This window comes from Lentzea sp. NPDC006480 (assembly GCF_040611995.1).
In the GTDB taxonomy this organism is placed as follows: Bacteria; Actinomycetota; Actinomycetes; order Mycobacteriales; family Pseudonocardiaceae; genus Lentzea.
On the sequence record NZ_JBEXPJ010000064.1, the window covers coordinates 1 to 42,433 of the forward strand.

44 protein-coding genes are annotated in these 42,433 nt (G+C 68.0%); 17 read left to right on the forward strand and 27 right to left on the reverse strand.

What is annotated here, in order from left to right:
* Positions 1-83: 83 nt before the first annotated feature.
* The 4 genes from tatB to sigE form a co-directional block, all read right to left on the reverse strand.
* Positions 84-458, reverse strand: coding sequence for a Sec-independent protein translocase protein TatB (gene tatB, locus ABZX92_RS24195; RefSeq protein ID WP_355563444.1), 375 nt, complete (start codon positions 456-458; stop codon positions 84-86).
* A gap of 17 nt (positions 459-475) precedes the next feature.
* Positions 476-1,996 (reverse strand): trypsin-like peptidase domain-containing protein, encoded by a 1,521-nt coding sequence (locus tag ABZX92_RS24200; RefSeq protein WP_355563447.1) that lies wholly within the window; start codon positions 1,994-1,996, stop codon positions 476-478.
* A 64-nt stretch (positions 1,997-2,060) separates the two neighbouring features.
* Positions 2,061-2,591, reverse strand: coding sequence for a zf-HC2 domain-containing protein (locus ABZX92_RS24205; protein WP_355563450.1), 531 nt, complete (start codon positions 2,589-2,591; stop codon positions 2,061-2,063).
* Positions 2,588-3,172 carry an RNA polymerase sigma factor SigE gene (sigE, locus tag ABZX92_RS24210; protein ID WP_355563545.1) on the reverse strand — a complete coding sequence of 195 codons (585 nt, stop codon included), beginning with the start codon at positions 3,170-3,172 and terminating at the stop codon, positions 2,588-2,590. The genes ABZX92_RS24205 and sigE overlap by 4 nt, the downstream gene beginning before the upstream one ends.
* Before the next feature lie 215 nt (positions 3,173-3,387).
* Here sigE and ABZX92_RS24215 point away from each other — a divergent pair, with 215 nt between their 5' ends.
* Both ABZX92_RS24215 and ABZX92_RS24220 read left to right on the forward strand, forming a co-directional pair.
* Positions 3,388-4,020 carry an O-methyltransferase gene (locus tag ABZX92_RS24215; RefSeq protein ID WP_355563453.1) on the forward strand — a complete coding sequence of 211 codons (633 nt, stop codon included), beginning with the start codon at positions 3,388-3,390 and terminating at the stop codon, positions 4,018-4,020.
* A 115-nt stretch (positions 4,021-4,135) separates the two neighbouring features.
* The gene (locus ABZX92_RS24220) at positions 4,136-6,376 is read left to right on the forward strand and encodes an SdrD B-like domain-containing protein (RefSeq protein WP_355563456.1); all 2,241 of its coding nucleotides are present in this window, start codon (positions 4,136-4,138) and stop codon (positions 6,374-6,376) included.
* On the opposite strand, the gene glgC is transcribed toward ABZX92_RS24220, so the two are convergent.
* Positions 6,373-7,587 (reverse strand): glucose-1-phosphate adenylyltransferase, encoded by a 1,215-nt coding sequence (gene glgC, locus ABZX92_RS24225; RefSeq protein WP_355563459.1) that lies wholly within the window; start codon positions 7,585-7,587, stop codon positions 6,373-6,375. The genes ABZX92_RS24220 and glgC overlap by 4 nt on opposite strands.
* Positions 7,588-7,675: 88 nt before the next feature.
* Between glgC and glgA the strand changes: the two genes are divergently transcribed.
* A complete protein-coding gene (glgA, locus tag ABZX92_RS24230; RefSeq protein ID WP_355563462.1) occupies positions 7,676-8,827 on the forward strand; it encodes a glycogen synthase in 1,152 nt (383 codons plus the stop codon).
* Positions 8,828-9,851: 1,024 nt separating this feature from the next.
* Here glgA and ABZX92_RS24235 read toward each other — a convergent pair.
* The gene (locus tag ABZX92_RS24235; protein ID WP_355563465.1) at positions 9,852-11,564 is read right to left on the reverse strand and encodes an MFS transporter; all 1,713 of its coding nucleotides are present in this window, start codon (positions 11,562-11,564) and stop codon (positions 9,852-9,854) included.
* A gap of 52 nt (positions 11,565-11,616) precedes the next feature.
* Between ABZX92_RS24235 and ABZX92_RS24240 the strand changes: the two genes are divergently transcribed.
* On the forward strand, positions 11,617-12,510 hold the full coding sequence (locus tag ABZX92_RS24240; RefSeq protein WP_355563468.1) for a LysR family transcriptional regulator: 894 nt from the start codon (positions 11,617-11,619) through the stop codon (positions 12,508-12,510).
* Here the strand turns inward: ABZX92_RS24240 and ABZX92_RS24245 are convergent.
* The 3 genes from ABZX92_RS24245 to ABZX92_RS24255 all read right to left on the reverse strand — a co-directional run bounded on the left by ABZX92_RS24245 (position 12,492) and on the right by ABZX92_RS24255 (position 15,893).
* Positions 12,492-14,090: a hypothetical protein gene (locus ABZX92_RS24245; protein WP_355563471.1), complete on the reverse strand. Its 1,599-nt coding sequence runs from the start codon at positions 14,088-14,090 to the stop codon at positions 12,492-12,494. The genes ABZX92_RS24240 and ABZX92_RS24245 overlap by 19 nt on opposite strands.
* A gap of 79 nt (positions 14,091-14,169) precedes the next feature.
* Positions 14,170-15,579, reverse strand: a complete 1,410-nt coding sequence (locus tag ABZX92_RS24250) for a leucyl aminopeptidase family protein (RefSeq protein ID WP_355563474.1) — start codon at positions 15,577-15,579, stop codon at positions 14,170-14,172.
* A 146-nt stretch (positions 15,580-15,725) separates the two neighbouring features.
* Positions 15,726-15,893 carry a DUF3117 domain-containing protein gene (locus ABZX92_RS24255; protein WP_065914675.1) on the reverse strand — a complete coding sequence of 56 codons (168 nt, stop codon included), beginning with the start codon at positions 15,891-15,893 and terminating at the stop codon, positions 15,726-15,728.
* A gap of 209 nt (positions 15,894-16,102) precedes the next feature.
* Between ABZX92_RS24255 and ABZX92_RS24260 the strand changes: the two genes are divergently transcribed.
* Positions 16,103-16,900 carry a PaaX family transcriptional regulator C-terminal domain-containing protein gene (locus ABZX92_RS24260; RefSeq protein ID WP_355563477.1) on the forward strand — a complete coding sequence of 266 codons (798 nt, stop codon included), beginning with the start codon at positions 16,103-16,105 and terminating at the stop codon, positions 16,898-16,900.
* 10 nt (positions 16,901-16,910) lie between these two features.
* Positions 16,911-17,696, forward strand: a complete 786-nt coding sequence (locus ABZX92_RS24265) for an enoyl-CoA hydratase-related protein (RefSeq protein WP_355563479.1) — start codon at positions 16,911-16,913, stop codon at positions 17,694-17,696.
* On the opposite strand, the gene ABZX92_RS24270 is transcribed toward ABZX92_RS24265, so the two are convergent.
* The 5 genes from ABZX92_RS24270 to ABZX92_RS24290 are packed head-to-tail and all read right to left on the reverse strand — an operon-like array spanning position 17,683 to position 19,915.
* Positions 17,683-18,225, reverse strand: coding sequence for a DNA-3-methyladenine glycosylase I (locus ABZX92_RS24270; RefSeq protein ID WP_355563548.1), 543 nt, complete (start codon positions 18,223-18,225; stop codon positions 17,683-17,685). The two genes, ABZX92_RS24265 and ABZX92_RS24270, sit on opposite strands and share 14 nt — an antisense overlap.
* The gene (locus ABZX92_RS24275) at positions 18,225-18,623 is read right to left on the reverse strand and encodes an SRPBCC family protein (RefSeq protein ID WP_355563482.1); all 399 of its coding nucleotides are present in this window, start codon (positions 18,621-18,623) and stop codon (positions 18,225-18,227) included. The genes ABZX92_RS24270 and ABZX92_RS24275 overlap by 1 nt, the downstream gene beginning before the upstream one ends.
* Positions 18,610-18,906 (reverse strand): DivIVA domain-containing protein, encoded by a 297-nt coding sequence (locus ABZX92_RS24280; protein ID WP_355563485.1) that lies wholly within the window; start codon positions 18,904-18,906, stop codon positions 18,610-18,612. The genes ABZX92_RS24275 and ABZX92_RS24280 overlap by 14 nt, the downstream gene beginning before the upstream one ends.
* Positions 18,903-19,580 carry a permease prefix domain 1-containing protein gene (locus ABZX92_RS24285; RefSeq protein WP_355563488.1) on the reverse strand — a complete coding sequence of 226 codons (678 nt, stop codon included), beginning with the start codon at positions 19,578-19,580 and terminating at the stop codon, positions 18,903-18,905. The genes ABZX92_RS24280 and ABZX92_RS24285 overlap by 4 nt, the downstream gene beginning before the upstream one ends.
* Positions 19,580-19,915 carry a helix-turn-helix transcriptional regulator gene (locus ABZX92_RS24290; protein WP_355563491.1) on the reverse strand — a complete coding sequence of 112 codons (336 nt, stop codon included), beginning with the start codon at positions 19,913-19,915 and terminating at the stop codon, positions 19,580-19,582. Before ABZX92_RS24290 ends, ABZX92_RS24285 begins: the two co-directional genes overlap by 1 nt.
* A gap of 118 nt (positions 19,916-20,033) precedes the next feature.
* Between ABZX92_RS24290 and ABZX92_RS24295 the strand changes: the two genes are divergently transcribed.
* From ABZX92_RS24295 to ABZX92_RS24310, 4 genes are read left to right on the forward strand one after another with little or no spacing between them, the layout of a single operon-like run.
* Positions 20,034-21,188 carry a cytochrome ubiquinol oxidase subunit I gene (locus ABZX92_RS24295; protein WP_355563494.1) on the forward strand — a complete coding sequence of 385 codons (1,155 nt, stop codon included), beginning with the start codon at positions 20,034-20,036 and terminating at the stop codon, positions 21,186-21,188.
* A complete protein-coding gene (locus ABZX92_RS24300) occupies positions 21,188-21,811 on the forward strand; it encodes a cytochrome d ubiquinol oxidase subunit II (protein WP_355563497.1) in 624 nt (207 codons plus the stop codon). The genes ABZX92_RS24295 and ABZX92_RS24300 overlap by 1 nt, the downstream gene beginning before the upstream one ends.
* On the forward strand, positions 21,781-23,130 hold the full coding sequence (locus ABZX92_RS24305; protein ID WP_355563500.1) for an ATP-binding cassette domain-containing protein: 1,350 nt from the start codon (positions 21,781-21,783) through the stop codon (positions 23,128-23,130). The genes ABZX92_RS24300 and ABZX92_RS24305 overlap by 31 nt, the downstream gene beginning before the upstream one ends.
* Positions 23,127-24,419: an ATP-binding cassette domain-containing protein gene (locus ABZX92_RS24310; RefSeq protein WP_355563503.1), complete on the forward strand. Its 1,293-nt coding sequence runs from the start codon at positions 23,127-23,129 to the stop codon at positions 24,417-24,419. Before ABZX92_RS24305 ends, ABZX92_RS24310 begins: the two co-directional genes overlap by 4 nt.
* On the opposite strand, the gene ABZX92_RS24315 is transcribed toward ABZX92_RS24310, so the two are convergent.
* Both ABZX92_RS24315 and ABZX92_RS24320 read right to left on the reverse strand, forming a co-directional pair.
* On the reverse strand, positions 24,351-25,262 hold the full coding sequence (locus ABZX92_RS24315) for a glucosyl-3-phosphoglycerate synthase (RefSeq protein ID WP_355563505.1): 912 nt from the start codon (positions 25,260-25,262) through the stop codon (positions 24,351-24,353). The genes ABZX92_RS24310 and ABZX92_RS24315 overlap by 69 nt on opposite strands.
* Positions 25,262-25,600, reverse strand: coding sequence for a hypothetical protein (locus tag ABZX92_RS24320; protein ID WP_355563508.1), 339 nt, complete (start codon positions 25,598-25,600; stop codon positions 25,262-25,264). The genes ABZX92_RS24315 and ABZX92_RS24320 overlap by 1 nt, the downstream gene beginning before the upstream one ends.
* Before the next feature lie 117 nt (positions 25,601-25,717).
* Between ABZX92_RS24320 and ABZX92_RS24325 the strand changes: the two genes are divergently transcribed.
* Positions 25,718-27,211 (forward strand): CocE/NonD family hydrolase, encoded by a 1,494-nt coding sequence (locus tag ABZX92_RS24325; RefSeq protein WP_355563511.1) that lies wholly within the window; start codon positions 25,718-25,720, stop codon positions 27,209-27,211.
* Positions 27,212-27,221: 10 nt separating this feature from the next.
* On the forward strand, positions 27,222-28,274 hold the full coding sequence (locus tag ABZX92_RS24330; protein WP_355563514.1) for a winged helix DNA-binding domain-containing protein: 1,053 nt from the start codon (positions 27,222-27,224) through the stop codon (positions 28,272-28,274).
* On the opposite strand, the gene ABZX92_RS24335 is transcribed toward ABZX92_RS24330, so the two are convergent.
* Together ABZX92_RS24335 and ABZX92_RS24340 are read right to left on the reverse strand one after the other, a co-directional pair.
* Complete coding sequence (locus tag ABZX92_RS24335) at positions 28,245-28,778, reverse strand: TIGR00730 family Rossman fold protein (protein ID WP_355563517.1); 534 nt, start codon at positions 28,776-28,778, stop codon at positions 28,245-28,247. The genes ABZX92_RS24330 and ABZX92_RS24335 overlap by 30 nt on opposite strands.
* Positions 28,778-29,554 carry a TIGR00730 family Rossman fold protein gene (locus ABZX92_RS24340; RefSeq protein ID WP_355563520.1) on the reverse strand — a complete coding sequence of 259 codons (777 nt, stop codon included), beginning with the start codon at positions 29,552-29,554 and terminating at the stop codon, positions 28,778-28,780. The genes ABZX92_RS24335 and ABZX92_RS24340 overlap by 1 nt, the downstream gene beginning before the upstream one ends.
* Positions 29,555-29,717: 163 nt before the next feature.
* Here ABZX92_RS24340 and ABZX92_RS24345 point away from each other — a divergent pair, with 163 nt between their 5' ends.
* Positions 29,718-30,899 carry an RNA-guided endonuclease TnpB family protein gene (locus ABZX92_RS24345; RefSeq protein WP_355563523.1) on the forward strand — a complete coding sequence of 394 codons (1,182 nt, stop codon included), beginning with the start codon at positions 29,718-29,720 and terminating at the stop codon, positions 30,897-30,899.
* Positions 30,900-30,950: 51 nt separating this feature from the next.
* Here the strand turns inward: ABZX92_RS24345 and dapE are convergent, their stop codons facing one another.
* The gene (dapE, locus tag ABZX92_RS24350) at positions 30,951-32,018 is read right to left on the reverse strand and encodes a succinyl-diaminopimelate desuccinylase (protein WP_355563526.1); all 1,068 of its coding nucleotides are present in this window, start codon (positions 32,016-32,018) and stop codon (positions 30,951-30,953) included.
* 59 nt (positions 32,019-32,077) lie between these two features.
* Between dapE and ABZX92_RS24355 the strand changes: the two genes are divergently transcribed.
* The 3 genes from ABZX92_RS24355 (at position 32,078) to ABZX92_RS24365 (ending at position 34,547) form a co-directional block, all read left to right on the forward strand.
* Positions 32,078-32,491 carry a hypothetical protein gene (locus tag ABZX92_RS24355; RefSeq protein ID WP_355563529.1) on the forward strand — a complete coding sequence of 138 codons (414 nt, stop codon included), beginning with the start codon at positions 32,078-32,080 and terminating at the stop codon, positions 32,489-32,491.
* A 72-nt stretch (positions 32,492-32,563) separates the two neighbouring features.
* Positions 32,564-33,556, forward strand: coding sequence for a 2,3,4,5-tetrahydropyridine-2,6-dicarboxylate N-succinyltransferase (gene dapD, locus ABZX92_RS24360; RefSeq protein ID WP_355563532.1), 993 nt, complete (start codon positions 32,564-32,566; stop codon positions 33,554-33,556).
* 85 nt (positions 33,557-33,641) lie between these two features.
* Positions 33,642-34,547 carry a hypothetical protein gene (locus ABZX92_RS24365; RefSeq protein ID WP_156213904.1) on the forward strand — a complete coding sequence of 302 codons (906 nt, stop codon included), beginning with the start codon at positions 33,642-33,644 and terminating at the stop codon, positions 34,545-34,547.
* Here ABZX92_RS24365 and dapC read toward each other — a convergent pair.
* Positions 34,537-35,628 (reverse strand): succinyldiaminopimelate transaminase, encoded by a 1,092-nt coding sequence (gene dapC / locus ABZX92_RS24370; RefSeq protein WP_355563551.1) that lies wholly within the window; start codon positions 35,626-35,628, stop codon positions 34,537-34,539. The genes ABZX92_RS24365 and dapC overlap by 11 nt on opposite strands.
* A 2-nt stretch (positions 35,629-35,630) precedes the next feature.
* Positions 35,631-35,957 carry a ferredoxin gene (gene fdxA, locus ABZX92_RS24375; protein WP_045318461.1) on the reverse strand — a complete coding sequence of 109 codons (327 nt, stop codon included), beginning with the start codon at positions 35,955-35,957 and terminating at the stop codon, positions 35,631-35,633.
* A gap of 225 nt (positions 35,958-36,182) precedes the next feature.
* Here fdxA and ABZX92_RS24380 point away from each other — a divergent pair, with 225 nt between their 5' ends.
* Positions 36,183-36,824 carry a GNAT family N-acetyltransferase gene (locus ABZX92_RS24380; RefSeq protein ID WP_355563534.1) on the forward strand — a complete coding sequence of 214 codons (642 nt, stop codon included), beginning with the start codon at positions 36,183-36,185 and terminating at the stop codon, positions 36,822-36,824.
* Here the strand turns inward: ABZX92_RS24380 and ABZX92_RS24385 are convergent.
* From ABZX92_RS24385 to ABZX92_RS24410, 6 genes are all read right to left on the reverse strand, one after another.
* Entirely contained in the window at positions 36,800-37,216 is a 417-nt protein-coding gene (locus ABZX92_RS24385) for a hypothetical protein (RefSeq protein ID WP_355563537.1), read from the reverse strand. The genes ABZX92_RS24380 and ABZX92_RS24385 overlap by 25 nt on opposite strands.
* Before the next feature lie 173 nt (positions 37,217-37,389).
* Complete coding sequence (mshB, locus tag ABZX92_RS24390) at positions 37,390-38,226, reverse strand: N-acetyl-1-D-myo-inositol-2-amino-2-deoxy-alpha-D-glucopyranoside deacetylase (protein ID WP_355563540.1); 837 nt, start codon at positions 38,224-38,226, stop codon at positions 37,390-37,392.
* A 77-nt stretch (positions 38,227-38,303) separates the two neighbouring features.
* Positions 38,304-39,296, reverse strand: coding sequence for a dipeptide ABC transporter ATP-binding protein (locus ABZX92_RS24395; RefSeq protein WP_355563542.1), 993 nt, complete (start codon positions 39,294-39,296; stop codon positions 38,304-38,306).
* Positions 39,293-40,426: an ABC transporter ATP-binding protein gene (locus ABZX92_RS24400; RefSeq protein ID WP_355563553.1), complete on the reverse strand. Its 1,134-nt coding sequence runs from the start codon at positions 40,424-40,426 to the stop codon at positions 39,293-39,295. The genes ABZX92_RS24395 and ABZX92_RS24400 overlap by 4 nt, the downstream gene beginning before the upstream one ends.
* Before the next feature lie 32 nt (positions 40,427-40,458).
* Positions 40,459-41,358 carry an ABC transporter permease gene (locus ABZX92_RS24405; protein WP_355563556.1) on the reverse strand — a complete coding sequence of 300 codons (900 nt, stop codon included), beginning with the start codon at positions 41,356-41,358 and terminating at the stop codon, positions 40,459-40,461.
* A gap of 25 nt (positions 41,359-41,383) precedes the next feature.
* Positions 41,384-42,382: an ABC transporter permease gene (locus tag ABZX92_RS24410; RefSeq protein WP_355563559.1), complete on the reverse strand. Its 999-nt coding sequence runs from the start codon at positions 42,380-42,382 to the stop codon at positions 41,384-41,386.
* Positions 42,383-42,433: the final 51 nt, after the last annotated feature.

The window sequence follows — 42,433 nt, forward strand, 5'->3', positions numbered from 1 at the left end:
AGCTCGAGCTCTCCCGCTCCTAGCCCACCATCTCTGACCAGCCAAAACCACGACGTAACGCAGGGCCCCCGCGTTCCAGCAAATCAGGTCGCGTCCGGGTCGTACGGCGGGCGCTCGCCTGGGGCCAGGGGGCGCTGCTCCGGTGCCGGCGGCGTGGACGGCGTCGGGTAGCCGTTCGACTTGGTCGGCTCGGGATCATCGAACAGGTGCCTCGTCACCGCGCGCTTCGGGTCGAAGTTGCGCAGCTCCCGCAGGTCTTCCAGGGGCTTGCGGAGCGACTCGAACTCCGGCCCCATCTCCTGCTTGAGCTGCTCGCGCGCGCCGGTGGCGTACTCGCGGACCTGGCGCACGGTCTTGCCGAGCCAGGCTGCCGCGGCAGGCATGCGTTCGGGCCCCAGGATGAAGAGACCCGCGACGACGATGATGAGGATCTCCACCCATCCGATGTTCTCGAACACGGGCCCCAGCCTACTTGTCAGTCGCTCTTCAATGTCACGTCAAGTTTGAGCTCACGGCCCTGCCGGGCCAGCACGACCTGGACCGTCTGGCCGATCTCGTGCTCGCGCACGGCCACCACGAGCTCGGCGGCGTTGCGGACCATGCGGTCGCCGACCCTGGTGATCACGTCGCCCTCCTGGATGCCGGCCGCCGCGGCCGCCCCACCCGCCGGGACGTTCTGCACCTGGGCACCTTCGGAGGTCTCCGCGGACACGGACTTGACGTTGACGTTCATGTCCGCGTGCTTCACCGAACCGTTGCGGATCAGCTCCTGGCTGATCTTGCGGGCCTGCTTGCCGGAGATCGCGAAGCCGAGGCCGACCGAACCACCGGTCTCGGTGCGGATCGAGGAGTTGATGCCGACCAGGGCGCCGCGCGAGTCGACCAGCGCACCGCCCGAGTTGCCAGGGTTGATGGCCGCGTCGGTCTGGATCGCGTCGTAGGTGACCTGGGGACCGCCGTTCTCGCCCGCCGCCGTCACCGGGCGGTGCAGCGCGGAGACGATGCCCTCGGTGACGGTGTTGGACAGCTGCAGCGGCGAGCCGATGGCGATCACGCTGTCGCCGACCTGGAGCTCGTCGGAGTTGCCGAACTGCAGGACGGTCGGGTTGGTGACCTCGACCTTGACGACCGCGATGTCGGTCTTCGGGTCGCGGCCGACGATGCGGGCCGCGGCGCGCGTGCCGTCGGTGAAGACGACGCTGAGCTTGGCCGACGAGTCCTGCGCCGCCGGGGCGACGACGTGGTCGTTGGTCAGGATGTAGCCGCCGGCCTCGATGACGACGCCGGAGCCGACGCCCGCGACGTTCGCGCCCTTGAACTCGATGGACACGACGCTGGGGGTGACGCGCTTGGCGATGTCCGAGATCGAACCGGCAGGGCGCTCCTTGCCCTGCTCGACCTCGGCCAGGGTCACGGTCGAGTCGGTCAGCGGGTTGCCCGCGCGGCCGATCAGCCAGCCGACCAGACCGCCGGCGGCCCCGACCAGGAGCGCGACCACGACGAGCAACGTGAGAGCGGCCGGCTTCACGCGCCGGCCGAAGATCAGTTCCGGAACGCTCAGCTGCGGACCCGGCGGGGCCTTCGCCTCGGGTTCGCCCGGCGGGTCCTCACCCACGGCGGGCGGGCCGATCACGGCACCGGACGCGGGGTCGCGCCACGGGTCACCGGCGGGCTTGTCGCCCCAGAAGACGGGGTCGATCTCCGGATCAGGGTCGGAAACGGGCTGCGGCGGGCGCTGCAACAGCTCCTGCGAGCCCTGCCGGCCGAAGGCGGTGACGAGGGATTCCGGAGGCGGCGGCGCCGACTCGACGGCGGGAACGGGCACGTCGCGCGCGGCGAACGCGGTGTCGACACCGTCCGGGCGACCGAAAGCGGAGGCGTACGCGGGGTCGACCGGCGGCTGCACCAGTGGCCGTGGCCGGAGCCTGCGATGCGCTCCGTCGTCCACTCCGGAAACGGGCGTGGACGTCTGGCCGTTGGGCGACTGCTGGCTCATCTCTCCCCGAATTTCCGCTAGGAGTGCTGAGGTACAGCGTGCCTCACGAACGGTGAAATGGCTGTCAGGGGGTGGTCGCGAAGACCGCGCGGGCGTTCTGCGGCACCGAAGGCGAAGCGGGTGCGTCGGTGTCGGTCGACGTGAACGCGAGCGCGCCGAGCAGCATCCCGCTCACCACGACACCCGCGCCCTGACGCGCGCGACGGCCGCTGAACCAGCCGTTGCTGCCCAGGGGTCTGGAGGAACCGAGCACCGGACCGGAGCCGAACGCGGGCTTGTCGGTGCGCTGCACGGCGACGAACTGTCCGTCCTCGGTGATCGCGAGCCCGTCCGGAGCGGACGGCAGATCGACCTCCTGCGGGATGGCGCCGAGCCTGTCCAGCAACGACGCGGACGCCGTCGGCGCAGCGGCAGTGCGCACAGCTGAGCGCGCCTGCTGCTGGGTGTAGGTCTCGAAGGCGCAGAAGCCGCAGCGCTGGATGTGCGCGGAGGCTCGCTCGTGGGCGACCGAGGACAGTTCTCCGTCCACGAAAGCGACCACGGCATCCGGCAAGAGATGCTGCTCAGGCAGGCCCCAACCACGGAGGTCGGTCATGCAGAGTCCTCCAGCAACGATTCCCGACGACGACGTTCGAGCGCGACCTTCAGAGCCTGGCGGCCCCGATGGATCCTGCTCCTCACGGTACCCATCTTCACCCCGAGAGTGGCGCCGATCTCCTCGTAGGAAAGGCCTTCCACGTCGCACAGGACCACGGCGGCGCGGAACTCCGGCGGGAGCTCGTCCAGTGCGGCCTGCAGATCGGGGTCGAGATGGTTCTCGTCGTAGATCTCCTCGGGGGACAGGTCGTCACCCTCGAGGCGGTCGTTGTCCTCGGGCAGCGCCTCCATGCGCACGCGAGAACGCCTGCGTGCCATGTCGAGGAAGAGGTTGGTGGTGATGCGGTGCAGCCACCCCTCGAAGGTGCCCGGCTTGTACGACGCGAGCGACCGGAACACCCGGATGAACGTCTCCTGGGTCAGGTCCTCGGCATCGTGCTGATTGCCGGTCAGGCGGTACGCGAGCCGGTAGACGCGATCCGCGTGCTCGCGGACGATGGAGTCCCACGAGGGCGGCGTCCAGTCGGCCGTCTCGATGGGCGCGACGGCCTCCGGCGAACTCGACTGCGTGCGCATCAGGTGTTTCGGCACCTCCATGTGGGCCGCCCGGCGACCCTTATGCGGCTCAACGGACGGCGGGTCCGGCTTGTTCCCGCCCAGAGCCTGGCTTGTTGCTTCATTACCTTCTCCTGCTCCCTTTAAACGATCGTGAGAGCAGGCTGAGAGCACCCTGAGAATCTCGGTTCGGGCCGCGTTCACCCGTTTTGGGCACAAGTGGCACTAACCTGCCCCCTGTGACGACGGAATCGGCCCTGCGGGAGTACGTCGAGCAGTACCTCCCCGAGGACGAGGTGCACCTGGCCGCCCGAGCACGCGGTCAGGAACTGGGCTGCGTGCCCATCGGCGCAGGTGGCGGCGCTGCTTTGCGCTTCCTGGCCACCGCACTCCAAGCTCGCGCGGTCGTCGAGATCGGCACCGGCGCGGGAACCAGCGGCCTCTACCTGCTGGCAGGCATGCCTCAGTCCGGCATCCTGACCTCGATCGACGTGGCCCCGGAACACCAACGCGCGGCCCGCGAGGCCTACGCCTCGGCAGGCATCTCCCCGTCCCGCACCCGCCTCATCATCGGCAAGGCCCTGGACGTCCTCCCTCGCCTGACCGACGCGGCCTACGACCTCGTGTTCGTGGACGCCTACAAGCCCGAGTACCCGCAGTACCTCCAGCACGGCGTCCGCATGCTGAGGCCGGGCGGGGTCATCGCGTTCGACAACGTCCTGTGGCACGGCGCGGTCGTGGACCCGAGCAAGCGGGACGAGTCGACCCAGGCCATGCGCGACATCGCACGCCTCGTGAAGGAGGACGACCGGCTTGTTCCGGTGATCCTGCCGCTGGGCGATGGGCTGTTGGTGGCTGCTCGCAAACCCTGAGTGCGCCGATAAGAATCGTAGTTGGACCACCTGAGTGATGCGGTAACAGCGCATCACGGCAATTCGACATGCCCTCCACAGGTCGGGGATCGTCCATTCCCCGAAAGGGGCTCAGGTGAAACCAACAAGAGTTCTCGCCGTGCTGGCGGCTGCCGCGATACCACTCATCGGCCTCGCCACGCCCGCCGCTGCCACCACCCCGTGCTGGGGAAACGGCGACGACATGGTCCACTCCGGGTGCGGCAGGGACACCTACATCATCGACCCAGGAATTCACACCGAACTCACCCCGCAGAACATCCGCGAGGCCGAGTCCTATTACCTCGGGCGTGGATTCGACCGCAATTTCGTCTGGTACGCGCCGGTCGGCAACCGACAATTCCACACGAATGCGGAACAGTGGTCGGGCTGCAAGGTCGACATGCCGCAGGACGTGCCGTGCACGCCCGGCCAGGAGCAGTACCACACAGTCCTCAGCTCGTTCGCCGAACAACCGGTCACCCTGAGGACGCTGACCTACGGCGGCAGCTTCATCGCGCTGCCCTGCGGCAACTTCTCGCTGGACAAGTCCGGCAAACCCGTGCCCGTGATCAGCGGCCACAAGTACCACGACGCCAACCGCAACGGCGTGCGCGACGCGGGTGAGGAAGGCCTGGCCGGCTGGACGATCACGCTGCACCGGGACCGTTCCGACGCAGGTCAGAGCACCGGCGCGGTCACCACGACCACGACCGACGGCAACGGCTACTACGAGTTCCGGCTCGACGGCCAACTGCCCGGCGACTACGCACTCACCGAGGACAGCCGCGACGGCTGGACCCGCACGAGCGGTCCAGAGCGCCACACCCTGAACGTGGCCCCGAACATCGGCGACGCCAGGTTCGACGGCCGCGACTTCGGCAACGTCGAGACCGCGGCCGACGCGGTGAAGGTCGCCTTCGAGTTCGTCGACCCGCCGGCCGAGATGACCGCGGACGAGCCTCACACGTTGCACGTCCGCGCTGTGCTGGAGAACCGCGGGCCCGCACCGGTGATCGACGTCGATGACGTGATGTCAGGCTCCGGCCCGCCGGACTGCCAGGTCAGCGCCGTCGCACCCCAGTCACGCCAACTCGTCCTCGGCCGGCCGGTCGAGGTGGTCTTCGACGTCGAAGTCATCTGCTACGACCCGAGCTTCCACCGGTTCGAGTTCAGGAACGACCTGAGGATCACCACGGCGGGGGTGACCGATCCGGACGACTCCAGCAACCACCGTGCAACCGGCGCCACGATCGCCGTGATCGACGACGCGAACGTCGGCGTCGCGAGCACCCAGCTCAACTGCGTCACACGCACCTACGTCCGCGACCAGTTCGAATGCACCGTCACTGCCGTCGCGGTCAACATGGGCACGCACGGCCCGGCGAACACCCACGTCCTGCTCGGGCTGACCGGCCCTGCCGACTGCACGCTGACGCCGAGCGGCCAGACGAGCCACGACACCTCGCTCTACAAGGACCCGGTCACCGTCTCGTCCACGTGGAAGGTGACCTGCGCGAACCGCAGCTACCACGACTTCACGGCGTCGTCGAAGGCCGTGCTCGACCACCTGCACGTCATCGACCCGGACACCACCAACAACGACGGCACCGCCACGGACCGCGTCGAGGTGTTCGAACGCACCGATCTCGCGGTCACCGACACGAGACTGACCTGCACCGAACGCCAGTACCAGCCGCAAGCCTTCGACTGCACCAGCAAGGTCACCGTGGCCAACGCCGGACCGGCCGACGCCGTGCACACCCTGACCACGGTGACGTTCGGAGCCCCTGCCGACTGCACGATCACCCCGAACACCGGTCAGCAGCAGACGCACGTCCTCAACGCGGGCACGACCGCGACGTTCACCAAGAACTGGGCGGTGTCCTGCACGCAGAACCGCAGGCACCTGCTGTCCACCAGCGCGGTGATCAGCGCCGACGAACCGCATCCCGAGGACACGAACCGGGCGAACGACGTCCGCTCGATCAGCTGGGTGCCGCCGGACGTGAAGCCGCGCAGCTTCCCGAGCTCGATCAACGTCAAGAAGGAGGGCCTGATCCCGGTCGCGATCCTGTCCACGGCCGAGTTCAACGCGGTCACCCAGGTCGACCGGACCAGCCTCACGTTCGGCGCCACCGGCCTCGAACCGAGCTTCGTCCGGTGTGGATCGCCGGGTGAGGACGTCAACGACGACGGCCGCGCCGATCTGGTGTGCCAGTTCGACACCACCAAAACCGGCCTGACCTGTGGCATGACGACAGCGACCCTCGTGGGCCGCACGGTCGACGGCCGCCGCTTCGAGGGTCAGGACGACATCAAGATCGTCGGCTGCTAGTAGGCCCGGACGCCCTTGCCGAGGACCGTGACGCCGCCGGCCGAAACGGTGTAGCGCTCACGGTCCATCGGCGCGTCCACGCCGATCAACGCCCCGTCCGGCACCACGACGTTCTTGTCCAAAATAGCCCGCCGCACCACAGCGCCCTTGCCGATCCGGACCCCCGGCAACAGCACCGACCCCTGCACCACCGACCCGACCTCGACGGTCACGTCGGACGAGATCACCGACCCGTGAATCTTCCCGGAGATGATGGAACCCGGGCCGACCATCGAGTCCTCAGCGGACCCGCCTGCGATGAACTTGGCCGGCGGCAACGGCGGAGTGGCGGTGCGAATCGGCCACAACTCGTTGTACAGGTTGAATATCGGATGGACCGAAACCAGATCCATGTGCGCGTCGTAATAGGCGTCGATCGTCCCGACGTCCCGCCAGTACCCGCGATCCCGGTCCGTGGCGCCGGGAACCTCGTTGTCCTGGAAGTCGTAGACGTGCGCCTTCCCGCGGTCCACCAGCATGGGAATGATGTCGCCACCCATGTCGTGGTCCGAGTCGGGGTTCAACGCGTCGCCCCGGAGCGCGTCCAAAAGCGCCTCGGTGGTGAACATGTAGTTGCCCATTGAAGCGAAAGTGACATCGGGATCGTCCGGCACGTGCGGCGGCTCGGACGGCTTCTCCAGGAAGCGCGTGATCTTCCCGGAGGCGTCGCTGTCGATGCATCCGAACGCCTTGGCCTCGGTCCGCGGCACGCGAATACCGGCAACGGTCACGGCCGCACCGGACTCGACGTGCTGCGAGATCATCTGGCCCGGGTCCATCCGGTACACGTGGTCCGCACCGAAGATGACCACGTGGTCCGGCTTCTCGTCGTGGACGAGGTTGAGCGACTGGAAGATCGCGTCGGCGGATCCCGTGTACCAGCGGGGACCCAGCCGTTGCTGGGCCGGGACCGGTGTCACGTACTGACCGAGCACATTGGACAGGCGCCACGTCGTCGAGATGTGGCGGTCCAGTGAGTGCGACTTGTACTGCGTCAGCACGCAGAGCTTCGCGAGCCCCGCGTTGACCAGGTTCGACAGCACGAAGTCGACCAGCCGGTAGTTGCCCCCGAAGGGCACAGCCGGTTTCGCGCGGTCGGCCGTCAGTGGCCACAGGCGCTTGCCTTCACCACCGGCAAGCACAATTCCGAGAACGTGCGGCTGCCCCTTCACGGTATGTGACCCTATCTGTGCGATCGAGCTTCAACCAGACGCAAACGGCTTTGTCCCAACAAGTACCGCCGTGATCTACGGTGGGTGCGTGCGAGTTGCGCTCATGACGCGGGAGTACCCGCCTGAGGTCTACGGCGGCGCTGGTGTGCACGTGGGATTCCTCGTGCCCCATCTTCGCGAGCTCGTCGACGTCGACGTGCACTGCTTCGGGGCACCCAGGAAAGACGCCTCGGCCCACAACCCACCCCACAGCCTGGAGCAGGCGAACGCGGCTCTGAGCACGCTCGCGGTGGATCTTGAGATGGCCGCGGCGGTCGCGGGGGCAACCCTGGTGCACACGCACACCTGGTACGCCAACATGGGCGGTCACCTGGCCAAACTCCTGCACGGCATCCCGCACGTGGTGACGGCGCACTCGCTCGAACCGCGCCGGCCGTGGAAGGCCGAGCAGCTCGGCGGCGGGTACCGGATCTCGTCGTGGGCCGAGCGCACGGCGTACGAGCACGCCGACGCGATCATCGCCGTGAGCGAGGGAATGCGCGCCGACGTGCTCGACGCCTACCCCGCGCTCGACCCGGCGAAGGTGCACGTGGTGCGCAATGGGATCGATTCCACGGCGTACCACCCGGTGACCGAGACGGACGCGCTCACGACCCGCGGCATCGATCCCGAGAAGCCGATCGTGGCGTTCGTGGGACGGATCACCCGGCAGAAAGGTGTCGGCCACCTCGTCGCGGCCGCGCACGAGATCGACCCGAGCGCGCAGATCGTGCTGTGCGCGGGCGCGCCGGACACCCCGGAGATCGCCGAGGAGACCCGGCTGGCCGTCGAAGAGCTGTCCAAGACCAGGTCCGGCGTGTTCTGGATCCAGAAGATGCTGCAGCCCGCCGAGGTCAGGCAGATCCTCAGCCACGCGACCGTGTTCGTCTGCCCGTCGGTCTACGAGCCGCTCGGCATCGTGAACCTGGAGGCGATGGCGTGCGGCACGGCGGTCGTCGCGAGCGACGTCGGCGGCATCCCCGAAGTCGTCGCGCACGGTGAGACCGGGCTCCTCGTTCACTACGACGAGCGCGATTTGTCGACATATCGACACAGCTTGGCCCAGTCCATAAATGAACTTATTTCGGATCCTGAGCGCGCCAAGCGCTACGGCGCCGCCGGACGCAAGCGCGCTGAGCAGGAATTCTCCTGGTCGACGATGGCCGCGCAGACAGTCGAGGTCTACCGCAGCGTGATTTGAGTCACACTCGCTTGGGGCAACCCCAAGGTGTGAACGCCGCCTTTAACCAGTAGTGACGTTTCGGCTTCAACTGGTGAGGGGCGCGAGGACTGTGCGTGTTGCGGTGCTGGGTCTGTCGGTCCTCCTGGCGTTGACCGCGTGCGGCACATCCACCGCGACGAAGCCCGCGGCGGTCCAGCTCAGGGTCGACGGGATGAAGCTCGCCGACGCCTCCGACCTGCAGGCACAGGCCGAGGCCCAGCTCTCGTACACGCTGGAGTACGGCTACGTGGCACGTGCGGGCGCGGCGGCCGTGAGCTGCTGGTTCGCCAAGACGGGCGTCGACGCCGAGGTGGACAAGAAGCTCTGGTGCGGACCGGTCCAGGTCCCCGGCACCGGTGCGTCCACCGACTGGGTGCCCGTGCCGCTCAAAGAGGTCAACAAGAGCGGTGACGAGGTCCGCTACGAGGTGCAGTCACCGCAGGTGCCGGAGAAAGGCAATCGCAGCACCCCCTCCGGCACGCTCGTGCGCACCGACGGCAAGGAGTTCGATCCGAGCAAGCAGCAGGACCTGACCGCCGGCCGCGACTTCCTCGCGGTGCTCCCGGACGACGGCAAGCGCCCCAACAACGATCTCGGGCTCGGCAACGCCGACATCAAGCTGCGCGACGACCTGCTGGCCACCGCGGTCACCGGTTGGGCGAACCCGGACATCTGGTACACCGCAGAGGGCACGCTGCGCGCCGAACCGGGATCCCGCCTGCGCGTCATGCGGATGAAGGTCGAGAAGCTCTGGGAGACCGACAGCGGTTTCCTGCGGACGAACTGGCAGGGCTTCGCCCCGCAGCCGTCCGAGCTCGCCCTCGAGGTGCCCGGCAAGCGCCAGCTGCTGCCGGCCGACCGCCTCCCGTCCAACGGCTCGGTGTTCGTCGTCTACACGGTCCCGGACCCGCAGGAGGGCACCGAGACGCTGGCGCTCGGCTCGCTCGGCGCCAAGTCACTCGACCAGAAGGTCGAGATCCCGACCGGCAAGCGCACCGACAACTCACCGCGCGTGCTGCAGCGCGCCGCCGGCCCGAACCAGTTCAAGGAGCAGACCCAGAAGATCCGCTTCGGCGGCAGCGCGATGGGCATGAAGGTCACCGGCGTCAAGCTCGGCAGGCAGCGCCCGGTCAAGCTCGGCGAGAGCCAGTACGACCTCGCCACCATCTCCGCACCGGACAAGGCGCTGCTGGAGGTGCGGCTGGAGGCCACCGGCGACCTGCCCGACACCGCGGGCGGCAACGTGACCAAGGACCTCATCACCGTGCAGCTGCCGGACGGCTCGACCGCCAAGCAGGTCGGAGCCCGCTACGACGGCGGTCCGCTGCCGTTCGCGATCGTGGTCGAGATCCCCGCGGACACCCGCTCGGTCTCGGTCGGCCTCAACGAGGGCGCGGTCGAGCTGCCCCGCCTGGGCCGCCAGCTGATCTCGCCGGTCGACTCGCGCATGACCCTCGCGTTGGAGTTCTGAACTGGTGGTGTGTTCATCAACGCTCGCCGGTCCATTTCGTGTCCAGGCGGGCGCCTCGTGGTGCCGCCCCCGCGCCCTCATATCGGGCATATGGGGGCGCGGGGGCGGTGCCGCGAGGTGTCCACTGGGCGCGAAATCGACCGGTGAGGATTGTGAACACACCACCAGCATGGCGGCCAAGGCCAGCCAGCCGATGATCACCAGCACCAGACCGCCCCAGCCCCACTCGCCGTAAGCGGTGCTGCCGGACGTGCCGCCGATGCTGCTGCCCACGTAGAACCCGCACAGGTACAGCCCGGACGCGTGGCCGCGAGCGTTGGACGGTGCCCGCGCGCCGACCCAGCTGCTCGCCACGGCGTGCGAGGCGAAGAACCCGGCGGTCACGATCGCCAGGCCGAGCGGCACCCACAGCAGGCTCGCCAGGGTTCCGACTGCCACGACCCCGATGGCCATGAGCAACGCGCGCCCGCGTCCCAGCCGGTCGGACAGCCTGCCCGCGAACGCCGCCGACGTGCTGCCGAACGCGTAGAAGAGGAACACCAGCGACTCCAGCCACGACGGACCGGACAGCTGGAAGTTCGCCACGTTGTAGAACGACACGAACGCGCCGACCATCAGCACCGCGACCACGTACAACGAGAGCAGCACCGGGTCCTTCAGCGCCGCCTTCATCCCGCGGGGCGCCCGCTTCGGCGCCGCCTGCGCACGGGGCAGGAAGAAGACGACGACTAATGCGGCGACGAGACCGACCACGCCACTGAGCAGGATCGCCCCGCGCCAGCCCAGCCAGTCCGCGGACATCCCCGACAGCAGCCGGCCGAGCATGCCGCCGGTGCTGTTGCCCGCGATCATGGCGCCCATCGCGGCGCCGAGCTCGCTCTTGTCCAGTTCGTCCGCGAGGTAGGCCATCGACGCCGCGGGCACCCCGGCCGCCGCGATGCCCTGCAACACCCGCAGCAGCAGGAAGACGTCGTAGTCGGGCGCGAACGGCAGCACCACGCCGAGCACCCCCGCCAGCAGCACGCTGACCACGATCACGCGCCGGCGCCCGACCCGTTCGGACAGCATCGCGATCGGCACGACCACGACGGCCAACGCCAGCGTCGCGGCTGAGAGAGCGAGCGACGCGCCGCCCGGCCCCAGCCCGTATTCCGCGGCGATTTGCGGCAGCACCGGCTGCGGCGCGTACAGCAACGCGAAGCACGCGAGCCCGGACGCGGCGATGGACGCGGTCAACCTGTTCACGCATTCGACGCTAAGCCATACGTCCAATACGGAAATAGGTGAGAATCAATTCGTGGATGAATTGGAGCTGGCCCCGAAGCTGGCGGTGCTGAAAGCGCTTGCCGCCGACGAGCACGTGACCCGTGTCGCAGAACGCGTCGGGCTCCCCCAGCCGACGGTCAGCCGCTGGCTCGCGGAACTCGGCGAGCAACTCGGCGCGCCGATCATCGTGAAGACCGGCCGCCGGGTCCGCCTGACCCGCGCCGGACGTCTCCTCGCCGAGGCGGCCACGCGTTCGTTGGCGGCACTGGAACACGGCCTGCGCGAGGTCGAGGAGGAGCTCGACCCGGAGAAGGGCCGGGTGGTGCTGGGATTCCTGCACATGCTCGGCCGGTCGCTGGTGCCGGAACTGGTCCGCGGCTTCCGCGCCGAGCACCCGCACGTGCGGTTCGGCCTGGTCCAGAACGCCCGCTACACCGTGGTCGAGAAGCTGCGGCAGGGCGAGATCGACCTCGCCCTGGTCGCCCCGCCGCCGGACGGTCCGGAGTTCTCCTCGGTCGTCCTGTTCGAACAGGAGCTGATCGTCGTCGTGCCGGTCGGGCACCGGCTCGCGAGCAGGAAGTCCGTGCGGCTCAAGGACTTGGAGCACGAGGAGCTGATCCTGCTGGAACACGGCTACGGCCTGCGGCAGATCACCGACGACATGTTCGCGGCCGCCGGAATTTCGCCGCGGATCGCCTTCGAGAGCCAGGAGATCGAGACCGTGCGTGGCCTGGTGGCGGCGGGTCTCGGCGTCGCGCTGTTGACGCACGCCGAGACCACACCGCCTGCCGGGCTCAGGGAACTACCGCTGTCCCCGCGAGCGAGCCGCGTCTTCGGGCTGGCCTGGCTGAAGGACCACCCGCTGCCGCCCGCGGTCCGCGCGTTCCGCGACCACGCGCTGCGTACTCACGCCGTCCAGCGCTGAGATCCGGACCACGTGCGCAGATACGACTCAGCGCCACCGAGCATGTCCTGCACGAGCTGATCCCCGCCGACCTGGCGGATCTGCTCGATCCAGTCGGGCAGCAGGCCGACGTGCGCGCCACCGTCGGTGTTGATGTCCCACACCCGGTCGCCGGTGCGCTGCCGATCGACGAGCGGACCGTCCGGGTAGCTGCGGAACGGATAGGTCACGCCGGTGCGCGGTGACGGGTGCGAGCCCACGCCGTTGAAGTCGCTGCCGAACCCGATCCCCACGTCGTACTTGCGGCGCAACGGCTCGGCCGCGGCCGCCTGGGCGACGTACGCCGGCGCGTCGCTGTCGTAGCCCGCCACGAACCCGCCGAGCTGGTAGACCTTCTCGGTCCACTGCGCGTCCATCCAGCTGTGGCTGGAGATGATGCCGGGGTAGCGCTTCTGCGCGGCCAGCTCCAGGGTGCGACCGGCCGCCTTCACGCTCATGTGGTCGATCTCGATCATCATGTGCCGGTTCATCATGCCCTGCACCGCGTACTCGCCGAGCGACGTCAGGCCTCGGGTGTTGCAGCGCTTCTCGTCGTCGTACTTCGGAGCCACGACGTTCGCCGGGATCAGCGCGTTCGGCCCGGCCACGCCGATCGGGTTGTCCTGCTGCGGTCCCGTGCACTTCTCGGTCTTCCACCACGTGCCGGTGCGCAGGAACTGACCGGCGTTGAGCACACCGCCCTGCACACCCGAGTCGAACCTGACGCCGCACAGCGCGTTGTCGAACTTGTGGCACAGGAACGCACTGCGCACGCCGAGCGCGTAGACCTCGTCGAGGCCGCGGTCGATGTCGCCCTTGCCGCACAACGGGAGGTCGAGCAGCTGACGGCAGCCGAAGAGCTCAGAGGTCTCGATGCCGAGGATCACGGCGAGTTTGCCCTGCTTGACCACGTCGCGAGCCTGCTCGGACGACGTGACGATGCGGAACCAGCCCTTGCCCGTGCCACCGAACATCTTGTCGATGAACGCCTGCAGCTCGTAGGTCCGCTTGGCCTGCAGCCGGACCGACGCCATCTCGTCGCACGGCTTGTCCTTGAACGGGTAGATCACGCACAGCGTCGCGTTGCTCGTGAGGTCCTGGACCAGCACCCGCTGCCCGCCGCGCCACGCCCGTTCCAGCCAGGCGTAGTAGTTCTGCTGGTGCGACACCGTCTTGTAGGAGGGCCAGTCCTTGAACGTCGGCCAGCCCACCGGGTCGTGCCCGTCGAAGTCGTTCGTGACGATCGCCTCGAACAACGCGCCGAGGCCCAACGGGTAGTGCTCGGGGCAGTCCTTCAACGCCGCCGCCGCGCCCTGCTCGTTGAACTCCTCACCGCAGATCAACCGGCCGCCGAACGCCTCGTTCGTCATCAGGTGGTTGTGCGCGTCGACGAACCCGCGGACCTTGCCCGCGCCGTCCGTGCCCTGGAACGGCTCGCCCGTGACGTTGATCTGCGAGTCCTGCGCGGGCCTCGCGACCGGTTCCCACCAGGGGCCGGCAGCGGTCGCGGGGGTTATGGCCGCTATGACCAACGAGACGGCGAGAGCCAGGCGAAGTAACACGAGCGCTCCTCTACGACGGTGTGAAGGCGCTCACATCATGCCGTGGAACTTCGCCGTCTCGTATGGCCGATCGTAGGTATTAACGTGAATATTTTTCAGCCAGCTCGACGAGCGTCCGCGCGCCGAAGCCCGTGGCACCCGCGACGACCTCGTCGTAGACCTTCTCCGAGCGCGCCGGGCCCGCGATGTCGAGGTGCGCCCACGGCACCTGGCCTGCGAACTTCTGCAGGAACAGCGCCGCCGTGACGCCGCCGGGGCCGGGCGGGCACTGCTTGTAGTCCGCGATCTCGCTGGTGACGGCCTCGACGTGCTCCTCCAGCAGCGGCATCCGCCACCACTGCTCACCGACGTGCGCACCCGCGTCGATCACGTTCGCGGCGATCTCCGCGGAGGCCGTGAACACCGCGCCGGTGCGCAGGCCGAGCGAGACCTTCATCGCGCCGGTCAGCGTCGCGACGTCGACGATCAGGTCCGGATTGAGGTTCTTCACCGCGTACGCCATCGCGTCCGCCAGCACCATGCGGCCCTCGGCGTCGGTGTTCTGCACCTCGGTGGTCGCGCCGCCGTAGTGCCGCACGACGTCGCCCGGCCGGTACGCCGTGCCGCTGACGTGGTTCTCCGCGCACGGCACGAGCCCGGTGACCCGGATCGGCAGCTGCCGGCGCGCGACGGCCATCAGCGCGGAGATCACCGCGCCGCCGCCGGCCATGTCGGTGCGCATCAGATGCATGCCGTCGGCGGGCTTGATCGAGATGCCGCCGGTGTCGAACGTGATGCCCTTGCCGATGAAGACCAGGTGCGGGCCGGTGGTGCCGTACGTCAGCTCCAGCAACCGCGGCGGGCGGGCGCTCCCGCCACCGACCGCGAGCACGCCGCCGAAGCCCTGCTGCCGCAGCCACTTCTCGTCGCGCACGGTGGCGGACAGCCCGTCGATCTTCTCCGTGAGCTTGGCGGCCGTGGTGGTGAGCCAGCGCGGGTCCTTGACGTTGGACGGGGTGTTGGCGAGATCACGGGCGAGCGAGGTGGCGGTGGCCAGCGCGTGAGCCTTCAGCGCGGCCGACGTCAGCACCTCTTCGAACCCGGTGTCGCCGGTGATCAACCGCAGCGAGCCGAGCCGCTTCGGGCCTTCCTCACCGGTGACCTTGAACCGGTACCCGCCGAGCGCCGCGCCGAGCACGAACGCGCGCACCTTCTCGGCGTCGAAATCGGGCGTGAGCAGCACATCGGCGCTCTTGGGGGCGTCCTCACCGCTCAGCGCGCGCACCAGGGCCGCGCCGGCCGTGCGGTAGTCGCTCGCAGTGCCAGTGCCGACACCGAGCGTCCACACCTCGTCGTGGCGGACCGTCTCACCGGCCTTGCCCGTCAGGTCGGAGACGTCGATCCCCTCGCCACCCGGTCCGAGCGCCGGCCCGGTGGCCGCGAGCACGACAGCCGGAACGTTGCGGCGCGAGGTGGTGGCCACCTCGACGTCCACGAGCTTGGTTGGCACTGACGGAACCGTCGACCCCACGACTGACCCTCCCCTATTGCATTAACGACCGTTCAGTGTCCTCCATCCCGCGACGAAGAGATGCCCCGGCCTCCACTATGGAACACAGTGGAAACCGGGGCTCTTGTTCTTCTCGCCGGGAGGCCTCAGCCGGCGGCGGCCTTCAGCGCGTCGCCCAGAGCGCTGGCCTCGTCCGCCGACATCTCGACGACAAGGCGCCCACCACCCTCGAGCGGTACGCGCATGACGATGCCGCGTCCCTCCTTGGTGACCTCGAGGGGACCGTCGCCGGTCCGGGGCTTCATGGCCGCCATCGCGTGCTCCCTCCGTCAACATCTTCCCCGTCCGGCCAGGCCGGATCTGCTCCATTCTCCCCTATCGCGACTCAGGGGCGAAACCGAACCGATCTTTTGGCGAGTTCGGGTGACATTTGTCGATCTTGACTTGTGCCTGATCAACACCTGTTTTCACGACAACACAACAGTTTCGGCACAGCTGGGCGCGCCATGACAGACTGGGCCGGATGCGAGCTCGTTCCGCACTCTTCGACGTGTACGGCGGCCACCTGCGCGAACGCGGTGGTGCCGCCACGATCGCTGCCCTCGTCCGGCTGCTGGAACCGCTCGGTTTCGCCGCGCCGGCCGTGCGCACCGCTGTTTCCCGGACGGTCCGGCAGGGCTGGTTGCAGCCGACGAGACTGCCCGACGGGCCGGGTTACGCGATGACACCTCGCGGGGAACGACGGCTCGACGAGGCCGCCGCCCGGATCTACCGCACCAGGCCGTCCACCTGGGACGGTCGCTGGCACGTGGTGGTGCTGGAGGAGATGCCGGGCCGCGACTCGCGTGACCATCTGGCGTCGGAGCTGCAACTGCTCGGTTACGGCGCGCTCGGTCCTGTGACGTGGATCGCTCCGCGACCGTCTCCCGAACTGGCCGACGTGCTCGCCGCCGAGGGAGTCGCGGCACGAACTTTTCACGGTTCACACGACGGTGCGGACGTCGAGCTGGCGTCCAAGGCGTGGGACCTGGCCGAACTCGGCCGCGACTACGCGGCCTTCGTCGCGCACTGGCGGGCACAGGTGTCCGTTGTGGACGAAACCGACGACGCGGCGGCGTTCGCTGCGTCACAGCAGCTGCTGCACGCGTGGCGGAAGTTCCTGTTCCGCGATCCCGGTCTTCCTGCTGAACTGTTGCCACCGGACTGGCCGGGGCACGCGGCAGCGTCGTTCTTCGACGAACAGACACTGCGGCTGGCACCGGGCACGAGTCGTTTCGTCGACGAGTGCCTGCGGCCGGTTCGCAACGTTTCCACTGCTTGATGGAGGTCCAGTGTCCGAGCTCCTCGTCGACGACGCCGATGGTGTGCGCACGTTCACGTTCAACCGCCCCGAGTCGTTCAACGCCTTCACCATCGCGCTGAAGGAGTCGTTCCTCGCCGCGCTGAAGGAGGCGGCGGCCGACGAGTCGGTGCGCGCGGTGGTGATCACGGGTGCGGGCAGGGCGTTCTGCGCGGGTCAGGACCTCAAGGAGCACATCGGGTTGCTGCAGGCAGGCGATCCCGCGCCGCTGCACACCGTGGAGCTGCACTACAACCCCATCGTGCGCGAGCTGATCGGCATGCCGAAGCCGGTGATCGCCGCCGTCAACGGCAGCGCGGCCGGTGCGGGCGCGTCCTTCGCCTACGCCTCGGACCTGCGCATCGCGGGCAAGTCGGCGAAGTTCCTGATGGCGTTCGCGAACGTCGGCCTGACCGCGGACTCCGGTGCGTCGTACACGCTCCCACGGCTGATCGGGCACGGCCGCGCGATGGAGATGATGCTGCTGGCCCAGCCGGTCGGCGCCGAGGAGGCGTTGCGGGTCGGCATGGTCAACCAGGTCGTGCCGGACGAGGAGCTGCTGGAGACCGCGCACCTGCTCGCCGCCAAGCTCGCCAAGGGTCCGACGACGGCGTACGCGAAGATCAAGGAAGCGCTGGCGGCGGCCGCGGACGGCACGCTGGAGGACGCGCTGGAAGCCGAGCGCCGGACTCAGGCCGACTGCGGCGCCACGGAAGACCACCGCGAGGCCGTCGACGCCTTCGTCAACAAGCGCGCCCCGAAGTTCATCGGGAAGTAGCTCGAAAACACGTGGCGATGTGGTCGTCCACCATCCCGGTGGCCTGCATCAGCGCGTAGCAAGTGGTGGGGCCCAGGAACTTGAAGCCGCGGCGCTTCAGTTCCTTGGCCATCGCCTTGGACTCGGCGGTGATCGCCGGAACGTCCGCGAACGTGGCGGGCCGCACGTGATCTTCAGGCGCGAACGACCACAGCAGCGCGTCGAGATCCAGATCTTCCTCGACGATCACGCGCGCGTTGTGGATGGCCGCGTCGATCTTCATCCGGTTCCGGACGATTCCCGCGTCCGACATGAGCCTTTCCACGTCGGCAGGCCCGAACTCCGCCACCAGCTTGGGATCGAAGTCGCCGAACGCGGCGCGGAACGCCGGGCGCTTGCGCAGGATCGTGATCCACGAAAGCCCGGACTGGAACGCCTCCAACGACATCCGCTCGTACAGCGCTTCGGTGCCGTGCAGCTCCACGCCCCACTCGGTGTCGTGATAGTCCATGTAGTCCGGGGTGGAGTCACCCCACGGGCAGCGGACGATCACCGGTACTCCTCGGCGAAACGGGCGAAGCGCTGCAGAGAGCGGCGCAGCATCAGCACGAACAACGGCTTCACCAACGGGTAGAAGAACGGCACGTCGAGGCGTTCCGTCCACACGAAACGGCTGCCGCGCACGGCGAAGACCCCGGTTCCGCGCACAACCTTCCCGAGGTGGAGAACCTCGACTGCGTGCGGCGGATCCCAGCGGGTGATTCGCATCCGGTCCGAGACGCCGAACGTCCGGGCGTCGATCTCGCTGCCGACGGACTTCCCGTCACCCTCCACCACGGAGACGCGGGTGCCGAACACCCACTCCGACTGGCGTTCCCAGTCGGTCATCGCGCGGAAGATCGTGTCCGGCGGGGCGGCGACCTCGACCGTCAGCTCAAGCTCGGTCACTGCTCTCCAGCTCCTCGACGCGCGCCCGCAGCTCTCCGACCTCGGTCGCGAGGCGCCTCAGCACCCAGTCGACCTCGCTCATCTTGTAGCCGCGGAACACCTGCTGGAACTTCAGCTCGCGGACGTCCTCCGCGGTGATGTCTTCCGACGGCAGCCGCGTCGGCGAGGCACCGGGCGGCAGCGGGGCGAGCTCCTCGCCGCGCCCGAACACCAACGCCGCGAGCAGGAACACCACTGCCGCGACGGCCACCATCACGATCAGGTAGATCAGGGCGTTGGTCACGCGACGATCGTGGCACAGCTCAGCGCGCGACGAGCGAGCAGACCGAGCCGAACGATCACGGCCCACGTCGCGAAGCTCGCGATCGACATCGGCAGCGACTGCACGAGCCGTTGCGGGTCGACGCCCCAAGTGGCGGTCAGGATGGCCACGTTGCCGAGGACCACGAGCAACACCGACACCAACGCGGTCGCGCCGCCGATCCGGGCCAGCAGCCTCGCGTCGACCCGCCGGGCCAGCACGCGACCGAGGATCAGCGCGACCAGCGCGACGCCGGCGGAGATGCCGCTGGTCATGTCGTTGGCCTTGGCGATCCACAGGTACCAGGCCGGCACCGGGCCGCCGAAGTTCTGCCACGGCCCGATGAAGTACATCCGGCCCATCTCCCACGCCGCGTGCATCACCGGCAGCACGATCGCGAGCCAGATCAGCGTGCGGGCGCCGTACGCGACGGCCAGCTCGGCCTGGTACTCCCCGGCGATCTCGCGGACCGGGCCGAACTCCTCGACTGCCTTGCGCTGAGCCGTTTCCTCGTCCAGGCCGCGGTCGAGATGAGCCTCGGTCGCGTCGCTCAGACTGTCGCGGGTCTCGGTGAGCAGATCGCGCACCTGCCTGCGGGATCCCCGCAGCCGCGACCCGAGATCGGTCACATAACGCTCGATCACGTCTGTTCTCATCACGTCTGCGCCCACTTGCCACCCCCCAGCACCCCGTCGATCACCGTCGTGAACTCGCGCCACGCGCTGCGCTCGGCGTTCAGCGCCCGCTGGCCCGCCTGCGTGAGCTTGTACGTGCGGCGCTTGCGGCCGCCGACCGTGCTCCAGTCGCTGACCACGTGCCCGGCGCGCTCCAGCCGGCGCAGCGCCGGGTAGACCGTGCCGGTCGGCAGGTCGAGCGCACCGCCGCTGCCCTCCTGCAACGCCTCGATGATCGCGTAACCGTGCAGCTGCCTGCCGTCGAGCGTGGCGAGCAACAACGCGTCCAGGTGGCCACGCAGCGCGTCGGGCTTCATGAGTAGCGAGTCTACTGATGCGACCACCCGCAGGGATCCCTGAGACAGCCCTGAGATCTCCCTGACTTCTCCCCAAAAGCGTCTATAAGTAGCCGCGCTACATATAGCCTCCCTACTCATGAGCGCAGCAGACCTCGCCCGCGTCCAGTTCGCGACGACGACCTCGTTCCACTTCCTGTTCGTGCTGCTCACGCTGGGTCTGGTGACCCTGCTGGTGATCATGCAGACCCGGTACGCGCTGACCAGAGCGCCCGTGCACGAGCGGATGACCCGGTTCTGGGGCCGGATCTACGTGATCAACTACGCGCTGGGAATCGTCACCGGCATCGTGATGGAGTTCCAGTTCGGGCTGAACTGGTCGGGCCTCGCGACCTACGCCGGCGACGTGTTCGGGGCGCCGCTCGCGATGGAGACGCTGATCGCGTTCTTCCTGGAGTCGACTTTCCTGGGGCTGTGGATCTTCGGCTGGGGCAGGATGAACCGCTGGCTGCACCTGGCGTTGCTGTACCTGACCGCGTTGACCGCCTTCGCGTCGGCGTTCTGGATCATGGCGGCGAACGGGTTCCTTCAGCACCCCGTCGGCTACCGGCTCGACGGGAACGTGTTGCGGCTGGACGACTTCTCCGCGCTGCTGACCAACCCGACGTTCACCGCGGCGCTGACGCACGTGGTCTTCGCGTCGCTCACGGTCGGCGGGGTGTTCCTCACCGGAGTGTCCGCCTACCACTTCATCAAGCGCACGACCGAGGTCGACTTCTTCCGCCGGTCGCTGCGGATGGGCGTGGTCACGACCGCGCTGGCCACGCCGTCCCTGATCGGGGCCGGGTTCGCGCAGTTCCCGATCATCGGGAACCTGCAGCCGGGCAAGTTCGAGAACGCGCCGGGCTGGGCGCTCGGGTTCATGATCCTGATCGGGATGACGCTCACGACGGTCAGCTGGCTCACACTGCCGTTGCTGATCAAGGATGCCGTGATCCGGATGCGTTTCCCGTTGTACCTCATGGTGATCGGCATTCCGCTGCCGTTCACGGCGGCGATCTTCGGATGGGTGTTCCGCGAGGTCGGCCGGCAGCCGTGGCTGGTGTACGGGCTGTTGCGCACCGAAGACGCGGTGTCCCATGTGGACGCTTCGCAGATCTTGTTGTCCCTCATCGTGTTCTCTTCCCTGTTCGTGATGCTGGCCTGCGTGGACTGGGCGTTGATCGCACGTGCGGTCCGCCGCGGCCCGGACGTCGCGCCCGCTCCCGTTTCGCCGCTGGTGGTGACGCTCTGATGGAAATCCTCTGGTTGGTCGTGCTCGGGACGCTGGTCGTCGGGTACTTCGCGTTGGCGGGATTCGACTACGGAACCGGGCTGCTGCTGCCGTTCCGTCGGCGCGACGAGACGTTGCGGCGGATGACACCGTTCTTCCTGGGCAACGAGGTGTGGCTGGTGGCCGCGATCGGTGTGCTGTTCGCGGCGTTCCCGCGGCTCGAAGGCGAGCTGCTGTCCGGCGCGCATTCGGTGTTCACGCTGGTGCTGGCCGGGCTGGTGTTGTTCATGGCGGCGGTACAGCTGCGGTTGTGGTCTTGGCTGGTGTTCGCCGGCGCGCTGATGGTTTCCGTTGGCTGGGGTCTGTTCCTCGCGCACCTGCTTCATGCGCCCTGGCCTGTCGCTCTCGTCATGCCGGTGGTGTTCGCGGTGCACGGCTGGGTGTTCCAGACCCGGCGGTGGACGCTGTTCCCGTTGACCGCCCTGCTGTGCGCGCTGCCGATTCCGCTCGCGTTCAGCTCGATCAGCACCACCGGCCTGATGGCGCACACCGACACGCTCGGCCTGCTCGCGTGGGTCGCGATCCCGATCATTCCGCTGGTGGTGTTGCTGCAATGGTCGACCGTCGCCATCTCCTCGCGCTGATCCCCATCCCGTTCCTGGTGCTGGCGCAGGCCGAACTGCTGGCGTCGGTGCTGAGCGGCGGATCCGGGTTCCTGTTGCTGTGCCTGGTCATCGGCCTGCGAGTGCTCGTGTGGTGGGTGCATCGCGCTATGGCTCACCGCGCTGCCGAACGCACCCGCCTGCGGCTGCGCGAAGCCTTCCTGCGCTCGCCTGGAACCAAGGCGGGCGAGGTGGCCACGCTGGTCACTCGTGGCGTGCACGACGTGACGCCGTACGTCGTCGGCTATCTGCCGCAACAGATCCTGGCCGTGGCCGTCCCGCTGGCGGTGGTCATCAGGCTGGCGTTCGCCGATCTGACGGCCGCGCTCACGATCCTGCTGACCTTGCCGTTGATCCCGATCTTCGGTGCATTGGTCGGCGCGCACACCCGCGAACGCACAGCCCGTCAGTGGGCCGCGCTGGCCACGCTCGGCGGTCACTTCCTCGACGTGGTCAAGGGAATCGGCACGCTCCGGGCGTTCGGCCGGGCCGAGGCGCAGTCCACGACGGTCCGCAAGCTCGCCGCCCAGCACATGACCGAGACGATGTCCGCGCTGCGAGTCGCATTCCTGTCGGCGTTCGTACTGGAACTGGTCGCGACGATGTCGGTGGCGATGGTCGCGGTGCCCGTCGGCCTCAGGCTGCTCGACGGCGGAGTGCCGCTGTTCACCGCGTTGCTCGTGCTTTTCCTGGCACCGGAGGCGTTTCTGCCGCTGCGAGCCGCCGGAGCGCAATATCACGCGAGCGCTCAAGGACGTGAAGTGCTCGCCAAAGTGCCCGTCAGCACCGAAACCACCGGAATCAAACCACCGGACCTGGCTCAGGCCGAGATCGTGTTCGACAACGTCTCAGTCCGCAGCCTCAAGAACTTCTCGTTGACGATCAAGCCCGGCGACCGGATCGCGCTGGTCGGGCCGAGCGGTGCGGGCAAGAGCACGATTCTGGGCCTGCTGCTGGGATTCGTGCGGCCCGACGACGGCCGCGTGCTCGTCGATGGCGTCGACCTGCGCGAGATCGACCGAAAAGCCTGGCTGGAAGCGCTGTCGTGGGTGCCGCAACGCCCCACTCTGGTGCCCGCCAACCTGTCGTCCGGCGAGCAGCAACGGGTCGCGCTCGCCAAAGCGCTGGACCGGCAGCAAGCGGGCTTGTTCCTGCTGGACGAACCGACCGCGCACCTCGACGCGGAAACCGAAGCTCTTGTCCTCCAGGCGACGAGGGAGTTCACCCGAGGTCGCACGGCCGTGATCGTCGCGCACCGGCCGACGCTGCTCAACGAGGTCAACAGGGTGGTGACGGTGTGAAGCTCGCGATCCTCGTCGGAACTCTCGCCGAACTGGCCGGCGTCGGCCTCACCGCGACGGCGACCTGGCTGATCATGCGCGCCGCCGAGCACCCGCCGATGCAGGCCCTGACCGTGGCGATCGTCGCGGTCCGCACGCTCGCGCTCGCCAAGGGAGCCCTGCGCTACCTCGAACGCCTGACCAGCCACAAAGCCGTGCTCAGCGAGGCCGTCGAACTGCGCGGCCGGGTCTACGACGACCTCGCGAACCGCCGCCACATCCCGTCCGGCACGGCCCTGACCCGCATCGTCACGAACGTCGACCAGCAACTCGACACCAAACTCCGCGCCACCCTGCCGTGGATCACCGCGGCCCTGGTGAGCGCCGTGGTCGCGGTCTTCTCCCCGCCTCTCGCGATCGGCCTGCTGATCAACGTCGTACTGCTCCCGTGGCTCGCCATCCGCAAGCCGCAGGACCTCACGCCGTTGCGCGCCAAGCTCACCGAACAAACCACGGAACTGGTGCACAGCAAAGAAGAACTGATCGCCTACGGCCTGTTCGACGACAAACTCCACGCAGCGACCAGGACCGCGAAAGAGCTCTCGCGCAAGGAACGCACCCGAGATCTGACCCCACTGGCGATTGCCGTCCAGTTCGGCACGGCACTCGTCATGCTCGCCCAGCACGAGCCCGCCTGGCTGATCATGGCCGCGATCGCGACGTTCGAGATCACCATCCCGCTCGCCGCCCTCACCAAGCCAAAGCCGGAACCGACCGACGAACCCGAACCGGCCTATGACCCGGAATCCCCAGAACTGCGAGGAAGAACCGCGATCGTCGGCCCGAGCGGAATCGGCAAGACCACGTTGCTCAACGCCATCGCTCACCGCCTCGAACCCAGCAAAGGCGCACTGGCCGACGCGCACGTCTTCCACACCACTGTCCGCACCAACGTCCTGCTGGCCAAACCCGATGCCACCCAAGAGGAACTGGACCGAGCCGCGAGCATCACCGAGCTGGACCTCGACTGGGACCAGGTCGTCGGCGAACGCGGCGAGGAGATCTCCGGCGGCCAGCGGCAGCGCCTGATCCTCACCAGATCAGTGCTGGCGAACCCCGCAGTCCTGCTGATGGACGAGCCGACGGAGGGCCTCGACCCCGAACAGGCCGACCGCGTGCTGGCGAAGATCCTCGACAACTGCCAAGGCACCGCACTCGTCGTGACCCACCGCGAAGAGCAGCTAGCGCTCTTCGACCACGTGCACCATCGGGGGCCGATCCGCGACGAGCACGTCGGTCGAGTCGGGTAGCCACTCGCCGTCGACCTGCACGAACTGCGTCAGCGGCCCGGAGTCGAACTCCACCTGACACCGGGCCAGCGCGGTCCCCATGATCTGCGAGGACATCACGCCGAGCTGCAACAGCGACCGGTTCCGGTGCTTCCGCACGCCCAGGTTGACCTGAGCCAGCGCGGACAGCCCGTAGCTCCGGTGCACGTCCAGCAACAGCCCGATCTCCACCCCGTACCCGGCGGCGAACGGGACGGACTCCAAAAAGGACCGAGTAGCCGCGTACTCGCCGCCGAGCGGTTGCACCACACCGGAAAGCTCCGGCCGCAACGTGTTCAGCAACGGCCGCGCCACCAGCTCGGTCACCCGCCCGCCACCGGAGCTCTCCAACCGCAAGGGCCGCCGGTAGAACCCCTTCACCAGATGCACGTCCGGAACTTCCAGCAGTGGTCCGAGCAACGCCGTGACGAACGCGGTCTCCGGATCCACCAGATCGGAGTCCAGGAAGACGATCAGATCGCCAGAAGTGGCGGCCAGCGACCGCCACAACACCTCACCCTTGCCGGGCAACGGCGGCAGCCACGGCACCACGTCCTCACGCCGCACCACCCGCGCCCCGGCTTCAGCGGCAACGAGCACGGTCCGGTCGGTCGACCCGGAGTCCATCACCACGAGCTCGTCGACCAGCGTCCCGAGCAACGGCCGGACCACGCCGACGACGTCACCGACGGTCTCTTCCTCGTTCAACGCGGGCAGCACGACCGACACGGTCCGGCCTCGCTTCAACGCCACCAGTTCCTCAACCGTCCACGACGGCTGCTGCCAGGTGTGCGTGGCGAACCAGGCTTCGACGGCGGGCAGCATCAGGCGAGCGCCCGCACCGCTCGGGCAGGCGGACGGGTTCCCGTCACGCTCGCGACCATCTCCACGACCTTCCTCGCCTGCCGCACGTCAGATGCACGAATGGCACGTACTCCGGACATCGCAGCCACTGTGGCAGCCGCGAGAGTGAAATCCTCATCTCCCGGCGGGATCGTCACCACATCCAACGTTTCGGTCAGCGACGGCAATTCCAGCTCGCCGTCGAATTCCACCACGTCGGCACCGTCATCAATGGTCTGACCCAAAGCGTCCGCGCTGGTCAGATGCGCAACGACCAGCACGCGGTCTTTCGGCAGCTCAGTGACGCGGAATCGGTTCATGCCACCCAGCGTAAAACAGTGAGCTGGCTCACACCGTCTTGCTACCCGCGAGTAGCAATCTGTTTACTCCCCAGTAACAACCCTGTGTGATCTACGTCATGGTCAAGGAGGACCAGCGTGCGACGATCACTTGTTTTAGTCCTGGTACTCCTCACATCCCTGCTCGGTGCTCCGGTTGCCCTCGCGGCTCCCGGCAGCTCCATCTCCTACAAGTCGATCTCCGGCGTCGGTGGCACCACCCTGAAGGCCTTCGTCGTCGAACCGACCGGAATCGGCAACGGTCCCTTCCCGTTGCTCGTCATGCCGTCCAGCTGGGCGGTGCCCGACATCGAGTACGTCGGCGCGGCCGCCAAGCTCGCCAAGGAGTCCGGCTACGTCGTGGTGAGCTACACCAGCCGCGGCTTCTGGGACTCCGGCGGTGAGATCGACATCGCCGGCCCGGACACGGTCGGCGACGTCAGCAAAGTCATCGACTGGGCCATCGCCAACGCGAAAGCCGACGGCACGAAGGTCGGCGTCGCCGGGATCTCCTACGGCGCTGGTCAATCGCTCCTCGCGGCGGCCAACGACAAGCGCATCAAGGCGGCGGCCGCGTTGAGCACGTGGACCGACCTGGCCCGCTCGCTCTACCCGAACGCCACCGTGAACAAGCAGGCCGTGGAGGTCCTGCTCGCGGCAGGGCACGCCACCGGACGTCCCGGCCCCGTCCTGAACGAGGCGGAGGACGCCTATCGCGACGGCAGGTTCTGGGAGGTCGTGCCGATCTCCGCGGGCCGTTCGGCAGCCTCGAAGATCGACCAGATCAACGCCAACGGCACCGCCGTGCTGCTCGGCAACGCCTGGAACGACGGCATCTTCGCGCCGGGCCAGGTCGCCGACTTCTACGGCAAGCTCACCGGCCCCAAGCGACTCATGCTCTCGCCGGGCGACCACGCCACCGCCGAACTGTTCGGCGCGGCAGGCCTGCCCAACGAGATCTGGGAGTCGGTCGGCCGCTGGTTCGACCGCTACGTCAAGGGCTCGGCCAACGGCGTCGACGCCGAACAACCCGTGCAGCTCAAGCCCAACAACGGCGGCACGTGGAAGAAGTTCGGCGCGTGGCCAGCAGGCGCCGCAGACACGATGCAGCTCGACGGCAAGAAGATCCACGCGGGCTGGAACACCGTCGCCGACAGCGGCGCGATCCTGCTCTCCGGTGCGCTGCAAGGGTTCCTGAACATCCCGACCGGGGTGTCGCTGCCGTTCATCGACCGCAACCTCGCGGGCGTGTGGGGCGGTCCGCAGTACCCGAACGGCGCAACGCTCGCCGGCACGCCGAAGCTCAGCCTGACGGTGACGCCGAGCGCGGAGACCACCACGTTGTTCGCGTACCTGTACGAGGTCGGACCGCTGGGCCTGGGCTCGTTGATCACGCACAAGCCGGTCAAGGTGACCGGTGCGGGCCGCACGCAGACGCTCGACGTCGAGCTCGAGCCGACCGTGTGGAACGTGGGCGCGGGCAACCGGATCGCACTGGTGATCGACACGGTCGATCCCCGCTATCTAACGGAATCGACACGGGGATCGACCGTCACGTTCGGACCGTCGAGCTTGACGGTGCCGAAGGCGTAAGAATGTCCGGGTGGACCTCACCCGGCAGCAGGTGCTCTTCCACCGGATCCATCAGCACGAGCTGGACCGGCGGATCTCCGACGCGGCCGAGCTGGCGGTGTTCTCCCTGGGCGTCCAGGACAACACCACCGGTTCGGCCGTGCTGAGCCTCGCCGCCCGACTCGCCGAGCCCTCCGTGGACGAGTTCGTCGTGACCTGGTCCGTGCGCGGCGCTCCCCACCTGCACCGCGCCGGAGAACTGAAGGCGTTCGCCCGCGCGCTGTGGCCGTGGAGCGACAAGGACGCCCTGGCCCGCGCCTCCCGCCCGAAGGTCGACGACATGCTGGCGTCGCTGCGGCACATCGCCACCGCGATGCGGTCCATCGTCACCAAGCCGACGACAAAGGGCGATCTCAGCAAGGCCCTGACCCCGTTGGCGCCCAAGCAGACGATCGAAGCCTGCCGCAGCTGTCAGACCGAGCACGTCAGCGACCCGATCTTCCGGCTCGGCGCGCTGCCGGCCGGGCTGCGGATCATCCCCGGCGAGAAGACCGTGACGTTCGAACGGATCCACGGCTGGCCGGGAGTCCCGCGCAAGACCGCCGGTTTCCACGAGCTGGTGCACCGCTACCTCACGTTGCACGGCCCGGCCGGACCGTCCGAAGTGGCCGGTTACTTCGGCACGACCACCCGCGAGGTCAAGAAGCAGTGGCCCGCGGAAGGCCTGGTCGAGGTGACCGTCGAGGGCCGGCAGGCGTGGCTGCCGGAAGACGTGGAGATCGCCGACGCCGAACCACCGGACGTGCGCCTGCTCCCGCCGACCGACCCGTACCTGCAGGCTCGTGACCGGGACCTGCTGCTGCCGGACAAGGCCGCCCAGAAGGACATCTTCCGCATCCTGGGCCGCCGCGGCGCGATCCTGGTCGACGGCGAGATCGCGGGCTCCTGGCAGGGCAGGGTGGTGTCCGGCAAGCGGTTCGAGGTGACTGCCACGCCGTACCGCCCGCTGCCGGATCTCCTGCCGGAGGCCCAGATCCTCGCTCAGGCCAAGGGACTAGACGACGCAAGCGTCAAGAGCAACTGACACGTCGTCGGTCACCACGAGTGACTTCAACGCCGCGTGCGAGACGAAACCCTTGTCCCGCAACTCGGTCAGCCACTCGACAAGTCCCTTGTAGTGGTTGTCGACGTCCAGCAGCACGACCGGCTTCTGGTGCATGCCGAGCACCCCGGCCGTCCACACCTCGAAGAACTCCTCCGCGGTCCCGATGCCACCTGGCAACGTGAGGAACGCGTCCGCCTTGTCGTCCATCATCTTCTTGCGCTCGCGCATGGTGTCGACGACGTGCAGCTCCGTCGACTCCCGGTCCGCGATCTCCCTGGTGGCCAGCCCCTTGGGGATCACCCCGTAGGTGTGCGCCCCGCCGGCACGAGCCTCCCGAGCCACCGCGCCCATCATCGACGTCTGCCCGCCGCCCCAGACCAGGTTCCAGCCGCGGCTCGCGATCTGGCGCCCCACCTCGGCCGCGAGGTCGACATAGCTCTGCGGCACCGTGCTCAACGACCCGCAGTACACAGCGACATACATCAGTGCGAGTCCGCCCATGCCTGGTGTGCTTCCTTGACCACGCGCACCGCGTCGTCGATGTCGTCCGTCAGGTGCAGCAGCGCGAGGTCCTTCTCCCCCACCTTGCCACCTTCGAGAACCGCGTCCCTGATCCAGTCGTACAGCCCCTGCCAGTACGACTTCCCGAACAACACCACCGGGAACTTCGTGACCTTCTTGGTCTGCACCAACGTCAGCGCCTCGAACAGCTCGTCCAGCGTGCCGAAACCACCCGGCAAACAGATGAACGCCTGCGAGTACTTGATGAACATCGTCTTGCGCACGAAGAAGTACCGGAAGTTCACCCCGAGATCGACCCACGGGTTGAGCCCCTGCTCGAACGGCAGCTCGATGCCGAGCCCGATCGAGAACCCACCGGCCTCCGAGCACCCCCGGTTGACCGCCTCCATCGCACCTGGCCCACCACCGGTGATGGCCGCGAAGCCGGCCTCGGCCAGCGCCTTCCCGAGGTCACGCCCGAGCTGGTACTCGGGGTGGTCCCGCCCGGTCCGCGCCGATCCGAACACCGTCACCGCACTGGGCACCTCGGCCAGCGCCCCAAACCCCTCCACGAACTCGGCCTGGATCCGCAGCACCCGCCACGGATCCGTGTGCACCCAGTCCGAGGGCCCACGAGAATCCAGCAACCGCTGGTCGGTCGTGGTCAACTCGTCCCGGCGCCCGCGCCGCAGCACTACCGGCCCGCGCATCTTCTCCTTGGGACGTTCGTCCACAACACCGTTCTTGTCTTCCGTCATCTGAAATCCTCCGAGAAGCCCCCGCCCGTCATGGCGGGGAGGAATCGGACCCATGCGAAGCGGTGGCACGGATCGACGCTCACTGTCCTGGCAACACGGCGATGGCGACCGTCCGCGTTGGGACGCAAAGCAGTTTGCTGGTTTGTGAACGGTGAATGGGCAGGTGAAGCGGGCGTTTCGGTATCGCTTCCATCCGACCGAAGCGCAAGCATTGGAGCTTTCGCGTACTTTCGGGTGTGTTCGCAAGGTGTACAACCTGGCGTTGCAGGCTCGCACAGAGGCGTGGACGCAGCGCGGGGAACGGGTCGGTTACAACGCCATGTCGGCGTTGCTGACGGCCTGGAAGCGCACCGAAGAGCTGCCATTTCTCAGCGACGTGTCGTCGGTGCCGCTGCAGCAGGCGTTGCGACATCTGCAGACAGCGTTCTCCCAGTTCTTCGCCAAGCGTGCCCGATATCCGCGGTTCAAGTCGCGGAAGAAGTCGCGTGCCAGCGCCGAGTACACGCGGTCGGCGTTCCGCTGGCGTGACGGGGTGTTGATCCTGGCGAAGCTGGCCGAGCCGCTGGACATCCGCTGGTCGAGGCCGCTGCCCGAAGGGGCGACGCCCTCGACGGTGACGGTGTCGCGGGACGCGGCAGGACGCTGGTTCGTTTCCCTGCTGTGCGAAGACGCTGGTGTACGGCCATTTCCCACCACTGATGCGGTGGTGGGCATCGACGCCGGTCTCGATCACCTGCTGGTCCTGTCGACCGGGGAGAAGATCGGCAATCCCCGGCACGAACGCCGCGACAGCAAACGCCTGGTCAGGGCTCAGCGGGCCTTGTGCCGCAAGCAGCCTGCCAGCAGCAACCGGGACAAGGCCCGCGTCAAGGTCGCCCGTGTGCACGCCCGGATCACCGATCGACGCACGGACTTTCTGCACAAGATCACTACTCGGCTCGTGCGTGAGACCCAAACGCTCGTGATCGAGGATCTGGCGGTGTCCAACATGGTCGGTAACCGTCGTCTCGCCCGTGCAATCAGAGATGCGGGCTGGCGGCAGTTCCGGCAACTGCTGGAGTACAAAGCGCGCTGGTACGGGCGGGACGTGATCGTGGTGGATCGCTGGTTCCCGTCGTCCAAGTTGTGCTCGGTCTGCGGCGCGCTCGCGGAGGCGATGCCGGTGCGCCTGCGCACCTGGGCCTGTGGCTGCGGCACGATCCACGACCGGGACGTGAACGCGGCACGCAACATCCTGGCCGCCGGGCTGGCGGCGACAGTCTGTGGAGCCGACGTAAGACCTCAACGGAACACTCCGGGCGGGCGGACGGTGACGAAGCAGAAAACCCTGCGGCGCGAGCCATAGGACTCCTCCTCGTTCACGAGGAGGAGGAAGTCAACACTGAGATATTAGTGATCAGGCAAGCAAAAATCGCTCAAGCACGTCGAAACACCCGGTGATCTGACGGACCGGCACGTTCTCTTCCTTGGTGTGCGCCAACGTCGGATCCCCAGGCCCGAAATTGACCGCGGGCATCCCCAACGCCGCGAACCGCGCGACATCCGTCCACCCGAGCTTCGCCACCGGCGTCCCTCCAGCGGCCCGCACGAGCTCCTGCGCCGCGGGCGCCCCGAGCCCGGGCAACGCACCCCCGGCAACGTCGGTAACCGTCACGTCGAAGCCTTCGAAGACCTCACGCAGATGCTGTTCCGCCTGCTCCGCCGTCCGGTCAGGCGCAAACCGGTGGTTGACCGTCAGCACGGCCTCGTCCGGCACCACGTTGCCGGCCACCCCACCGCTGATCTTCACGGCCTGCAGTCCCTCGTGGTACTGACACCCGTCAATCTCCGGCTGCCGAGGCACATACGCCTCCAGCCGCCGCAACGCCTCGCCCATCCCGTGGATGGCGTTCTCGCCCATCCACGCTCTCGCGGTGTGCGCCCGCTTCCCGGTAGTCCTGATCTCGATCCGCATCGTGCCCTGACATCCGGCCTCGACCGTCCCGTTGGACGGCTCGCAAACGATCGCGAGGTCGCCCGTCAACCAGTCTTCGAGGTCGCGCTGAATACGAGTGAGCCCGTTCCGCTCGGCCTCGATCTCCTCGCAGTCGTAGAACACGAACGTCAGGTCGTGCCGCGCCTCAGCACTGCGAGCCGCGATCCCGAGCATGACCGCGTCCCCGCCCTTCATGTCCACAGTCCCGCACCCGTGCAAGATCTCGCCCTCGCGCCGGCTCGGAAAGTTCTGGTTGATCGGCACCGTGTCCAAATGCCCGGCCAGCACAACCCGGCGTTCCCGCCCGAGGTTCGTCCGCGCCAACACAGCGTTCCCCGATCGAGTGATCTCAAGATGCGGCGCATGCACCCGCAGCGATCGCTCCACCAGATCCGCGATCTCCGCCTCCTCCCCGGACACGCTGCGCACATCCACCAACGCGGTCGTCAACTCAACGGGGTCAGCGAAGAGATCAAGGGTGTCCGACACCCCCCAACCCTACTAAGCCCACTTGGGCACTGGTCCGTTCAGCCGATACCGTGCGCAGCGTGATCAAGCGCACACTCCTGGTCATCCCCTTGCTCCTCATGACCACGGGCTGCGGCGATCCCCCAGCAGCCTGCGACCGCCAGTGCGGCGAAATCCGCACCCTCTTCACCGCCCCCTGCGCCTCGCAGCACAGCGGCACCCCGGCGGACTGCGCGGCCTGGGTGACCCGAGTGAGCTCGATGACCCGCAAACTGGACAAGGCGCTTCAGGGCAAACACGTCCAAGACGACGTGAGCGAGGTCCTCCCCCGCCTGATGACCGCAGTAGGCGACTTCGAGGCCCACAAGTGCGCCGACGTCAACGTCGACAACGTCTCCAGCACCGACGCCCGCCAGTCCAAGTGCAATGAGGCCCTGATCGCCACCAGGGGCGACCTGGGCTCCCTCTACTTCTCGGCGGACGTACCGGATTGAGATCGACCGCCGTTGGTGAGGCTTCGGGCCACGCGCAGGACGCCGAAGGCGGCCCGGACTAGGCTCGGCCCCGTGAGCACCGCATACGGCATCGGCCTGGCCACAGTGACCCCGGACGGCACCGTCCTAGACACCTGGTACCCGTCCCCTGCCCTCACCGACGCCCCAGCAGAGGTGGCGGCCGAGGTGGCAGCAGAGTCAGCAGGCCTGACCACCACCCGCGTCTCCTCCGCCGAAGTCGCGGAAGCTCTGGGCGAGTCAGCGGCGAAACTCCTGGGCGAGGACCCGGAGCGCAACGTCGAGGTGGTCGGTGTGAAGGTCACCACAGACCTGACCCAGCCCCCACGAGACACCTACGACGTCTGGCTCAGGCTCCACCTCCTCAGCCACCGCCTGATCAAGCCCCACGGCGCCAACCTCGACGGCCTCTTCGGTCTCCTGACCAACGTCGTCTGGACCAACCACGGCCCCTGCGCGGTGGACGGCTTCGAGCAGACGAGGACCCGCCTGCGCGTACGCGGCCCAGTCACCGTCTACGGCATCGACAAGTTCCCCCGCATGGTCGACTACGTGGTCCCCGCGGGAGTCCGAATCGCGGACGCGGACCGAGTCCGCCTGGGCGCCCACCTGGCCGCCGGCACCACCGTCATGCACGAGGGATTCGTCAACTTCAACGCGGGCACCCTCGGCACCAGCATGGTCGAGGGCAGGATCTCCGGCGGCGTGATCGTCGGCGACGGCTCGGACGTGGGCGGCGGCGCCTCGATCATGGGCACCCTGTCCGGTGGCGGCAAGCAGGTCATCTCCGTGGGCGAACGCTGCCTCCTCGGCGCCAACGCGGGTCTGGGCATCTCCCTGGGCGACGACTGCGTGGTCGAAGCCGGCCTCTACATCACCGCGGGCACCAAGGTCACCGGCCCGAACGGCGAGGTCGTCAAGGCCCTCACCCTGAGCGGCCAGAACAACCTGCTCTTCATCCGCGACTCGGTCACCGGCACGGTCCTGGTCAAGCCCCGAAAAGGCACCGGTGTCGAACTGAACGCCGCGCTGCACGCGAACGACTGAGCACAGCCGCTTTCAGGGAGAATTCAGTGTCTGGGGCCCGGTCTGCTGAGGCAGGCTGGGCCCTTGCCGGCTCAGGGAGGTGCACGTGCTGAAACAGCGACTCGAGTTGAACGCTCGCGCCGCCATCGAGCGTGCCCTGGAGGGGGCGCAGTCGGAGGACTCCTTCGTGGAGTTCAAGACCCAGTGGCCGATCGACCACGGCAAAGCGGCCCGGCAGATCGCCGCCCTCTGCAACGCCGCCAGAGGTTCCGAGGCCATGTGGATCGTCGGTGTCGACGAGAAGGGCCGGTACGTCAAGGGCGCGCCGGCGGAGGAGCTGTCGAGCTGGTGGCCCAGGGTGGAGAGCCACTTCGACGGCGTCGCGCCCGGCCTGACGACGGTCGCGTTCGACTGGGCGCCACGACGCACGGTCGTCGTCCTGAGCCTGCAGACGGACAACGCGCCGTACGTGTTCGTGACGAAGAAGGAGCCCTACAGCAGGGAAATCCCGTGGCGCTCCGGCGAACGCACCAGAAGTGCCCGCCGCGGCGAGGTTCTGGAACTGCTGGTCCCCAAGCTGGACATGCCGGGCTGGGAGTTCGTCAGCGCCAGGGCCACCCTCAGCCAGCACTCGCCGACGCTGCGGTTCGAGGGCGACCTCTACCTGGAGACGAACCAGCCGCTGTCGCTCCCGCACCACCGCTGCCACTCGTACGCCACGTACGGGCTGGACAGCGAGACGGTCGACCTGGCCTTCAGCTTCCGCACGAACACGCGGGACGTGCGGGCGGTCGAGCGGGTCGTCCGGGTCGCGGAACCGGCCGTGCTGCACGTGAGCGCGGACGCGGACGTGGAGCTGGACGCGTTCCAGGACCTCTGGGACCTGCACTGGCACCTGGTGCTCGGTCTCGGCCTGAGCGGAGACTCGATCAGCACCAGCGTCCGGCTCACCACCGACGCGGTGCCGCCCAACCAGTTCACGCGAAGAGTCTGGTCCGCACTCAAGCCTTGAGGCGCTCGGCCGCTGCGGCAATGCGCTCGTCAGTGGCCGTGAGAGCGATTCGCACGTGCTTCTCCCCCGCAGGTCCGTAGAACGTGCCGGGAGCAGCGAGAATCCCGCGGTCGGCCAGCCAGGAGATCGTCTCCCAGGCGTCCTCACCGCGTGTCGACCACAGGTACAGCCCCGCCTCGGAGTGCGACACCGTGAACCCGGCCGCTTCCAGGGCGGGCTTCAGGACCTCACGACGAGCCAGGTACCGCGCACGCTGCTCAACGACGTGCGCGTCGTCCTCCAGCGCAGCCCGCATGGCCTCCTGCACCGGCCGCGGCACGATCATGCCCGCGTGCTTGCGCAGCTCCAACAGGCCCGCGATCAGCTCCGGGTCGCCGGTGATGAACCCGGCCCGGTACCCCGCCAGCGAGGACGACTTCGACAGCGAGTGCACGGCGAGAACACCGTCGAAAGAGTCCACAACGGACGGATGCAGCACCGACACCGGCGAGGCGTCCCACGGCAGCGCGAGGTAGCACTCGTCGGAAGCGACCACCGCGCCAACGGCCTGGGCGGCCTCAACAGCGTCACGCAGCTGCGCAGCGGACAACACGCGCCCGGTCGGGTTCGACGGCGAGTTCAGCCACACCAGCCGGGTGCCGGCCGGCGGCTTCTCCCCGTCGGCCAGGCGCACCACCGAAGCACCCGCCAGCAGCGCGCCGACCTCGTACGTCGGGTACGCCACGGACGGCACGGCCACGATGTCGCCGGGACCGACGCCGAGCAGCGTCGGCAGCCACGCCACCAGCTCCTTGGAGCCGATGGTGGGCAGCACCGCGTCAGCGGAAAGCCCCACGATCCCGTAGCGCCGCTCGACCGCGGCCACGAAGGCCGCGCGCAGCTCGGGAGTGCCGTGGGTCGTCGGGTAGCCGGGGATGTCGGCGACCGACTGCAGAGCGGACTGGATCACCGCGGGAACCGCGTCGACGGGCGTGCCGACGGACAGGTCGACCACGCCACCGGGGTGCTTGCGCGCCTTGGCGGCGTGGTCGGACAGCGAGTCCCACGGGAAGTCCGGCAGGGCCGGACCTCGGCGATTGATGATCAATGCCCCTCAGCCTGCGGCTCGAGCACCTTCACGAACTCCGGGTCGGCGGACACCTTGCCGACCTTCGACGCGCCACCCGGCGAGCCGAGCTCGACGAAGAAGTCCGCGTTCGCCTTGGTGTAGTCCTTCCACTCGTCGGGGACGTCGTCCTCGTAGTAGATGGCTTCCACCGGGCACACCGGTTCGCACGCACCACAGTCCACGCACTCGTCCGGGTGGATGTAGAGCATCCGGTCGCCTTCGTAGATGCAGTCGACAGGGCACTCTTCGATGCACGCCTTGTCGAGCAGGTCTACGCACGGCTGGGCGATCACATAAGTCACTGCGCTCTCCAACTTCATCTGGTCACACCGCGCAAGCCGGAGAGTACGCGGCACGTTCGAGTATCACCCGGTCAGGCTTGCCTTAGCGGCACGGTGTTCCACGTCACTCCATCAGCTGAGACGGGCTTGGGACAGGATGAACGCGTGCACACCGTGGATCACCTGGAATCGCTCTGCGCGCAAGCATGGCCCGCCCTGGCAGAAGTTCAGCTAGGAGACTGGTTGATGCGCGCCGCAGACGGGTTCACCGGTCGCGCCAACAGCACGCTGACCTGCGGTGATCCCGGCATGCCGATTCCGGACGCGCTCGCCGCGACCGCGGGGTTCGCGCGCGAGCACGGCATCAAACCCACCGCGCACGTGGTGAACGCCTCAAGCAGCGAACGAGCGATCCGGGACGCGGGCTGGATCGTGGATCTCGATCACCCCGGCGGCGCGGAGTCGCTGGTGATGACCGGTCCGCTGGAGAAGTTCGCCGACGGCGTAGCGGAAAGTCGTGATCTTCCCGGATGGTGGGAACTCACGGCCGGATCCGAGGTCTCCGCCGCCCAGCGGCACGTGCTCGGTTCGAGCGAGAACCTCTGCTTCGCGAGCCTCACCGAGGGGGGCGCGGTCGTCGCGGCCGTCCGGGGCGCGGTCGTCGAGGACGTGCTGCACGTCGCCCGCCTCGCCGTGCGGCCGTCACACCGCCGCAAGGGCCTGGCGCGGCAGCTGATGGGCGAACTGGCGGGTTGGGGCCTCGACCAGGGTGCCACGACGTGCGCACTGCAGGTGGCCGAGCACAACGAGGCGGCGATCCGGCTCTACGAGGAGCTCGGCTGCACCGAACACCACCGCTACCGCTACTGGGTGCCCGCGGTCTCGTAGAGGCCGGGCCGGTTGGCGGCGTTGCGCGCCATCACGGCACCCACGGCCACCGCACCCGTCAACGCGCCGCCGGCGAGCATCAGCAGACCCCGCCAGTCCTGCAGCAGCAGGTACGGGCTGCCGCTGGCGTGGCCGGGTTCGAGGTAGCCGAAGACCATCAGCGTCAGGAACCAGATGATCAACGGCAGCGCGGCGGACAGCACCCGCTCGGACAGCGCGGCCGCCCACTGCACCAGCAACGGCGTGGTGACGGCGGCCACCACGATCATGATCGGGAACGGGAAGTCCCCCAGCTTCGGCAGCAGCGTGCCGTCGAAGCGCAGGGGCAGGAACATCGTTTCCAGCACGGCGAGCATTGCTGCCTCTGCGCAGAGGAGCAGCAACAAGAACACTCGCGCGCTAGCGCGGTGACCGCTAACCGTTGCCGCGTTGTTCTGGTGGTCAGACGGGTGCATCGTGGTCCCACCCCCGCGTCCTCATATCGGGCATATGGGGGCGCGGGGGTGGGGCCGCGAGGTGCCCTGCTGAGCGCCAGAACAACCCGGTGACGATTGCGGTCATCGCGCTACCGGTCACCCAGTCCTCCGAACAGATCTGTGGCCGCGCCCTCCGCGGAGCCCTTGGCCAGCACGTAGAACTCCGCGCCGACCAGCGGCTGCGCGATGTTGTTCGACAGCGCGTACCCGCCGTCCCACACACTGACCTGCGTCGAGTGTGCACGCAACGCGCGTCGCTTCGCCGTCAGGTGCTCGGACACGTCGACAACCGTTGTGATCTCTTCATCTGGCGTCACCGGCAGCTCGCCGGGCTCAGGCAGCCGGAACGCCTCCGGCACGTTCTCCAGCGCGGCCACACCGGCGTTCGTCGCGTCGCGGGACGTCACCGCGTAGAACACCCGCTCGACGTCGGAAACGACAGCGCACGCGGCCACGGTGATCTCGTGCGCGCGGATGTGGTCCGGGTGGCCGTAGCCGCCGAACGCGTCGTAGCTCACGACGACCTGAGGCTTGACCTCGCGCAGGATCTCGACCAGCTGGGCGGTCTGGTCGTCGAGGGATCCCTGGATGAACGCGCGCGCCTTCGCGTTGGACGGCACGTCGACCATGCCGGAGTCACGCCACCTGCCGATGCCGCCGAGGAACCTGTGGTCGGTCACGCCCAGCGCGGCGCAGGCTGATCTCAGCTCGCCGACGCGGTACCCGCCCAGCTGGTCGGCTTCCCTCGCGGCCAGGTGGGCGAGTGCGGGCGGGATGATCTCGCCCTCTTCCCCCAGCGTGCAGGTGATGACCGTGACGTGCGCGCCCGCTGAGGCGTAGCGCGCGATGGTGCCGCCAGTCCAGAGACTCTCGTCGTCCGGGTGGGCATGCACGAAGAGCAACCGTGGTGGGGCAGTCAGCGTCACTGAAACAGAGTAAAGGCCGCCCTCATCAGTTGATAAAGGCGGCCTTTGCTAAGGATCTCATTTGGTCAGCGATGCGCTTAAACCACCGAACGTTCCTCCGCGAAGTGGCACGCGGACAACGTTCCGTCCGGCCCACCGCGCAGTTCCAGCTTCGGTTCCTCGGTGGCGCAGATGTCCTGCGCCTTCCAGCACCGCGTCCGGAACCGGCATCCCGACGGCGGATTGACCGGCGACGGCACGTCACCCGTCAGCACGATCCGCTGTCGCTTGCGCTCCTGCTTGGGATCCGGCATCGGAACCGCCGACAGCAACGCCTGCGTGTACGGGTGCATCGGCCTGCTGTAGATGGTCTCCCGCTCGCCCATCTCGATGATCTTGCCGAGGTACATCACCGCGACCCGGTCCGAGATGTGCCGCACCACCGAGAGGTCGTGCGCGACGAAGAGGTACGCGAGCCCGAGCCGATCCTGCAGCTCCTCCAACAGGTTCACGACACCGGCCTGCACCGAGACGTCCAAAGCGGACACCGGCTCGTCCAGCACCATGAAGCGCGGGTTCAGCGCCAGTGCGCGGGCGATGCCGATGCGCTGCCGCTGACCGCCGGAGAACTCGTGCGGATAACGGTTGCGGTGCTCGGGGTTCAGACCCACGAGCTCCATCAGCTCGTTGACCCGCCGCTGCACGCCGCCCTCGACACCGTGGATCCGCAACGGTTCCGCGATGATGTCGTTGACCTGCCACTTGGGGTTCAGCGACGCGTACGGGTCCTGGAAGACGATCTGGATGTCCTTGCGCAACGGCCGCAGCTGCTTGTTGGTCATGGACGTGAGCTCGCGGCCCTCGAACTTCACCGAGCCCGAGGTGGGCTTGTGCAGCTGGAGGATCGCGCGCCCGGTCGTGGACTTGCCGCAGCCGGACTCGCCGACCAGGCCGAGCGTCTCACCGGGGTGCAGGGTGAACGAGACACCGGACACGGCCTGCACCGTGCCGATGCTGCGCGGGATGATTCCCTTGCCCCGCACGGGGAACTCCTTGACGAGGTCGGTGACCTCCAGCAGTGGCGCGGTCACTTCGCCTCCTCATCAGAAACCAGAGTTCCGTGCACGGCAGTCACTTCGAGCGACTCGTCGGGGTTGGCCGCGGCGAACACCGCCGGGTTCTCGATCGTGCCGATCTCCTCGTGCAGGAACAGCCGCTGCGGCTGCTCGATCGTCACCAGGTGCTCCCAGCGGTGGCACCGCGTCGTGTGGTTCGCGGCGCCCGCCTCCTCCAGCAGCGGCTCCCACTCGTGGCACACGTCCGCGACGAGCGGGCAGCGCGGCGAGAACGAGCAACCGGTCGGCAGGTTCACCAGGGACGGCGGCGCGCCCTTGATCGGGGTGAGCCGCTTGCCCAGCGAGGCCGGGTTCGGCACCGAGCCCAGAAGTCCCACGGTGTAAGGCATCCGCGGCCGTTCGAAGACGTCGTCGACCGGGCCGGACTCGACCACGGTGCCGCCGTACATCACCTGCACGCGGTTGACCATGCCCGCGACCACGCCGAGGTCGTGGGTGATCATCACGATCGCCGCGTCGGTCTCCTTCTGCAGCCTCAGCATCGTGTCCAGGATCTGCGCCTGCACGGTCACGTCGAGCGCGGTGGTCGGCTCGTCGGCGATGATCACGCTGGGGTCGTTGATGATCGCCATCGCGATGACCACGCGCTGCCGCATGCCGCCGGAGAACTCGTGCGGGTACTGGGAAGCGCGCTTGTCCGGCTGCGGGATGCCGACCAGCTCCAGCGACTCGACCGCCTTGGCCCACGCCGCCTTCTTCGAGACGTCGTGGTGCGCGCGGTAGGTCTCGGCGAGCTGCCACCCCACGGTGTAGACGGGGTTCAGCGACGTCATCGGGTCCTGGAAGATCATCGAGATGTGCTTGCTGCGGAACGGCTGCATCTGCTTGTAGGTGCGGCCGTTCAGCTCCTCACCGCGGTAGCGGATCGAACCTTCGATGACGGCGTTCTTCGGCAGCAGGCCCATGATCGCCATGGAGGACACGGACTTGCCGGAACCCGACTCGCCGACGATCCCCAGCACGTCGCCGGAGTTCAGGTCGAACGAGACGTCGCGCACGGCGCGGACATCACCGTCGTCGGTCGGGAACGTGACGCTCAGGTTCTTCACCGAGAGCAGCGGCGCGGTGGTGTCACCGGAGGGCATGAAGTCCTCCGACAGTTCGGAAACACTGGTCATCAGGCACGCACCTTCGTCTGCCTCGGGTCGAACGCGTCGCGCAGGCCGTCACCGATGAAGTTGACGGCCAGGGAGAGCGACACGAGCACGATGAACGGACCCCAGAACAGCCACGGCCGGTTCAGGAACTGCCCGTAGTTCTCCAGCACGATCACGCCGAGCGAGGTGTCCGGGGGCTGGACGCCCAGTCCCAGGAACGACAGCGCGGCCTCGGTGAGCACCGCGCTCGCGATCGCCAGCGTGGCGTTGACGGTGATGCTGCCGATCATGTTCGGCACCAGGTGCTTGAAGATGATCCGCGGCGTCGACGCGCCACAGGCCCGCGCTGCCTCGATGAACTCCCGCTGTGCCAAGGAAAGCGTCTCACCGCGGGTGATGCGGGCGATCTGCATCCAAGCGAATGACGCGAGCACCAGCGCGACGACGTACCAGCTGCCGGAGAAGCCCTTGACGACGATCGCGGCGACCGCGATCTGCGGGATGATCAGCAACAGGTCGACCAGCCGCATCAGCGCCGTGTCGACGAAACCGCGCAGATAGCCGGCCAGTGCACCGAAAACCACGCCGATGGCGGTCGCCAGCGCGGCCACGATCAACGCGATCTGCAGCGAGTAGCCGGTACCGCGCATGAGCAGTGCCAGCATGTCCTTGCCGACCTGGGTGGTGCCGAGCGGGTGGACGCCGCTCATCGGCTGGTAGGACTTGCTGGACACGTCCTCGAAGTCGTAGGTCCAGATGAACGGGCCGAGGAACGCGAACAGCACGAGGAGCACGAACACGCCGAAGCTCACCATCGCGAGCCGGTGGCGCAGGAAGCGCCCCAGCACGAGCTGACCCTGCGTGCGGGTCTTGGTGGCGTCGAACTCGTGCGCGTCGGACTGCGGAGCGCTGTTCACCACGCCGCCCTCGGACGCCAAGTTGATGTTAGCCAAGGCGAATCCTAGGGTCGAGGATGCCGTACACGATGTCGGCGATCAGGTTGAACAGCACGATCAGGGTCGCGGTGACGGCGAGCCAGCCCATCAGCATGGGCGGGTCGAACTGCCGCACGGAGCTCACCAGCAGCGTGCCCATGCCGGCCCAGCCGAACACCGTCTCGGTGATGATCGCGCCCGAGAGCACGGCACCGAAGTTCAGCGAGAACAGCGTGGCGACGGGGATGAGCGCGTTGCGGAAGGCGTGCCGGAAGATCACCCGGCTCTGCGAGATGCCCTTCGCCCGCGCGGTGCGCACGAAGTCCGAGTGCAGGATCTCCAGCATCGAGGCGCGTTCGAACCGGCTGTACGCGGCGAAGCTGATCAGCATCAGCGCGATCGTCGGGAGCAGGAACGTGCCCGTGTACTTGAAGATCACGTCGCCGACGCTGCCGCTGAACCCTCCTGGCCGCGGACCCGCGGTGGTGAGCCAGCGCTCCAGCCCCATCGACTCCAGGACGTTGTTGAACTGGATGCCGTAGTTCTTGACGATGACCGCGACGCAGAAGATCGGCATCGAGAACATCAGGAACGCGGTGCTGGTGGCGAGGTAGTCGAAGATCGAGTACTGGCGCACGGCGGCGAGCACGCCGACCGAGACACCCAGGGTGAGAGCGAGGAGTTCGGCACCGATGACGAGTCGTCCGGTGGTCCACAGCGCGTCGGTGACGGCCGGGAAGACAGCGGTCTTGGCCTGGCCGAGGGCGATGCTCTGGCCCCAGTTACCGGACACGAAGTCGGTGAGCCAGTTCCAGTAGCGGACGACGACGGGCTTGTCGAGGCCGAGGGAGATCTCGGCGGCCTTGATGTCGGCTTCGGTGACACCGGGCCGGAATCGCATTTCCGCCAAGGGGTTTCCGGCGGTGGCGACGAGGACGTAACAGGCGAAGCTGCCGATCAGCAGGATGGGTATGGAGATCAGCAGGCGCCGGATGATGTAGCGGATCACGGGCGGGCTCCTAGGGGGCAACCCGGCTCGGGCGGGACCGGACTCGTGGTC

Excerpts from the sequence above, each read along its gene's own strand:
- ABZX92_RS24290 (WP_355563491.1), bottom strand. The coding sequence starts at position 19,915 with ATGAAGCCCGACGCGCTGCGTGGCCACCTGGACGCGTTGTTGCTCGCC.
- ABZX92_RS24205 (WP_355563450.1), bottom strand. The coding sequence starts at position 2,591 with ATGACCGACCTCCGTGGTTGGGGCCTGCCTGAGCAGCATCTCTTGCCG.
- ABZX92_RS24335 (WP_355563517.1), bottom strand. The coding sequence starts at position 28,778 with ATGTATGTCGCTGTGTACTGCGGGTCGTTGAGCACGGTGCCGCAGAGC.
- ABZX92_RS24285 (WP_355563488.1), bottom strand. The coding sequence starts at position 19,580 with ATGAGAACAGACGTGATCGAGCGTTATGTGACCGATCTCGGGTCGCGG.
- ABZX92_RS24200 (WP_355563447.1), bottom strand. The coding sequence starts at position 1,996 with ATGAGCCAGCAGTCGCCCAACGGCCAGACGTCCACGCCCGTTTCCGGA.
- ABZX92_RS24295 (WP_355563494.1), top strand. The coding sequence starts at position 20,034 with ATGAGCGCAGCAGACCTCGCCCGCGTCCAGTTCGCGACGACGACCTCG.
- ABZX92_RS24380 (WP_355563534.1), top strand. The coding sequence starts at position 36,183 with ATGCGCGCCGCAGACGGGTTCACCGGTCGCGCCAACAGCACGCTGACC.
- ABZX92_RS24340 (WP_355563520.1), bottom strand. The coding sequence starts at position 29,554 with ATGACGGAAGACAAGAACGGTGTTGTGGACGAACGTCCCAAGGAGAAG.
- ABZX92_RS24400 (WP_355563553.1), bottom strand. The coding sequence starts at position 40,426 with ATGCCCTCCGGTGACACCACCGCGCCGCTGCTCTCGGTGAAGAACCTG.
- ABZX92_RS24315 (WP_355563505.1), bottom strand. The coding sequence starts at position 25,262 with ATGCTGCCCGCCGTCGAAGCCTGGTTCGCCACGCACACCTGGCAGCAG.
- ABZX92_RS24260 (WP_355563477.1), top strand. The coding sequence starts at position 16,103 with ATGCGAGCTCGTTCCGCACTCTTCGACGTGTACGGCGGCCACCTGCGC.
- ABZX92_RS24320 (WP_355563508.1), bottom strand. The coding sequence starts at position 25,600 with ATGAACCGATTCCGCGTCACTGAGCTGCCGAAAGACCGCGTGCTGGTC.
- ABZX92_RS24305 (WP_355563500.1), top strand. The coding sequence starts at position 21,781 with ATGGTCGACCGTCGCCATCTCCTCGCGCTGATCCCCATCCCGTTCCTG.
- ABZX92_RS24300 (WP_355563497.1), top strand. The coding sequence starts at position 21,188 with ATGGAAATCCTCTGGTTGGTCGTGCTCGGGACGCTGGTCGTCGGGTAC.
- ABZX92_RS24255 (WP_065914675.1), bottom strand. The coding sequence starts at position 15,893 with ATGGCGGCCATGAAGCCCCGGACCGGCGACGGTCCCCTCGAGGTCACC.